Source organism: Providencia sp. PROV116, assembly GCF_028482485.1.
In the GTDB taxonomy this organism is placed as follows: Bacteria; Pseudomonadota; Gammaproteobacteria; order Enterobacterales; family Enterobacteriaceae; genus Providencia; species Providencia rettgeri.
Genome location: NZ_JAMPQO010000018.1, coordinates 1 through 57,671, shown reverse-complemented (window position 1 = coordinate 57,671; position 57,671 = coordinate 1). Strand labels below are relative to the sequence as shown.

Annotated in this window: 52 protein-coding genes (1 of these 52 running past the window's edge); 39 read left to right on the top strand and 13 right to left on the bottom strand. The window is 41.3% G+C overall.

Going from position 1 to position 57,671, the window contains the following annotated elements:
- From PSE72_RS12930 to PSE72_RS12895, 8 genes are all read left to right on the top strand, one after another.
- A protein-coding gene (locus PSE72_RS12930; protein ID WP_109912654.1) for a LysR family transcriptional regulator crosses the window boundary here: on the top strand, positions 1-453 show its final stretch. 453 nt of this gene lie to the left of the window's left edge; the window shows 453 of its 906 coding nt (coding positions 454-906); the start codon falls outside the window, past its left edge; its stop codon occupies positions 451-453.
- Between the two features lie 78 nt (positions 454-531).
- Positions 532-1,530, top strand: a complete 999-nt coding sequence (locus PSE72_RS12925; protein ID WP_198641674.1) for a 3-oxoacyl-[acyl-carrier-protein] synthase III C-terminal domain-containing protein — start codon at positions 532-534, stop codon at positions 1,528-1,530.
- Entirely contained in the window at positions 1,527-2,534 is a 1,008-nt protein-coding gene (locus PSE72_RS12920; RefSeq protein ID WP_115168003.1) for an NAD-dependent epimerase/dehydratase family protein, read from the top strand. Before PSE72_RS12925 ends, PSE72_RS12920 begins: the two co-directional genes overlap by 4 nt.
- The gene (locus PSE72_RS12915) at positions 2,528-3,331 is read left to right on the top strand and encodes an MBL fold metallo-hydrolase (RefSeq protein WP_115168004.1); all 804 of its coding nucleotides are present in this window, start codon (positions 2,528-2,530) and stop codon (positions 3,329-3,331) included. Before PSE72_RS12920 ends, PSE72_RS12915 begins: the two co-directional genes overlap by 7 nt.
- Positions 3,325-4,605, top strand: coding sequence for a F390 synthetase-related protein (locus PSE72_RS12910; protein WP_198641754.1), 1,281 nt, complete (start codon positions 3,325-3,327; stop codon positions 4,603-4,605). The genes PSE72_RS12915 and PSE72_RS12910 overlap by 7 nt, the downstream gene beginning before the upstream one ends.
- Positions 4,602-5,216: a phosphatase PAP2 family protein gene (locus PSE72_RS12905; protein WP_110731645.1), complete on the top strand. Its 615-nt coding sequence runs from the start codon at positions 4,602-4,604 to the stop codon at positions 5,214-5,216. The genes PSE72_RS12910 and PSE72_RS12905 overlap by 4 nt, the downstream gene beginning before the upstream one ends.
- Positions 5,209-6,333 carry a sterol desaturase family protein gene (locus PSE72_RS12900; RefSeq protein ID WP_115168005.1) on the top strand — a complete coding sequence of 375 codons (1,125 nt, stop codon included), beginning with the start codon at positions 5,209-5,211 and terminating at the stop codon, positions 6,331-6,333. The genes PSE72_RS12905 and PSE72_RS12900 overlap by 8 nt, the downstream gene beginning before the upstream one ends.
- The gene (locus PSE72_RS12895; RefSeq protein WP_110731644.1) at positions 6,323-7,426 is read left to right on the top strand and encodes a fatty acid desaturase family protein; all 1,104 of its coding nucleotides are present in this window, start codon (positions 6,323-6,325) and stop codon (positions 7,424-7,426) included. The genes PSE72_RS12900 and PSE72_RS12895 overlap by 11 nt, the downstream gene beginning before the upstream one ends.
- Positions 7,427-7,460: 34 nt before the next feature.
- Here the strand turns inward: PSE72_RS12895 and PSE72_RS12890 are convergent, their stop codons facing one another.
- Positions 7,461-8,780 carry a polysaccharide deacetylase family protein gene (locus tag PSE72_RS12890; protein ID WP_115168006.1) on the bottom strand — a complete coding sequence of 440 codons (1,320 nt, stop codon included), beginning with the start codon at positions 8,778-8,780 and terminating at the stop codon, positions 7,461-7,463.
- Positions 8,781-9,108: 328 nt separating this feature from the next.
- Here PSE72_RS12890 and PSE72_RS12885 point away from each other — a divergent pair, with 328 nt between their 5' ends.
- The 3 genes from PSE72_RS12885 (at position 9,109) to PSE72_RS12875 (ending at position 12,681) form a co-directional block, all read left to right on the top strand.
- Positions 9,109-10,221 (top strand): mandelate racemase/muconate lactonizing enzyme family protein, encoded by a 1,113-nt coding sequence (locus PSE72_RS12885; RefSeq protein WP_004907900.1) that lies wholly within the window; start codon positions 9,109-9,111, stop codon positions 10,219-10,221.
- A 249-nt stretch (positions 10,222-10,470) separates the two neighbouring features.
- On the top strand, positions 10,471-11,781 hold the full coding sequence (locus tag PSE72_RS12880; RefSeq protein ID WP_042851501.1) for an MFS transporter: 1,311 nt from the start codon (positions 10,471-10,473) through the stop codon (positions 11,779-11,781).
- 165 nt (positions 11,782-11,946) lie between these two features.
- Positions 11,947-12,681, top strand: a complete 735-nt coding sequence (locus tag PSE72_RS12875; RefSeq protein WP_227024198.1) for a Crp/Fnr family transcriptional regulator — start codon at positions 11,947-11,949, stop codon at positions 12,679-12,681.
- Here the strand turns inward: PSE72_RS12875 and exuR are convergent, their stop codons facing one another.
- Positions 12,682-13,443: a transcriptional regulator ExuR gene (gene exuR / locus PSE72_RS12870; protein ID WP_115168008.1), complete on the bottom strand. Its 762-nt coding sequence runs from the start codon at positions 13,441-13,443 to the stop codon at positions 12,682-12,684. It lies immediately after the preceding gene.
- A 237-nt stretch (positions 13,444-13,680) separates the two neighbouring features.
- Here exuR and PSE72_RS12865 point away from each other — a divergent pair, with 237 nt between their 5' ends.
- The 7 genes from PSE72_RS12865 (at position 13,681) to PSE72_RS12835 (ending at position 20,074) form a co-directional block, all read left to right on the top strand.
- Positions 13,681-15,174: a UxaA family hydrolase gene (locus PSE72_RS12865; RefSeq protein WP_115168009.1), complete on the top strand. Its 1,494-nt coding sequence runs from the start codon at positions 13,681-13,683 to the stop codon at positions 15,172-15,174.
- A gap of 224 nt (positions 15,175-15,398) precedes the next feature.
- A complete protein-coding gene (locus PSE72_RS12860) occupies positions 15,399-16,250 on the top strand; it encodes a MurR/RpiR family transcriptional regulator (protein WP_109912662.1) in 852 nt (283 codons plus the stop codon).
- 187 nt (positions 16,251-16,437) lie between these two features.
- Positions 16,438-16,869 carry a PTS sugar transporter subunit IIA gene (locus PSE72_RS12855; RefSeq protein WP_109912663.1) on the top strand — a complete coding sequence of 144 codons (432 nt, stop codon included), beginning with the start codon at positions 16,438-16,440 and terminating at the stop codon, positions 16,867-16,869.
- Between the two features lie 9 nt (positions 16,870-16,878).
- Complete coding sequence (locus tag PSE72_RS12850; protein WP_109912664.1) at positions 16,879-17,352, top strand: PTS system mannose/fructose/N-acetylgalactosamine-transporter subunit IIB; 474 nt, start codon at positions 16,879-16,881, stop codon at positions 17,350-17,352.
- A gap of 46 nt (positions 17,353-17,398) precedes the next feature.
- Positions 17,399-18,190, top strand: a complete 792-nt coding sequence (locus PSE72_RS12845; protein WP_004907885.1) for a PTS mannose/fructose/sorbose/N-acetylgalactosamine transporter subunit IIC — start codon at positions 17,399-17,401, stop codon at positions 18,188-18,190.
- On the top strand, positions 18,187-19,017 hold the full coding sequence (locus PSE72_RS12840; RefSeq protein ID WP_115168010.1) for a PTS system mannose/fructose/sorbose family transporter subunit IID: 831 nt from the start codon (positions 18,187-18,189) through the stop codon (positions 19,015-19,017). The genes PSE72_RS12845 and PSE72_RS12840 overlap by 4 nt, the downstream gene beginning before the upstream one ends.
- A gap of 13 nt (positions 19,018-19,030) precedes the next feature.
- Positions 19,031-20,074: a tyrosine-protein phosphatase gene (locus PSE72_RS12835; RefSeq protein ID WP_109912665.1), complete on the top strand. Its 1,044-nt coding sequence runs from the start codon at positions 19,031-19,033 to the stop codon at positions 20,072-20,074.
- A 194-nt stretch (positions 20,075-20,268) separates the two neighbouring features.
- Here the strand turns inward: PSE72_RS12835 and araD are convergent, their stop codons facing one another.
- Positions 20,269-20,967, bottom strand: coding sequence for an L-ribulose-5-phosphate 4-epimerase (gene araD, locus PSE72_RS12830; protein ID WP_115168011.1), 699 nt, complete (start codon positions 20,965-20,967; stop codon positions 20,269-20,271).
- A gap of 455 nt (positions 20,968-21,422) precedes the next feature.
- Here araD and PSE72_RS12825 point away from each other — a divergent pair, with 455 nt between their 5' ends.
- From PSE72_RS12825 to PSE72_RS12795, 7 genes are all read left to right on the top strand, one after another.
- Entirely contained in the window at positions 21,423-22,235 is an 813-nt protein-coding gene (locus tag PSE72_RS12825) for a DeoR/GlpR family DNA-binding transcription regulator (protein ID WP_004907878.1), read from the top strand.
- A 209-nt stretch (positions 22,236-22,444) separates the two neighbouring features.
- Positions 22,445-23,437, top strand: coding sequence for a substrate-binding domain-containing protein (locus PSE72_RS12820; RefSeq protein ID WP_198641755.1), 993 nt, complete (start codon positions 22,445-22,447; stop codon positions 23,435-23,437).
- A 157-nt stretch (positions 23,438-23,594) separates the two neighbouring features.
- On the top strand, positions 23,595-25,112 hold the full coding sequence (locus PSE72_RS12815) for a sugar ABC transporter ATP-binding protein (RefSeq protein WP_004907876.1): 1,518 nt from the start codon (positions 23,595-23,597) through the stop codon (positions 25,110-25,112).
- Positions 25,105-26,094: an ABC transporter permease gene (locus tag PSE72_RS12810; protein WP_004259203.1), complete on the top strand. Its 990-nt coding sequence runs from the start codon at positions 25,105-25,107 to the stop codon at positions 26,092-26,094. The genes PSE72_RS12815 and PSE72_RS12810 overlap by 8 nt, the downstream gene beginning before the upstream one ends.
- A gap of 13 nt (positions 26,095-26,107) precedes the next feature.
- Positions 26,108-27,142, top strand: a complete 1,035-nt coding sequence (locus PSE72_RS12805; RefSeq protein WP_004259206.1) for an ABC transporter permease — start codon at positions 26,108-26,110, stop codon at positions 27,140-27,142.
- 18 nt (positions 27,143-27,160) lie between these two features.
- The gene (locus tag PSE72_RS12800) at positions 27,161-28,024 is read left to right on the top strand and encodes an L-ribulose-5-phosphate 3-epimerase (RefSeq protein WP_115168013.1); all 864 of its coding nucleotides are present in this window, start codon (positions 27,161-27,163) and stop codon (positions 28,022-28,024) included.
- An 11-nt stretch (positions 28,025-28,035) separates the two neighbouring features.
- Positions 28,036-29,508, top strand: a complete 1,473-nt coding sequence (locus tag PSE72_RS12795; RefSeq protein WP_115168014.1) for an FGGY-family carbohydrate kinase — start codon at positions 28,036-28,038, stop codon at positions 29,506-29,508.
- 63 nt (positions 29,509-29,571) lie between these two features.
- Here the strand turns inward: PSE72_RS12795 and PSE72_RS12790 are convergent, their stop codons facing one another.
- The gene (locus PSE72_RS12790) at positions 29,572-30,918 is read right to left on the bottom strand and encodes a phosphoethanolamine transferase (protein ID WP_272690977.1); all 1,347 of its coding nucleotides are present in this window, start codon (positions 30,916-30,918) and stop codon (positions 29,572-29,574) included.
- A gap of 473 nt (positions 30,919-31,391) precedes the next feature.
- Between PSE72_RS12790 and PSE72_RS12785 the strand changes: the two genes are divergently transcribed.
- Genes PSE72_RS12785 through ghrB form a run of 4 tightly spaced genes read left to right on the top strand, consistent with a single transcriptional unit; the run spans position 31,392 to position 35,438 of the window.
- Complete coding sequence (locus PSE72_RS12785) at positions 31,392-32,174, top strand: sugar phosphate isomerase/epimerase family protein (RefSeq protein ID WP_115168016.1); 783 nt, start codon at positions 31,392-31,394, stop codon at positions 32,172-32,174.
- A 4-nt stretch (positions 32,175-32,178) separates the two neighbouring features.
- Complete coding sequence (locus PSE72_RS12780) at positions 32,179-33,159, top strand: sugar kinase (RefSeq protein ID WP_110731640.1); 981 nt, start codon at positions 32,179-32,181, stop codon at positions 33,157-33,159.
- 13 nt (positions 33,160-33,172) lie between these two features.
- A complete protein-coding gene (locus PSE72_RS12775) occupies positions 33,173-34,453 on the top strand; it encodes an MFS transporter (protein ID WP_109912671.1) in 1,281 nt (426 codons plus the stop codon).
- A 10-nt stretch (positions 34,454-34,463) separates the two neighbouring features.
- Positions 34,464-35,438, top strand: coding sequence for a glyoxylate/hydroxypyruvate reductase GhrB (gene ghrB, locus PSE72_RS12770; RefSeq protein ID WP_272690976.1), 975 nt, complete (start codon positions 34,464-34,466; stop codon positions 35,436-35,438).
- A 52-nt stretch (positions 35,439-35,490) separates the two neighbouring features.
- On the opposite strand, the gene PSE72_RS12765 is transcribed toward ghrB, so the two are convergent.
- The 3 genes from PSE72_RS12765 to dsdC form a co-directional block, all read right to left on the bottom strand.
- Positions 35,491-35,958: a hypothetical protein gene (locus PSE72_RS12765; RefSeq protein WP_115168018.1), complete on the bottom strand. Its 468-nt coding sequence runs from the start codon at positions 35,956-35,958 to the stop codon at positions 35,491-35,493.
- A 125-nt stretch (positions 35,959-36,083) separates the two neighbouring features.
- The gene (locus PSE72_RS12760) at positions 36,084-37,124 is read right to left on the bottom strand and encodes a LacI family DNA-binding transcriptional regulator (RefSeq protein WP_109912674.1); all 1,041 of its coding nucleotides are present in this window, start codon (positions 37,122-37,124) and stop codon (positions 36,084-36,086) included.
- A gap of 43 nt (positions 37,125-37,167) precedes the next feature.
- Positions 37,168-38,160: a DNA-binding transcriptional regulator DsdC gene (gene dsdC / locus PSE72_RS12755; protein ID WP_004907862.1), complete on the bottom strand. Its 993-nt coding sequence runs from the start codon at positions 38,158-38,160 to the stop codon at positions 37,168-37,170.
- A gap of 195 nt (positions 38,161-38,355) precedes the next feature.
- On the opposite strand from dsdC, the gene dsdX reads away from it, so the two are divergent.
- Positions 38,356-39,693, top strand: coding sequence for a D-serine transporter DsdX (gene dsdX, locus PSE72_RS12750; protein ID WP_109912675.1), 1,338 nt, complete (start codon positions 38,356-38,358; stop codon positions 39,691-39,693).
- 12 nt (positions 39,694-39,705) lie between these two features.
- Complete coding sequence (locus tag PSE72_RS12745) at positions 39,706-41,040, top strand: D-serine ammonia-lyase (RefSeq protein WP_115168019.1); 1,335 nt, start codon at positions 39,706-39,708, stop codon at positions 41,038-41,040.
- 69 nt (positions 41,041-41,109) lie between these two features.
- Here the strand turns inward: PSE72_RS12745 and PSE72_RS12740 are convergent, their stop codons facing one another.
- From PSE72_RS12740 to PSE72_RS12715, 6 genes are read right to left on the bottom strand one after another with little or no spacing between them, the layout of a single operon-like run.
- Entirely contained in the window at positions 41,110-42,171 is a 1,062-nt protein-coding gene (locus PSE72_RS12740) for an osmoprotectant NAGGN system M42 family peptidase (protein WP_115168020.1), read from the bottom strand.
- Positions 42,172-42,175: 4 nt separating this feature from the next.
- Complete coding sequence (locus PSE72_RS12735) at positions 42,176-42,946, bottom strand: FadR/GntR family transcriptional regulator (RefSeq protein ID WP_115168021.1); 771 nt, start codon at positions 42,944-42,946, stop codon at positions 42,176-42,178.
- 30 nt (positions 42,947-42,976) lie between these two features.
- Positions 42,977-43,780, bottom strand: coding sequence for an ABC transporter ATP-binding protein (locus tag PSE72_RS12730; RefSeq protein WP_109912679.1), 804 nt, complete (start codon positions 43,778-43,780; stop codon positions 42,977-42,979).
- Positions 43,780-45,594, bottom strand: coding sequence for a dipeptide/oligopeptide/nickel ABC transporter permease/ATP-binding protein (locus PSE72_RS12725; protein WP_115168022.1), 1,815 nt, complete (start codon positions 45,592-45,594; stop codon positions 43,780-43,782). Before PSE72_RS12725 ends, PSE72_RS12730 begins: the two co-directional genes overlap by 1 nt.
- A complete protein-coding gene (locus PSE72_RS12720) occupies positions 45,591-46,538 on the bottom strand; it encodes an ABC transporter permease (RefSeq protein ID WP_004907851.1) in 948 nt (315 codons plus the stop codon). Before PSE72_RS12720 ends, PSE72_RS12725 begins: the two co-directional genes overlap by 4 nt.
- 55 nt (positions 46,539-46,593) lie before the next feature.
- Positions 46,594-48,153, bottom strand: coding sequence for an ABC transporter substrate-binding protein (locus PSE72_RS12715; RefSeq protein ID WP_115168023.1), 1,560 nt, complete (start codon positions 48,151-48,153; stop codon positions 46,594-46,596).
- 163 nt (positions 48,154-48,316) lie between these two features.
- Here PSE72_RS12715 and PSE72_RS12710 point away from each other — a divergent pair, with 163 nt between their 5' ends.
- From PSE72_RS12710 to PSE72_RS12675, 8 genes are all read left to right on the top strand, one after another.
- Positions 48,317-48,979 carry a DUF1028 domain-containing protein gene (locus PSE72_RS12710; RefSeq protein ID WP_004907850.1) on the top strand — a complete coding sequence of 221 codons (663 nt, stop codon included), beginning with the start codon at positions 48,317-48,319 and terminating at the stop codon, positions 48,977-48,979.
- 921 nt (positions 48,980-49,900) lie between these two features.
- Positions 49,901-51,319: an NAD(P)/FAD-dependent oxidoreductase gene (locus tag PSE72_RS12705; RefSeq protein WP_004907849.1), complete on the top strand. Its 1,419-nt coding sequence runs from the start codon at positions 49,901-49,903 to the stop codon at positions 51,317-51,319.
- 123 nt (positions 51,320-51,442) lie between these two features.
- Positions 51,443-51,943 (top strand): RidA family protein, encoded by a 501-nt coding sequence (locus tag PSE72_RS12700; RefSeq protein WP_004259262.1) that lies wholly within the window; start codon positions 51,443-51,445, stop codon positions 51,941-51,943.
- A 242-nt stretch (positions 51,944-52,185) separates the two neighbouring features.
- Complete coding sequence (locus tag PSE72_RS12695; protein WP_115168024.1) at positions 52,186-53,157, top strand: LysR family transcriptional regulator; 972 nt, start codon at positions 52,186-52,188, stop codon at positions 53,155-53,157.
- Between the two features lie 164 nt (positions 53,158-53,321).
- Positions 53,322-53,792: a CYTH domain-containing protein gene (locus PSE72_RS12690; RefSeq protein WP_115168025.1), complete on the top strand. Its 471-nt coding sequence runs from the start codon at positions 53,322-53,324 to the stop codon at positions 53,790-53,792.
- A 10-nt stretch (positions 53,793-53,802) separates the two neighbouring features.
- On the top strand, positions 53,803-54,435 hold the full coding sequence (locus PSE72_RS12685; protein WP_115168026.1) for a hypothetical protein: 633 nt from the start codon (positions 53,803-53,805) through the stop codon (positions 54,433-54,435).
- Positions 54,436-54,525: 90 nt separating this feature from the next.
- Positions 54,526-56,094: an SLC13 family permease gene (locus tag PSE72_RS12680; protein ID WP_115168027.1), complete on the top strand. Its 1,569-nt coding sequence runs from the start codon at positions 54,526-54,528 to the stop codon at positions 56,092-56,094.
- 39 nt (positions 56,095-56,133) lie between these two features.
- Positions 56,134-57,597, top strand: a complete 1,464-nt coding sequence (locus PSE72_RS12675) for a hypothetical protein (RefSeq protein WP_198641688.1) — start codon at positions 56,134-56,136, stop codon at positions 57,595-57,597.
- Positions 57,598-57,671: the final 74 nt, after the last annotated feature.

Sequence of the window (57,671 nt, the reverse complement as noted above, 5' to 3'; positions counted from 1 at the left end):
AACACAGATAGCTTAGTGAGCAAAGCATTAAAATTTGAAGTACTTGCTTTAGCCGTCGCACAAAAATCGGCGTCTCGATTATCAGTTAAGGAATATCTAACTCATTTTCCTTTATTATTGTTACGCGCAGAACGTGGCTCAAAGCTTCATCAACAAATTCAGCGCTACCTAAAATATGAAAGCTTATTAATTACGCCTTCTCAGGAAGCAAATGATATTCAAACATTAATTGCACTCGTCGCCGCTGAGGTTGGTGTGAGCCTCTTACCCTATAGTGCAAAAAATATCAGCTCAAAAGACATACGTTTTATTCCGATTCAACATTGTGAACATGCCCAATGGCGGATTGATGTGGTATGGCAGGCTTCATTACCTAAATTATGGCAAAACACCATCCATGAATTAATTGATGAAGTTTATGGAGCATTCTCAAGAGAGAGTGAATCAGAATAACTCCGTAATTCCTATATATTAAACATTTGAACTCTGATATTTATTATCATTATCATCGTAAGATAGGCACATATTGATATGTCTGGTAACCAGTCAATAACTCCCCTTAAAATTATCGCTTCTGGTGTGGCACTTCCTGAGCATAAAATTCTCTCGTCCATGCTGGATGAAAAGTTAAATAAACCAAAAGGGTTTGTCGAAAAGCATTCAGGCATCGAATATCGCTTCCATGCAAGTCATACTGATTCACAAGCCCTTTTAGCCGCCCAGGCGATTCAAAATGCATTGCAGGCGAACCATATCCCACCAAACAGTATTGATATGTTGATTAATGCCTCTGCTATCCCAGTGCAAGCGCTACCGTGTTCAGCAGCGCATATCCTTGAGCAATCGAATTTAAACCAAGGAATTGCCTGCTTTGATATCAATTCAAGTTGTATCAGCTTTATCACTGCGTTACAGATTGCAGCGGGGCTATTAGCCACCAGCGCTTATCAACGCATTGTGATTGTTTCTGCGGATATCGCCTCGCGCGGTATTGACTGGCGGGATAAAGAGTCATCACTGATTTTTGGGGACGGTGCTGCTTGTGTTGTCGTGGAAAAAGGAGATGGAAATAGCGGAATTATTTCTTATACCCACACCACACATACTGCAGGCATTGATTTTTGTGAAATTCGCGCAGGTGGTACAAGATGCAATCCGCGCTCGGGTATGACCGATGATGACTTTCTGTTCCACATGCAAGGGAAAAAATTGTTTCGCCTCGCGTCTTCTTTGATTGAAGGTTTTATGCAACAGGTTTTCAATGAATCGGGTTTACAGCTCAAGCAAATTGGTACCGTGATCCCACACCAAGCGAGTCACCTTTCTTTAGAGCATATGCGCCAACGTGTCGGGGTAACAACGGAACAATTAGTCGATATCTATAAACATCGAGGGAATCAGGTTGCGGCCTCCATCCCTTCTGCATTACATGAAGCCATTATTACAGAACGTTTCTATGAAAAACCCAGTGCCATGTTAATCGGTACTGCTGCTGGGTTAGCGCTGTGCGCCATGGTATTAGTGCCATGAAAATATTGGTAACAGGCGCAACAAGTGGCCTGGGACGCAATGCTAGTGAGTACTTACTTGAAAGAGGCATTGATGTGGTCGCTTGTGGGCGAAACCAACAAGCAGGAGAACAACTAAGTCAATTAGGTGCAACATTTATTGCTGTTGAATTAGCTGAACTCACCGTTGAAGAAGCGAAAATGCTCATGGCGGGTTGTGATGCTATTTGGCATTGCGCCGCCCTTTCTTCGCCTTGGGGAAAACGCCAAGATTTTGAAAAAACAAATGTTCACGCCACTCAAATATTGGCTATCGCAGCAGGGGAAGCAAAAATCTCACGCTTTATCCATATTTCCACCCCTGCCATTTATTTTAATTTCACCCACCAGCAAAATATTCACGAGTCCACGGTTAATAAACATTTCGCTAACCAATATGCCAGAACAAAGTATTTAGCCGAAACCATGATCGAGCAATGCGTTAGTCAATTTCCGGCAACTCGTTATACTATTTTGCGCCCTCGTGGCTTATTTGGTCCTCATGATCGTGTTTTGCTACCGCGTTTGCTCACCCAAATAAAATCACGCAAGGGAAAACTGGTGTTACCTAATGGGGGAAATAACCATTTTGACCTCACCTATGTGGGAAATGTGGTTCACAGCATGCAGCTGGCGACGTTCAAAGAAACACTCCCTAACGGAGCCATTTACAATATTACCAACCAACAGCCACAAGCACTAAAAAAGACATTAAATCAATTGTTTAATGAACTTAATTTAGAGTGCGAAATTCGTTCAGCCCCTTACCCTTTGCTGTATGCTATTGCCAGTCTATTAGAAGTCATTGGCCGTTTAACGGGAAAAGAGCCATTACTCACACGCTATAGCCTCGGTGCAGCCTATTTCACCATGACATTAGATAACCAAAAGGCACAGCAAGAGCTGGGCTACTATCCTTTATATAGTATGCAACAAGGTGTTCATTTGACCGCAAAATGGCTGAAAAAACAGGAGAACCCATGCTAACTATTCATCAATATGAAGTGGGTTATTGCACACATCCGGGCTGTGTCGCGTTAAAAGGCGCCAGTTTTAAATCTTGTAAATTTCCAGCAAGGGCATGGCTGATAGAGGATGAACACCAATGTTGGTTGTTTGATACCGGGTATGCCACTCATTTTTATGATCATACGCGCCATGGCATTATGCGGCTATATCGAGCAGTCACTCCAGTGTATTTCGAAAGCAAAGATGCCCTTGTCAATCAATTGGCTAATGATGGCCTAAAACCTAATGATATCAATGGTGTGATTTTATCTCATTTCCATGGTGACCATATCGCTGGGCTACGTGACTTCCCTAGCATCCCCATTATTTGTTCGGGGGATGGCTGGGCTAAAACACGCCCTTTGACTGGGTTTGCTGCATTGAAAAATGCCTTTGTCAGTGGACTATTACCAGATGACTTCGAACAACGCACTGTATTTTATGAAGGTTTCCCCAAGGTGGCGCTACCAAATGAATTGCAAATTTTAGGCGAAGGCTATGCAGTTAATCAGCAGAAAACCTTACTCATTGTCCCGCTCCCTGGGCATGCCGCTGGGCATATTGGTTTGTGTGTACTAACTAACTCAGGCTGGATATTGCTCGCAGGTGACGCAGCATGGTCTCCCACAAATTACCGAGAATTGCGTGGCCCTATGGCAATTGCCAATATCATTATGGATGATAAGCAGGCTTATTATGAAACACTAAATAAATTACATGAAATTGATAAGCGCAATGTGGTTATCCAACTGTGCCACGAAGGGGATTTATTGTGATCCTTTCGATGCTTTGGCATTACTGGCGAGCTCGTCATTTAACGTTTCGTAACCGTGGCGAACTGGAAGCTTATCAACAAAAACGTTTAGCGCATTTTAAACGCAAAGTATTAGCGAAAAGCCCCTATTTTCAGCGGTATATCAATCAGACATTATCTAATTTCCCCATAATGAATAAACAAATCATGATGGATAATTTTGATGAGATGAATACCGCCGGGCTGTTAAGCCAAACACTTCTAGAATGTGCGCAAAAAAGTGAGCAATCTCGGGATTTTGCCCCTAAAGTGGGGCGCTACAGTGTCGGGTTATCCTCTGGAACTTCGGGCCGTCGAGGCCTTTTCGTTGTCAGCCCAGAAGAACAAAATGTCTGGTCTGGCAGTATGTTAGCTAAAATGTTACCCCAAGGCCTGTTTAATGGTGAGCGTGTTGCTCTGTTTTTACGCGCCAATAATAACCTGTATGAAAGTGTCAATAACCGTTGGATTTCACTGCGGTTTTATGACCTTTTCTCGGATTTTGACCTGCAACTCAGCGCTCTTGAACAATATCAGCCTTCGATTATCGTTGCGCCAGCCCAAGTGTTATGTACGATTGCTGACGCCATCAGCCAGCAGAAAATTCAATTAAATGTACAAAAAGTGATTTCCGTCGCTGAAGTACTAGAACCTCATGACAAACAAAAATTACAGCGTTGCTTTCCCCATGTAGGGGAAGTTTATCAAGCAACAGAAGGGTTTTTAGGCTGTAGTTGTTCTCATGGTACTATGCATTTAAATGAAGCTTTTGTGCATATTGAACCTAATTGGCTTGATAATGACCGCTTTTCACCCATTATCACGGACTTTACGCGCAAAACACAGCCTATCGTACGTTATCAACTCGATGATGTTTTAGTGGTGAAAAATACACCTTGCCCTTGTGGCTCTCCTGAAATGGCGATTGAACGTATTGAGGGTCGCTGTGATGATTTGCTTCAACTTCCGGGCTATAACGGCAAAATGGTGACTATTTTTGCAGATCCCTGCGCGCGGGTGATTGTGAATCACTTGCCTGTTACTGCTGACTTTCGCTTAACCCAGCAAGGCAACGCATTATATTTACAGGCTGAATGTTCTCCTACAGAGCTATCTCTCTGCCAGCAACAGCTAACACGCTATTTTACAAACCAACATGTTGATATTTCTCAATTAGATTGGCAATTATCCACTGCCACTATTACACAAACACTCTCCGTTAAAAAGCGACGTATAACCCGTAAGGAAGCGAAATGAATAGCAGAGAATTATTCACTCGCTTTATCTATTGCCTACTCGGTTGGGGAACCGTTGGCATTGTTTATCAATATACCGGGCAAGTGACTGGGCAAGCTCATGTTTTATCACCCAGTGAGCTGGATAATGCCGTCCCATTTTCACCCGATGCCATCTGGCTTTATCTCTCCTTTTTTCTGTTTATCCCACTTGGGTATTTTCTCAGCCCTCTAAAAAAAGCTTACTCACTCATGTATGCCATGCAGCTCTGTGCGCTGGTTTCTGGGGCAGTCTATTTGTGGTACCCCACGACTATGCTGTACCACGACTACGATTTATTGGCCTTATCTGGGCAGGCTTTGTCTGCTTTGATTAATATTGATAGCCCACAAAATTTATTACCTTCTCTACATGTCTCATTGACTCTCATCGTGCTCAATGCATTATGGTCAACACAACAAAAATTTCGCACGGTTTTAGCCGTTATTTGGGCGATTGCTATTTGTACCTCGGTATTGGTGCTAAAGCGCCATTTAGTTATTGATGTGGTTACTGGTGCACTCACCGCTTGTGGTGCATTACTGATTGTTCACACAGCGAAATTTGTCTTAAAGAGAAACACTGATGAATGAATTAACCTTTCCGATTGTTTTCATGTTAGCGGTCGTGGTCGCAGAAGGTTTAGTGATCGCCAAAACGCAAAAAGGAACCGTTAGCTGGCAAGAATTGGTGTTCAACCTGAACTCTGGCCATATTATGTTGTGGTTATTTAGAGGGTTAGAAATTTTTTGTTACGGCTTTGTCGTGACCCACTACTCATTCAACCTCGTTGAAAACTGGCCAACCGCACTGGTGTGGGTGTTTGCGATTTTTGCTTGGGACTTTGGTTTTTACTGGCTACACCGCTTGCACCATACCTACCGTGTTCTATGGGCCGTTCATGTGGTTCATCACCAAGGGGAGCACTATAACCTATCATTAGGAGTGCGTAATTCGTGGTATTCATCACTGACATCAATCCCATTCTTTATGCTACTGGCACTAATGGGGATTCCCTTAGAGGTGTTTATCACCGTTTCAATATTGCACTATACTATTCAATTCTTTAACCACAGTGCGCTGATCCCGCGTTTGGGTTGGTTGGAGAAATTTATGCTAACGCCACAGCACCATAGAGTTCACCATGTGAAAGAAGGGCATTATTCCAATCGCAATTTCGGGGGCAGTTTTATTTTTTGGGACAAACTGTTTGGCACATTTTCCAAGTTACCTGAAACTGAACACCATTTTGGTATCAAAGGCGCTCCCGCTTCTGAAAACCCGTTTATTGACAGCAACTTACCTTTTTGGCGTATCATTAAACGCCGTAGCCAACCCAAAGCAAAACCCGCACCATTATTTCGCGTAAACCAAATCGCATTAGTAATGGGAACACTTCTCCTATTTAGCTTGGTTATTGGTTACGTCTATATTTATGGTTATGGTTATCAAGGTACAACCCAACAGCAAGTGGTTTTATTTATCTTATTAGCCTTAGGTACCGTAGCTCTATCGGGTATTTCAGATGGACGTAAAATTGGCCTGATGAGCTGGTTTTTCATCGCTTGCTTGCTACTAATTTGTATTTTATTTATTTGGCAATGGACAACCCCGTTTTGGGTTATTTTTACCAGTGCACTATGGCTGCATAGTTTGTTAATGTTACTTGGTATAGGCCGAAAACCCATACAGGTGCGAGATGTTCCCTGAGCCGCTAAGGCCACTAGGCTACCAACACCGCCATGATCAAGCGTTCCAAAAAGCATTGAACATGGCCGCTAAACACTATTTACAACAGCGTGCTGATCATCGGTTCGCTGACTTACGTTTTTATTTAAAAAGTCTAGTTTTAATTTTGTGCTGCCTAGGCAGTTACGGCATAGCATTATGCGCTAACACGTCTTGGGCATTTTTTATTTTTTACCCTCTGTTTATCTGTTTCGCATTATTATTAGCCATTAATCTCGTTCACGATGCTTCCCATAATGCAATTTTCAAGCAGGCCAAAGCCAACTATTGGCTCAATTTTTGGGTCACTATTCCGTTGGGCTTAGATCCTGAATGCTGGCGCGTCAGGCATATTATTTTTCACCACGCTCACACCAATATTCGCCATTATGATTTAGATATCGAAGAAAATTTTGTCTTACGGCAAACGCCTTATCAGCGCTGGTACCCGTTTATGCGGGCTCAGCATCTGTATTGGCCATTAATTGCCGCAATGACTTTCCCTGCACTCATTTGGTTCTTTGATTGGATGGATAGATTTCATTTGACGCGCGTCGCCCCTCATATGCGCCATCAAGGCCGTCGTGGTATTGGAGCATTTTTATTGGCTAAGTTACTGCATTTGATTGTGGCGATAGTCATACCCGCTTTTGTTATCACTGATATCAGTTTAGCGATCTTGCTACTCACTTACTTATTTAGCCAAATGTTAGCCTCTCTTATATTTGTTGTATTGATACTTGGCACCCATTGGGCGAAAGCGACTTTTTATACGCCCCCCAAAGAAGGCAATATGCCGCATGGTTTTTATACTCACACTTTTTCAACCACTTATGATTGGCAAACTACACCTCGTTGGTTAACTTATTGGTTAGGTGGATTAAACTTACATCTTACACACCATTTATTTCCCAATTGGAACCACCGCCATTACCCTGCCCTTGCTAAAATCATTGAGCAAACTGCCAAGCAGTTTTCGATGGATTATCATTGTATTAGCGCGAAAGAATTGTTTATTTACCAACAGAAGTTTTTAAAAGAAATGGGAAAGGGTAAGCAAGCGGATGAACACTGAGCCAAACACCCCAGTGCTTACTTCGCTATATTGATTATCTATCGATAATAATATTTTGATTTATTACGCTTTTTTCACTATTTCCAACCATCTGAGCAAATTTCTCTAATGGGTCAGTCCGAAAAGCATACAAACGTTTGAGGGCAAATGGGTTATCCCCTAATTTGACTTTTCCTTGAATGGTTGTCAGTGCTAAATGTAAGCCAGCTTTTCCCCCCGCGTCCATCGCTGCGGAGTTATATCCACCAAAAGGATAGGCTAAATAGCGTTGTTCCGGTTCGAAGCGACTCAAAATTTTCATCGACCGTTTAAAGTCCAACATAATGGTATGTTCTTTCCGGCTAAATAAAATTGGTGAATTATGGTTATCTAAACGATGCAAAAAGTGAGTATGAGATTGGATGTTAAAAACGTCTCGGCTATCTTTAATTTCTTGCTTACTCATAAATTGTAAGCCATCCGCTGACCATTTTTGTGGCTGCGTTTTAATCCGGGAAGAAATAATAAACAGCGTTGCTTGCTGGCGGTTATGCCTTAAAATCGGTAATGCATAGCGATAAACTGACTTTAAACCATCGTCAAATGTCAACACAACAGCCTTACCCGGTAGATTTGCAGATTTATTTAAATAATCTTCCACATCAGCAAGCGAAAGGGTTTGATAGCCCGCTTGTTTTAAATAATTCATTTGTTCGCGAAATGCTTCCACCGATGTCGTGGTGGATGTTTCACGAAAATGCTTATTTTCATTGTCTTTGAGAATATGGTGATAAGTTAAAATCGGAATGCCTTTATCCAACGAAACATCATCTAAACGCACATAGCCTAGCCTATCCCCAATACGAATGGTTAACCATGCCGTTTTTTCACCTGTTTTATCCGTTTTAATCATTCGCGCTAACACAGGATAACGCAGGTTTTCCCATAAAGAGGCTATTTGCTTACGATTACTTTGAGTTGAGTTGTATACCGCTGCTTTTTGGTGTGTGACTAAATAATCATAAATGGGATTTTGTAAGTCATTTAGCCTATCTACTTCAGGTACATAGCGCGGCTTTTTGTTAGAAAATGATATCGTTTTCACAAATGCGTAGTCATTGCCAAACTGCATCGCACAATAATCCCCTGAGGGAGAATAAGCGTAAAACCCGTGTTCTGCGTTCAGTTCTGCGACAGCGCGCATTTCTCCAGCAATCATCGCAAAAATAATTTCAGGCTGTTTTGTTTGAATTAGCTTGGGAGGGATGTCTGCCAACTGCCAATCATCTGTATTATTGACGATTTCAGAAGCCATAGATTGAGGGAGATAGCTCGTAAATAAAATACACAGTAATAAAAGTAATCGTTTAGACATTTTTCATCCGCTATAACGCTGGGTTTCCGCAATTATTCTAAACCTACTCTAGATTGAACCCCATACCCCAATAAAAATTTTTATTGTCCCACTCTCATTATTATCACGAAAAATAATACTTAAAATGTATGGTTGTTATCTTAACCCCTTAAGTTGTTATACCAATTTAGATATTCCATCGTGATCTATCATACAAAATAAAGAGATCTAGCTCATATTTATCAGTAAAAGGCGCCATCAAGGCACAATCTGTAAATCATTTGACAGTTTAATCCATTTCCCACTGCTAGATTGGCATTCAACCACCTTACAACACCTGGGAACAACAATGAAAATAAAAGAAATTAGTACTTTTATCATGCACGTACCTGTCACTAATGACCTAATTGGTGACTCAACTCACAGTATTACCCATTGGGGAATGCCGGGTGTCATGATCAAAACAGAATGTGGGTTAGTCGGCTATGGCCACACCGGAACACACGCCGATATCACTACCGACCGGTTAATCACCACCATTATTGAAGATGTTTTCGGTCCAATGTTACTCGGTGAAGACCCAACAGAAGTACGTTATTTGCATCGAAAACTCACTCGCAGCTCAACCAATATTTGGGTTGGTCGCGGTGGTTTAATGCAAATGGCAATTTCTGCCATCGACATCGCCCTTTGGGATCTCAAAGCTAAAGCCGCAGATCAGCCGTTATGGCAACTGTTTGGCGGTTCAAAACACAATAAAGTTAACGCCTATAACACCGACTGCGGTTGGTTAGTGCGTAGCCAAGAAGACTTAGTCGATGATTGTAAAAAAATGATCTTCGAAGAAGGCTTCAAAGCAATAAAAATGAAGATTGGCAAACCAGACCCACGCGAAGATCTACAACGTATTGAAGCGGTTCGCCACGCAATTGGCGATGATATCGACTTAATGGTAGATGCGAATGGTAAGTGGGATATCAGTATAGCCAAGCAATATGGCCACCGTTTAAATGATTTTAATATTAAGTGGTTTGAAGAGCCGTTGTGGCATGATGATGTCGCCAGCCATAAACAACTTGCCGCTTATATGGACACACCTATCGCATTAGGTGAATTACTTTATCACAATGATTCGTTTAAGGAATTTGTCTTGGCAGGTGCCGTTGATTACTTACAACCTGACGCCACACGCTGTGGTGGTTTAACAGCAGTATGGGAAATTGCTGATTTAGGTATGGCCTTTAATTTACCGGTGACACCACACCATGGCGATATGATGCAGGCACAATTGCATCTGGTCATGGCGCATCCAGCCTGCTCTTTACTAGAATTCATTCCTTGGACACTGGACTGCTTTGTTGACCCGGTCGAAGTTATTGATGGTGTTTATACCACACCAACCGCGCCTGGGGCAGGTACAACGTTAAAACCTGAAGCATTAGCTAAATTTAACGTGAAATAATGATCATTCCCTTTTTCAATATTTCATTTCTAACAACATGAAAAAGGGAAATTAATAACAAGAATTATTCATTTTAAATTACTTATTTACACTCTAAATAATTCATGATGCAGCCAACAACACTGCAACTTGAAGTATGGCGAGTATTTTAGCTCTATACTCTACTCTGCTGGTTATTCAGCGGCGGGCTAAACACATAATAAAAATGAATAGATAACATTACTATCTTACAAAAAACTGGGGTGAACCATGTCCACCAATACGGATCATTTATCATCGGCTACCAGCAAAGCAATACGAAAAATAATACCAATGGTGGTATTAATGTTCATATTAGCTTATTTAGACCGTTCTAATATTGGTTTCGCAAAACAAGAGTTTCAGTTAACGACTGGGTTAAGTGACGCTGCATACGCATTTGGCGCAGGGATCTTTTTTATCGGCTACGCATTGTTTGAGGTACCAAGTAATATTCTACTGTACCGCATTGGTGCCCGAGTATGGCTATCGCGCATTATGGTCACATGGGGGCTAGTCTCTGCCGCCATGATGTTTGCCCATGATGAAACCACCTTTATTGTGCTGCGCTTCTTGCTTGGTGTCAGTGAAGCTGGCTTCTTTCCGGGGGTTATTTTGTATTTAACCTTCTGGTTCCCACAAAATATCCGTGCACGGGTGACAGGCTACTTCTTATTTGGTGCACCACTGGCATTTATCATTGGGGGCCCATTATCAGGCTCACTCCTGTCGCTAGAAGGAACTTCATTTGCCTTCGGTTTATACGGCTGGCAGTTAATGTTTGTCGTAGAAGGCTTATTGGCATCTATTGTCGGGATTTGGGTATTCTTTTACCTTGATGACCGCCCAGAAAAAGCCAAATGGCTGACAGCTGAGGAAAAAAATGCACTTTCCGCTAAATTAGCCTTGGAAGAAGATGCCAAAGCAGGTCATAGTCCAAAAGGCGCCCTGAGAGCATTATTAGATATGCGTGTTCTCTACCTGTGTCTGATTTGGTTTACCGTTCAAGTCTGTGGTTATGGTATTTATTTCTTCTTACCAACCCAAATTGGTACGTTATTAGGCAGTAAAGTCGGCATACTTGTAGGCTTTGTCACCGCCATACCACCACTGTGTGCAGCCATTGCAGTTTACTACGTTCCTCGTATTTCAGAACGTCTAAAAGAACGCCGTAAAGTTGCTGCCATTACCTTTATGTTAGGGGCTGCAGGGATCGCTGTTTCTGGTTTATTCGATAGCATTCCAGTTATTGCCATTATTGCGTTATGTGTCGCAGCAGCAGGCCACTTAGCTATGCAACCTCTGTATTGGAGCTTCCCATCTGCATACTTAGGCGGTACCGCTGCAGCATCAGGGATCGCCCTGATTAACTCTGTGGGTAACTTAGGTGGCTTTGTGGCACCAAACTTAAGAGTGTGGGCTGAAACCACCTTTGAGTCTGCCCGTGCAGGGCTCTATTTTATCGCTTTAGTCGCCTTTATCGGTGGTCTGTTGATTCTGACATTAAGAAGATTAGGTATTGAAAAACGATTTGAAGATTAATTAATGATCTTTTGAATCCCTCCCGAGCCGCAATAAATGGCTCGGGTTTTCTATTACTCTATTTCTTATTTGTGAGGTTTACTCGAATATTACGGCGGTTCATGATTGAACATAACCCTACCAAATGTCATGATAAAGTTAGCTAATCATGCAGGGAGCATTCAGATGAACATTGCGGTACAAAACAGTCAATTAGTTCTAACGCATGAAAATATTCTTGAAATATTAAAAACAAATAGTTGGTTTAGTAACTTACCCGATTATTTAATTTCCATCTTAATGACATGCGCCACATTACGCTTCTATCCTGATGGTGAAATGGTCCACTATCAAGGTGACCCTGCACGTGGTCTATATGCGGTGATTCAAGGCTCAGTAAAAGTGAGTTCGATATCCTCAGATGGTCGTGAATGTGTATTTCGCTATCTTTCACCTGGCAATTGGTTTGGCGAAATTGCCATGCTAGATAAGTCAGCGCGCACCCATGATGCTAAAGCAATCAGCCCAACCATTTTACTGACGATATCACCGAAAGATTTAGCCATGATCTTGGAAAAGCACCCCGTTTTTTACCAATTTCTGAATATTTTGCTCTGCAAAGTGATTCGTAACGCCTTTACCATTATCAATGACAGCGCCTTATTGTCTGTTTCCGCCCGGCTGGCCAAGCGCTTATTGAGCTTAGCGGAAGGTTATGGTGAACCTCATGAAAAGGGGATTCAATTGAGCCTATACCTGACACAAGATGACTTGGCGACCATCATTAATACCACACGGCAAACCATCAATAAGCGTTTAGTTGCATGGGAAAAACTCGGTTGGATTGATGCAAAATACGGGAAAATTATTTTAGTTAATCTCCCCGCGCTGAAGCAGATCTCTGAGGATGATGAAGAATAACTAGCTGTTATCATCCATCGTTGGGCTATCTGCGAAGAAGTAGCGATCCATAGTGAATTCAAAGTCATCACTGGTCGCATTGAACAACATTTTTTTGGTATTTTCCAAATGTTGCCACATGGCTTGCCGCGCCCCTTTCGGGTCTCGACGCGCTAACGCCTGTAAAATTTGGTCGTGCTCATCACACCAGCTCTCAATCGAACGGTTATCAATGTGCTCATGAAGCTTGAGCCAGTAAGGATTACGTAAGCGTTGGCTCCACATTTGCTCAACAATCACCACCATCGCACTGTTATGGGTCGACGCGGCAATTTGCATGTGAAAAGCGAGATCCCATGTTGAGTCGCGAAAACGATCCTCTTTACGAGCATGCTTTTGAATATCAACCAATTTTAAAATATCTTCTTTCGTGGCTTGGCTCGCGGCAAATTCGGCGATGTGGCTTTCAATCAGTTGCCTTGCTTGTAATAGCTCAAATGGCCCACAACGACTAAATTCTAATCCGGTTTCTGTATTGACTGAGTTATTAGACCGATTACTGATGACGTGTATGCCAGATCCTTTACGTACATCCACATATCCTTCCACTTCTAACATAATGATAGCTTCACGGATCACCGTACGGCTCACCTTCATTTCATCAGCAAGTAACCGTTCTGCAGGCAATTTAGTGCCAACTGGGTATTCATCATTTTCGATGCGTTCTTTGACCAGAGCCGCAACTTGTTGGTATAGGCGCGGTTCACTCTCTTGTGAGCTCATTATTTTCTCCTTTCATATAACAACCCGACTCATTGGCCACTAATGCCTCACAGTATAACGAAATTTTATGGTGATGGGTTAAATAGAAGTTCACGGATAAATAAATTCCAATAAATTGGTATAACATCTTTAAAAGTTATAAACCAGATCGTATAATGTTTGAAATTTAGACAACCCAAAAATCGACACTAAGCAGCCGATCGCACTGAATCCGATTTTCAACCCAGAGAATGCAATATGATAAAAGATATAATAAAAATACATCCGAATGACAATGTCGCCATTACCTTAATCGATAGACTCTCGGGTGATACTGTCAGCGTTGATGGCCAATCCGTGGCATTAAAGCAGGACATCGGTCGCGGCCATAAAATTGCTCTAGATACGATTGAAGCGGGTGAAAATATCATGAAGTATGGCGCGCCTATCGGCCACGCAACAACGAAAATAACCGTTGGCGAGCATATTCATACACACAATATCACCACCAATTTAAGTGCCTTAAATGACTATGAATACCACCCTGAACACAACATAATTACCGCTACACGGCCGGATCCAGATGTGCAAATCTATCGTCGAGCAAACGGTGATGTCGCGATCCGCAATGAAATTTGGGTGATCCCAACCGTTGGCTGCGTGAATGCACTCGCTAGAAAAATGATCGAGCGCTTTAATAAACAACATCATGGTGCTTCTGATATTGATGGCGTTTATCTGTATAACCATACTTTAGGATGTTCCCAGCTCGGTGATGACCATTTAACAACGCGTACTATTTTACAAGATATGGTTAAGCACCCTAACGCAGGTGGTGTTCTAGTCATTGGTTTAGGCTGTGAAAACAATCAAGTAGCCGCCTTTAAAGAAACATTAGGTGACTATGATGATGAACGCGTGAAATTCATGGTATGCCAACAATTAGATGATGAAATTGAAGCCGGTGTCGAGCACCTTAATACGCTTTATCAATTCGTACAGCAGGACAAACGTGAAGCAGGCAAACTGAGTGAAGTGAAATTTGGCCTTGAATGTGGTGGATCTGATGGGCTTTCAGGCATCACCGCTAACCCACTGTTGGGCTGTTTTTCTGATTTTTTAGTCAGCCATAACGGAACCACGGTGTTAACGGAAGTCCCTGAAATGTTTGGCGCGGAACAAATTCTAATGAACCACTGCCATGATGAACCGACGTTTGAGAAAACGGTCAATATGATCAATGACTTCAAACAATATTTTATTGCCCATGACCAGCCAATTTATGAAAACCCATCTCCAGGGAATAAAGCCGGTGGTATTTCGACACTCGAAGAAAAATCCCTCGGCTGCACACAAAAAGCAGGCACTAGCCAAGTAATGGATGTTTTAAAATACGGAGAGCGCCTGACAACCCCAGGGTTCAACTTGTTAAGTGCACCGGGTAATGATGCCATTGCGACCAGTGCCTTAGGTGCAGCAGGCTGTCATATGGTGTTATTTACAACCGGTCGCGGCACACCATACGGTGGCTTTGTTCCCACCATGAAAATTGCGACTAATAATGAGTTAGCCGCCAAAAAACCCCATTGGATTGACTTCAATGCGGGTGCCCTATTAACAGGAAAATCCATGGATCAGTTATTAGATGACTTCATTCAGCTTGTTGTGAAAACCGTTAATGGTGAGCACACCAAAAATGAAATCAATGACTTTCGTGAATTAGCAATTTTCAAAATGGGCGTCACACTTTAAAAACAAACTATTCCCTATTGCTTAGGCCATCGTTAGGCAATAGGGATATCACTAACTATTTATATTTATTAATTTTCCCCTACCAACCTGACTTTCTAGCCTGAGCCATAAACCCATTTATCGTGACATGAACCCAATAAAGAAAAGTCACCATTTCCCTATTTTTAGGATATGGTAGGATCCGTTTCGTGATGGCAAATTTTAATTTATTAGCAGGGTAAATAATGATAGACCTAAAACTTAGAGAGGCCAGAGACAGCCTTTCCACCAAAGAAAAACAAGTCGCTGAGTACATTATTGCTAATAAGAAAAACATGCAAAGTATTAGCATTCAATCCCTTGCCCAAGAAAATAAGGTCAGTACCACAACTATTTTGCGCCTATGTCATAAGTTAGGCTACCAAGGTTTTAGTGACCTAAAAATTGATTTAATTTCATCGATTAATCACAAATCTTACGGCACCCTACTGCAAGAAGATATTGATATTAATGACTCGATGGAAACCGTTAATCACAAAGTAGGACTGATTGAAAAATCATCCATAGAAGAAACATGTGCTTTGGTTAATTTAAATGCCTTTAAGCAAGCAAATGAGTTAATTAGCAAGAGTAAAAAAATTGTAATTTATGGTGCTGGTAGTAGTGGATTAGTTGCAAAAGAATTTGAATATCAACTAATTAAAATAAAGAAAGATGTTAATTGTCACCTTGATTACAGCATTCAATTTAGTATCGTGAATACGTTAGATCAGAACGATCTTGTCATTGTCATATCTCATTCCGGTGAAAACCATGAATGTATCAAGCTACTCACCCTAGCCAGAGAATTGAAAGTTCCGACCATTGCTATCACAAAAATGGGACAAAGTTCAGTATCAACCTTAGCTGAGACTATCTTGCATACAATATCGACTGAAAATATTTCAAGGATCATCCCCATTCGCTCAAAAATATCCCAACTCACTGTAATTAATATGTTGATTACTAACTTATTTATCAAACAGTATGATGAAAGAATTCAAAAACAAATTAACACTCGTGCGGAACGCTTTACTCGTCTAAATAGCAATAACTGATCGGCTTTCTCCTTCTTAATATCGCCTATGTGGCTCTGAGTAGCCACTTCGATCTTGCTCACAAAAATGACCCATTGTAGAAAGCTCCCTCTTTTCATTCCTATTTTTTGTGATATTGTTACTTTAAAATAAATATATAAAAGTAATTTTATTACTAAAATAAAAAAGATAAATACAAGGGGAAAAAATGAGCTCTCAAATACCTATCATACTGGCTAGCCATGGGCCTTTTGCACAAGGATTATTGGAATGTGCTGAAATGCTGATCGGCTCGCAAGAAGATATCAGCGTGATTTCGATTCAAAGAGAAAGCAATATTAATGAGGTAAAAAAACATTTATTTGAAACATATCAGCATGTTAATAAAGGCAATGGCGTTTTAATTTTGGTCGATTTATTAGGCGGTTCTCCTTGCAATTTAGCCAGTGAGCTCGTTATTACTCAAAATGATGTCGTGCTGTACTGCGGAATCAACGTTCCGACTTTTCTCGAAATACTCAGCAACCGAGACCTTCCTTTACATGAACTTCATCAAGTCATTAATGATGTATTCCCTGATAGTTGCATTAATGTCGGTGAACAACTTAAACCATTAGCACAAAACGATAGCGAACTTTAGGAGAATCCCATGCCAATTAATGTTGCCCGAATTGATGACAGACTTATCCACGGCCAAGTTATTACTACTTGGGTTAAAAATTTTGATATTGAGCAGGTGATTATCGTCAACGACAAAGTTGCCAATGACACCGTTCAACAATCCGTTCTTACTATGGCGGCGCCACCAGATCTAAAAGTCGTCGTTTTTGGTGTCGATAAATTCATTGAAGTCTTAAAAAAAGCAGAAATTAAACGCCGCACTATGTTGCTGTTTACTAACAGTATTGATGTGAATAGGCTCGTCGAAAGTGGCTTAAAATTGGAAAAACTGAATGTCGGCGGAATGCGCATGCAAGAGGGCCGTCGTAATTTATCTCGTGCGGTTGCTGTGACACCAGATGAAGAACAAGCCTTTAGGTCGCTCATCAACAATAACGTTACTGTTGAAATTCAAATGGTTCCTAAAGATCCCATTGTTGAATTAAAAACATTACTCAATTAATTCATCTAATCATACTTATTTTCACTCAATAAGTGAGGAGCCTATTATGTTGGTAGAGGCCATTTTAATTGCGATTTGGGCAGGTATTTGCTCATTGGATGATGTCGGTCCGCAAATGCTAAGACGCCCATTACTCACCGGTACTGTGGCCGGTATTATCATGGGCGATATGGTTCAAGGGTTAGCCATTAGCGCCACATTAGAATTAATGTGGATGGGAATTGGTAATGTTGGTGCTTATTCTGCACCCGATATTATCGCCGGTTCAATTATTGGAGTTGCGCTCGGTATTGCTTCCAATGGCGGAATTGCAGCGGGTATCGCTCTTGCCGTACCTGTCTCTATTCTATGTCAGCAATTACTGATTATCTGGCGTTCTTTTGCTAGTTTTTTAAATGTCTGGGCCAGTAAATCCATTCTTGATGGCAACTACAGCGGCCTAACAAAAGTGCATTATTTCTCGACGCCACTGTGGTTTTTTATTCGTGCCATTCCCTGCTTTATTGCGGTTTATTTTGGTAGTGACTTAGTCAATAGCATATTAAATGCCGTACCTGAAAGTATTCTTACCGGTATGGGTGTCGCATCTAAACTGATCCCTGCTGTCGGTATCTGTATTCTGTTACTCATGTTGCTTAAAGGCAGAATGTGGTTTTTCTTTCTGCTCGGTTTTATGCTCACAACCTATTTAAAACTACCAATTATCCCAATTACTTTTATCGCTCTGGCATTTGCTGTGCTTTATGACATGGCATTTGCCAACAGCTTGCGCCAAACACCAGAAGAAAAAACAGCACCAACTTCCCATAAAAATGAAGAAGAGGAGTATGACCTATGAGTGAAATAACCACCTCTGAAAATAAAAAACTCACGAAAAAAGAGCTTAATGGTATGTTTTGGCGAATTCAAACCATGTCATTCTCATACAACTACGAAAAACTGCAAACAATTGGTTTTGCTCATTGTATGGTACCCGTTCTCGATAAACTTTATGAAAAAGCAGATCAAGAAACACGTATTAAAGCCATGCAACGCCACTTCGAGTTTTTTAATACACAAATTAACGCAGGTGCATTAATTCTCGGTGTCACCGCAGCATTAGAAGAAAAAACAACAGAAGAAGAAAAAGAGGCGGTCGTTTCTGTAAAAGCTGGTTTGATGGGGCCATTTGCAGGTCTTGGTGATAGCTTATTAAAATTTACATGGCTGCCCATTTGCGGCAGCATCGGAGCCGCATTTGCGCTGCAAGGTAATATTATCGGCCCTATATTAATGTTTATTCTGTTTAATATCGTCAATATCGGTACCAAATATTTCTTTATTCATTATGGCTATAACAAAGGCGTTGATTTAATCGAGCAATCGAAAAAATCAAATATTATTCAGCGAATTACTAATATAGCGAACGTTGTCGGGGTCATGGTCCTAGGTTCCTTGATAGCAACGACCGTTAAGCTTTCCACTCCGCTAACCATCGCCGTCGGTGAACAATCTATCAAAGTACAAGAGATGTTTGACAAGGTAATACCTAACTTACTCACCCTTCTCTTTGCACTCGGTATTTTCTTCCTTGTTCGTAAATTTCAAGGAAAACATACCGTTGCACTCATTGTTGCCATTATGGTTTTAGGTGTTGTTTGTTCCGTGTTCGGAATTTTAGGATGATAAAGGGAAATATATGGAAATCGAAGTCAACAGAGTGAATGAATCAACACTCGAAATAAAGTTTAGTGAAATTCCATCCTCTCCTCTGGCATTATATTGGACGGATAAACCTGATACTCAGGTTTATCCTGAGAATTTCATTACAGATAAATTAGAGAATACCATTACAGTTCAAGACCCATTAAATGCTAAACAACGCATCTATTTTATTTTACAAAATGCCAATGGACGTAAATTATTCGCTGAAAGAACATTACCTATTGAGGGATTAAATAACTTCCGTGATTTTGGGGGTTATACCACAACAGACGGAAAACAGGTGAAATGGGGAATGTTATACCGTTCCAACCATCTATTTAATTTGAATGAACAAGCGGTAAATTATATTTCCCATCTAGGGATTAACAGCATTATCGATTATCGTACTCAAAATGAAATTAATAAATCGCCCAATTGCCATGTTGGTGAAAAGAAAACCTACCATCTTGATGCAACGGCTCAAACTGCTGAATTAGCAGCACAATTTGCCGCATCACCAGATAATGAAGATAAAGCGTTAATCGAAAGTGTTATCCAGCATATTCCGAAAGAGATGATTAACGGCGATGGGTTACAAATATTAGAACAATATCGCCAATTTGTAGTGAGTGATAAGTCAAAATCCGCCTTTAAGCAAATGATAGAAGTCTTATTAGATAGTCATAATGCCCCAAATATTCAGCATTGCCGCGGCGGAAAAGATCGAACCGGTTATGGCGCATTACTGGTACTTTCCATGTTAGGTGTTCCGAAAGAAACCATTGTGCAGGACTATATGCTCACCCATTTTAACCGGCTTGAACGTAACGAAATTAAAATGGCAGGATATCGGAAAATAACTCAAGACAAAAATGTACTGGATTATTTACTTTCACTGATTGATACTCAAGAATCATTTATTATAGAGGTATTTAATACGATGGAAGAAATATCCGGCTCTGTAGAAAACTATATTAAAAATGAACTTAAATTCACAAATAATGATATTAAGCAACTTAGAGAAATATACTTAGTTTAAATAAATTCACTTGTTATATAAACAACCACAGGCTTAATAAAATAAACCTGAGTGATGGCTGTATTTAATAAATAGTAAAATAGCCACATAGCCTATTTATTGTGGCTATTTTATTGACGAAAAAATCCGTTATTGGTTATAAAATCAATAATTACTTTTGTTCGCCAGTTTTATTCAATGAATTTTTAACTGCTTTATTTTTGTCCGTAATACGCATTTTTACCGTGTTTACGTAAATAGTGTTTATCTAATAATACTTGTTGCATTGAACCTATTTGTGAACTTAATTGACGGGTAAATAAATTCATATAGGCAATTTCTTCTAATACCACGGCATTATGCACTGCATTATCGGGGCTTGTTCCCCAAGCAAATGGGCCATGGCTATTCACTAATACCGCTGGAATATCTTTTGCTGACAGCCCTTTTTCCTTAAAGGTTTCGATGATCACATGGCCTGTTTCTCTTTCATAATCCCCTTCAATTTCACTTTCTGTCATTTTACGGGTACAAGGGATTTCACCATAGAAATAATCAGCGTGGGTTGTCCCTAATGCACTCAATGGCTGCCCTGCTTGAGCCCAAATAGTGGCATGACGGGAGTGAGTATGAACAATACCGCCAATTTCAGGGAATGCTTGGTACAGCGCCAAATGCGTGTCAGTATCTGAAGAAGGTCGATATTTCCCTTCTACCACTTCTCCACTTTCCAACGAGACCACCACCATGTCCTCTGCTTTCATGGTTTCATAGTCAACGCCAGAAGGTTTTATCACCATTAACCCAGCTTCACGGTCAATACCACTCACATTACCCCAAGTAAAAGTTACTAGGTTATGTTTGGGTAAGGCGAGATTCGCTTCAAAAACCTGTTGTTTCAATTGTTCTAACATAACAACTCCCTAGCTTGCTAAAATATGCTTTAATATCAACAACAAAAATTTATTATGGTGATGTTTTTTGTGTGTTGATAACCTATATCTACCTATTAAGGTAAACAGATTTAGGCCATTTAAAAAGCACCTCACTTTACAAACTCGCAACAAAACAGCCTAACTCAGGCATAATCGGTCATACTCAGTCAAATAAAGTCACCACCAAGATGTGGTTAATTGACCGAGTTAGCCCAATATTTTTTGTTTATTGTGAGAAAAACAAAAAGACACCGCCAATATAGTGATATGAGTCTAATTATTATGTAATAAAATTATATTAAATTCATAAAATGAAGATCAAAGTCACTTTAATCGGCTTTGTTTTTTTCAAAAAGAGATTACTTGAATCCAATCACGACAAAAAAAAAGCAACACGGGCAGAATAAATATCGTGGAAATAATAGGAGCTAAATATGTTACAAGCCGAACGCCATAAATTAATATGTTCTCATGTTTCGCAGAATGGTTCGGCATTGGTACGTGATTTAGCTCAATTATGTCTCGTGTCTCAAGAAACTATTCGTCGTGATTTGACGACTCTTGAGCGAGAAAACAGGATCATCCGTAGCTTTGGAGGCGCGGTGGCCATCGACCAAGAAGAAATGCCGATGGTGAATGTTATGCCATCTTCGGTCAAACTCAGTCAAATGGTTGATGGCGCAGAGTCTTTTCGTAAAAGAACTGAAGAACATCCTGATGCCAAAATGAAAATTTCGAAGGCTGCACTAAAATTAATTCAGCCTGGTGACTGTATTATGCTAGATAACAGCAGTACTTGCTGGTTTCTAGCACGGCAAATACCCGATATCGACATCACTGTGGTGACAAACTCGGTCAAAATTATCCAAGCGTTGGCCTGCCGTGACCGAGTTCGTGTTATTGGTATTGGTGGGGAATATTCAGAACGTCATGATGATTTTCATGGCCCAATTGCAGAAAGTATTATTCGTAGCTTTCAGATAAAAACCTTATTTCTTTCATGCCAAGGATTCAATATCGAAAATGGTATTCGCGATGGCAGTGAAATAAACTCAAAATTAAAAAATATTATGTTACAGGTTTCTGAAAATAAAGTTTTGCTCGCGGATAATAGTAAATTAGGAAAGTATGCATTTAGTCAGGTTTGTACATTTGATGATATTGACGTATTAATTACAAACAAACTAAATGATAATAATTTTCAAAAACAATTCTCTAATCTTAAAATTATCGAGTGTGACAAATAATTTATAAAAATAAAAATTATATAGCTGTAATGTAAGTAAAAATAATAAGTTCCATTTTATTTTCTGTATTAAATAAGTGCAGGGATATTATTTACTCATAATTCCTAGCACTTAATTATAGGCATATCTAAATATGAGAAATTCATTATTTCTAAAAATAAAAATTCTTGATTTAGTATCCATCTACACTAAGGAATACAACTATGAACATGAAGAAGCTAGTTTTACCTTGTTTAATGAGCGTTGCACTATTTTCAAATGTCGCGATGGCTGAATCACAAAAAGCACAAAAGCCCTTTACCATGGGTGTCGTCGTGAAAGTCGGTGGTATTCCTTGGTTTAATGTTATGGAACAAGGTATTACTGAAGAAGGCAAAAAACTGGGAGTAAACGCCTTCCAAGTTGGCCCAACAACCGCTGACCCTGCGGAACAAGTTCGTGCTATCGAAGATTTAATCGCCAAAAAAGTAGATGTCATTGGCGTTGTCCCTAACGACGCTAAAGTTCTTGAACCTGTATTAAAGCGAGCTCAAGACGCTGGAATTAAAGTCATTACCCACGAATCACCAGACCAAAAAAATGCAGATTGGGACTTTGAATTACTTGATACCCAAAGTATGGGGGCTAACCATATGAGAGATATGGCGGCATGCATGGGCGAAGAAGGCAAATATGCCATGTTTGTAGGAAGCCTGACAGTACCATTAGTGAACGAATGGGCAGACGCGGCAATTGCTTACCAAAAAGCAAACTACCCGAAAATGCAAATGGTCGATGACCGCTTTGGTGTTGCCGAATCCGTTGACGACTCAATGCGTACAGCCAATGATTTATTATCTAAACACAAAGACTTAAAAGGTATCATGTCATTTGGTTCACAAGGCCCTATCGGTGCAGGCCGTGCCATTGATAAACGCCGCAAAAATGATGAAACCTGTGTATTCGGGACATTTACGCCAGGCCAAGGCATCAAATTACTGGAAAAAGGTGCAATTGATGGCGGCTATATTTCCAATCCAAAAGTCGCAGGACAAGTATTTGTACAGGTTGCAACTGCCATGATGAATGGTGAAGAAATTAAAGATGGCGTGTCTATTGGTGATATGGGTGAAATCAAAGTCAGTGGTAACACCATTTTGAGTGATAACCCCGTTAATTTGAATATTGAAAATACTAAAAAATTAGTCGAAGTCGGTCTGTAATTTCACCCTGTTAAAATAACATTCACAACAAAAATACAATATTTATCAATATATTAAATTTTATGTTCTTTGAGTTCGAGTTGCCTGTACTAACACAGCAGCTCGAACTCATCACGAACAAGCCAACACCAATTTATTTGCAGTAGGAATTGTACTTATGACAAGCACCTCAAAAGCTGACAAATCCGATCCACTCATTACCTTGCGAGACCTTTCCAAAAGCTTCGGTGGTCACCGTGCATTACGCAATATCGATTTGACGCTCAACAAAGGTGAAGTGCACTGTTTAGCAGGCACCAATGGGTGTGGGAAAAGCACATTAATTAAAACCATCAGTGGTGTCTATGCCCCTGATGACGGTAGCAAAATTGAAATTGATGGAAAAAGCTATCATCGGCTGACGCCAGATAAAGCCCGTGAATTAGGTGTACAAGTTATCTACCAAGATTTGTCGTTATTTCCTAATTTAACCGTTGCCGAAAATATCGCTTTTGAGCTGAATCTCAAAGGCTATTTTGGCTGGTTTCGCAAAAAACAACTGCGCGAAAAAGCGTTAGAAATCCTCAATGAGTTGGCTTTCACCATTGACCCTGACACACCGGTACAATTCTTACCCATTGCTCAACGCCAACAAGTTGCTATCTGCCGAGCCTTAGTCGCTGATGCACGTCTGGTGATTATGGATGAACCAACGGCTTCATTGACCCGTACAGAAGTCAACCAACTACTCTCAACAGTTAATTACCTAAAAGATAAGGGAATTACCGTTGTTTTTGTGAGTCATCGACTAGAAGAAGTCAAAGAGATCTCTGACCGCATCACCGTGATCCGTGATGGTCAAAAAATTGGGACATGGCCTGCTGAAGGCTTAACTACACGCAAAATTACTGAATTAATGACTGGCTTAGACATTGTCCATGAACGTAAGCCACCAAATAACGCGGAAGACCGACGCACGGTACTCGAGATAAAAAACCTCAGTCGAGCTGGCCAATATCGTGATATCAACTTAAATTTAAAACGCGGCGAAGTATTAGGTTTATGTGGTTTGCTTGGTTCAGGCCGCACCGAATTAGCGCTATCGTTGTTTGGCATTACCCATCCAGACAGCGGCGAATTATTCATCGAAGGCAAGCCTGTTAAGTTAAAAAATAACACCGACGCTATTAAGCGTGGTATTGGTTATGTATCTGAAGACCGCCTGACTTTAGGCGCTATCTTACAGCAATCCATCGCAGACAATATGGTGATTTCGATTCTTGATCGACTCAAAACACCATGGCATTTAATCGATGAAAAACAGTGCCAAGACATCGTACAAGAGTGGATAGCCGACTTAGATATTAAAGTCACCGACCCAAATAACGCCCTTTCAACACTTTCAGGCGGTAACCAGCAAAAAGTGGTACTTGCCAAATGGATTTTAACACGCCCTAAAGTACTGATTTTAGATTCGCCAACCGTTGGCGTCGATATCGGTGCAAAAGACAGTATTTACAAACTCATTCACCGTTTGTCAGGTGTCGGTATCTCTATTTTATTAATTACCGATGAAGCCTCCGAAGCTTATTACAATTGCGACAGAATTTTACATATGAAACAAGGCTCTATCGTCAAAGAAATTGTGACAGATTCCATCAATGAGCAACAATTGGAGGAAATCATCAATGGCTAATTGGCAAAAATTACGACCACAATCTGTCGAAGGCTGGCTGACTTGGGTCATTCTTATCATGGTGGTGTTCTTCACATTGATGAGCCCGCAATTTCTGACTATTCAAAATTTACTCGACCTCAGTGAAAGCTATGCGGTGACGGGTATTTTCGCCTTGGGCTTATTTGTGGTTCTTGTCACTGGGGGCATTGATATTTCGTTTGCTGCTGTGGCTTCCGTAGTGCAATACGTGATTGCGACTTGGTTATTACAAGGTTTTATTGCAAGCCCTGCGGTCAGTATCACATTAGCGATTATCATCGGTATCGCCTTTGGATTAATCAATGCCATTTTGATTTATTCGCTGAATGTTGTGTCGATCATTATCACCATTAGTATGCAATCACTGCTGTTTGGGATGCTGATGTGGTTAACCAATGGGCACAGTATTTATGACTTGCCTGATTGGTGGGTTGACCCTGTGACTATCTTGCCTTTTGAAGTGGATGGCGAATATTACCAAGTTGGCTTGCCGTTAATTGTGATGCTTGGCATTGCCTTCTTAACGTGGATTTTGATGAATAAAACCCACATCGGCCGTCAGTTATACGCTGTAGGCGGAAGTCAAGAATCTGCATCTCGTATTGGTATCCGTGTTTCAGTGATTTACTTGTTTGCCTATGGCTACCTTGGTGCAATGGCGGCGATTGGCGGCATGTTGCAAACCTACCGAATGAGCGAAGTGGTACCGAGTGCCCTTGTGGGCGGAGAGCTGGATGTGCTTGCTGCAGCTGTATTAGGTGGCGCCAGTTTATCCGGTGGACGAGGCTCTGTGATAGGTACACTAATGGGCGTTTTCCTGATTGGTATCTTGAAAAACGGCCTAAACCTGATTGGTGTTTCAAACTACTTCGTCAATATCGTCATTGGGCTGGTTATTCTCATTGCGATTTGTATTACTCACTACAAAAAACGTAAAGAGACGGACGTAGGTTTTGTTTAACAGGAATATCACCATGAAAAAAAATGCTTTTTTTAAAATTGATGGCTCTGTTATCGGACTGCTTTCAATCTTTGTTCTGGCTATCGCCGCATTTAGTATTGCCATGCCAGGTCACTTTTTTACCCAAAACACGTTTTTAAGTATCACTTTTCAGTTACCTGAATTGGGCTTACTTACCTTTGCCATGTTTGTACCTATGTTAAGTGGCGGCTTAAACCTTGCAATTATTAGTACCGCTAACTTAACCGGCCTGTTTATGGCTTGGGTGTTTATCAATTACCTTCCGGTGGATGCAGGAACGGGTACACAGCTGATGTGGTTAGTCTTCGCATTAATTGGCGCAACCGTAATTGCGGTCATTATTGGTAGCTTAACGGGACTGATGATCTCCCACATCGGGGCGCACCCTATTCTAGTCACTCTCGGCACCATGACGATTATCAGCGGTATTGGCGTTTACCTCACCAAAGGAGCGGCACTCAGTGGCATGCCGCCCATTGTTCGTGCCATTGGCTCCGATACCGTGCTTGGGGTGCCAATCGCGATGATTATTTTCATCGTTACCGCAATTCTGTTAGCGCTTTTTCTAGGCTGTACGCGGCTAGGTAAAAATATTTATATGAGTGGCAGTAATATCAATGCAACGTGGTTCAGCGGTATTCGTACCGACCGTGTGATGATTGCGATATACACCATTTCTAGTCTGTTATGTGTGTTAGCTGGGCTAATCATGATGGCTCGCTTTAACTCTGCACGTATGGGCTACGGAGATTCCTATTTACTGCTCACCATTCTTGCCATCGTATTAGGTGGAACTAACCCATTTGGGGGAGTTGGTAAGGTTAGCCGAGTGTTCTGTGCCTTATTAGTTTTACAGGTCATTGCGACAGGTTTAAGCCTGCTAGGCGTGAGCCTGCACTTTAACCTCGCTGTTTGGGGGATCACGCTCATCTTGGCATTAGCATTCAAGTTCTTCAAAGAAAAATGGAGTGCTAAACGTGCGATGAACCGCAACCAACGCCTTAATAAAGCATCGACACAAAGTTAATTTTTCAAGGGGAAAACCATGCGCAAGCATCCAATTGGTATTTATGAAAAAGCATTACCGAAAAACAGCAGTTGGTTAGAAAAATTAGTTATCGCAAAATCTGCGGGTTACGATTTTGTGGAAATGTCAGTAGATGAAACTGACGAACGTCTAGCTCGGTTAGACTGGAGCATCGCAGAACGCCTGGAAGTTGTTAGAGCCATTCAAGAAACAGGCATTCGCATTCCAAGTATGTGTTTATCTGGCCATCGCCGCTTTCCTTTCGGTAGCCATGATGAAGCCACCCGTATGATGGCCTATACCTTAATGGAAAAAGCCATTAAGCTCGCTCAAGACTTAGGCATTCGTACTATCCAGCTCGCGGGTTATGACGTTTACTATGAAGAACAAGATGCCGAAACGATTGCCAATTTCGAAAAAGGCATGCAATGGGTCAGTGAAATTGCGGCCGCCTCTCAAGTGATGTGTGCAGTGGAAATCATGGATACGCCTTTTATGAATTCCATTAGCAAATGGCAAACGCTTTCCGATAAGATTCGCTCACCTTGGTTCAGTGTGTATCCTGATGTCGGTAACTTAACCGCGTGGGGTAATGATGTCGAAAAAGAATTCACCCAAGGAATTGAACACGTCGCAGCGATTCACTTAAAAGATACGTATGCAGTGACCGAAACCTGCAAAGGCCAATTTCGTGATGTGCCTTTCGGCGAAGGCTGCGTAGATTTTGTTAATTTATTCAAATTATTAAAACGTTTAAATTACCGCGGTTCCTTCCTGATTGAAATGTGGACAGAAAAAGCCGATGAGCCGCTGATTGAAATTATCAAAGCCCGTCATTGGATGGAAGACAAAATGCAACAAGCAGGCTGGTACAACGCCTAAAGGAGCCGATAATGAATGCATTTTTTATGGGTGTTGACCTTGGTGGTACCGTCATTAAAGCGGGTATCTACACCGCAGAAGGCCAAGAAATTACCGTTGCTGAACATTCTTTTCCCACTGAGAGTCCACAAGCAGGTTTTAGTGAACGCAATATGGAGATGCTGTGGGAAGCGGCTTGCAGTGTGATTCGCCAAGCGATTCAAAATAGCCAACTCAGTCCCGCCCAAATTTCTGGTGTCAGCTTTTCTTCTCACGGCAAAGGGCTGTATTTACTCAATAGCCAAGGAAAACCGGTTAGAAATGGGATTGTGTCATCTGATTCACGCGCTCAATCTATTGTTGATGAATGGCACCAAGACGGCACTGCGGATAAAGCTTATCCATTGAGTTTGCAGCAATTATGGGCTTCTCATCCTGTGGCCCTACTACGCTGGTTAAAACAATACGAGCCTGATAATTATCGTGATACTCAGCATGTTTTGATGGTCCACGATTACATCCGCTACCGTCTAACCGACCAAATTGCCTGCGAAGAAACCAATATTTCTGGTAGCCAATTATTTAACCAAACCCTGTCGAGCTATGATCCTAAATTATGCCAATTATTTGGTATTGATGAGGTAAATGACAAACTCGCACCAGTAATTAACTCAGCGCAATTAGCAGGAACGGTAACCCACAAAGCTGCTGTAGAATCTGGGCTTGTGGAAGGAACCCCTGTATTTGGTGGCTTCTTTGATGTCGTGGGTGCAGCGTTGGCGTCAGGGGTAAGTCAAAAAGATAAACTCAGCGCCGTAGCCGGAACTTGGACCATTTCAACACGTGTCTTCGATGAAATTGTGCCTTCAGATTACCCATACGTATGGAGTAAATACTGTATTCCAGGTACCTATTTTGTCCACGAAGGCAGCCCGACTTCCGCCAGTAACCTCGCGTGGTTCACTCGTCACTTCTTCAATCAACGTTTGCAAGATTATGATGTACTGAATCACTGTGTGGCTGAAGGGGCAACGCGGCCAAACGATATTCTATTTTTCCCTTGGCTGTACGGTTCTAACTACCACAGTAATTTGCACGGTGGTCTACTCGGATTAAGTTCACACCATACGGATGCCGATATTGTTTATGCTATCTATCAAGGGATTGTATTTTCACATTTATTGCACCAAGACCGTATCGTTGGCCTTGATAATACAACTGAATCTATTCGCTTCACAGGTGGCCCAACACAGTCACCATTGTGGATGCAAATGTTCTGTGATGCCAGTAACTTGCCGTTAGATGTCGTCAACGTACAGCAATCAGGTTGCCAAGCCGCAGCACTTTGTGCCGCTGTCGGAACAGGTTACTACTCAGGTTTTGATGTCGCCATTGCAGCAAGTACCCCTAAAATCACCACTTACCAACCAAACTCCGTTGGGTATCAACAGTTACGTGATAAATTTGCCCGCTTTAAAGCAGTTGCCGATGCATTGAGTCAATAACCTATTGAATAAAGATAATAAAGGCAGAACAGATAATTCGGTTCTGCCTTATTTTTTGACAAATTAATTGTCAGCGACGACTTGGGTATTAACTGTGGCTGGTGATAATACGGTATCCTGCGGCAAGCTATCGTACTTCACAAACTCATCCCGTGGGAAAACAAAGACATCAATATCTTTTTCAGGTGTGATAGTCTCCGCTACGATACTTTTCGCTGGGGATGTTAGGTTAGTTTCTACGCCTAACCACGACGCGAAATAATCAAATAAATTCCACTCACTTAACGTTTCATCGCGAAATTCACGTTTAGTATCATCCGAATTGATGACCACTAATGGAACTTGATATGCCCCTTTCACGAGTTGACCATGACGTAAGTATAGATTTCCTTCTTTGATATACCCTTTATACTCTGCTTCCAGTGCTTTTACGTGCTGTTTATTAGCTTTGACTAGCCCTTGCCCATGGTCAGAAAAATATAAAATGGAGAATGGGTTATCCCCATTTTTATTATTTTCTTGCAAGATACTATAAATATCACCAATAAAATCATCACTCAGTTTAATCGCTGAAACATAACAGTTCGCTATACTTCCCCAGCCCGTATCAAATTGCTCAGGGTTAATGTTGTAATTATTTTTAACGAGTTCACAAGCTCCTTTCGGCCAACCATCATGGTGAGGCCCCCACATATGAACAAAAATGACTTTTTCTTTCTCTGACGGGTTATTTAACGCGGCTTTAAAGGCAGGTAACATTTTAAAATCATTGGTGAGTTTATTCACACTGTCATCAACGACAACCTTTTCTTGCACGAAAAGGTTGTCAAAACCAGGCTTGCTGTCTCTAACCGGTAAAAAATAATTCGCCTTTAGAAAATAATTTGTAAAGCCAATTTCATCATCACCAAAGCTGCCATTATTACCGATGTAATAGGTTTCATAACCCGCTTTGTTGGCTAAATCAACAACCGAATTATTATTGTAATACGGCTTTTCATGGTGCTGTGTGATCGTATTTAAATCATTTTTCGCTAATGCACGCGTTAAAGTCGGTACCGTATTGGATGCTGCACTAATAAAATTATTGAAAAAACGTCCATTTACCGATGAAAGAAATGGTGTATTTTCTAATGGATAACCATAAGTATTCATATAATTTTTATTGGTACTTTCACCAATAATGACGACTTTTATCTTATATTTATCATCATTTTTTTTAGTAATTTGAATATCACTAGCCGTATTCACCCCATAGCAAAGATCTGCATTGCTTTTTGCTGCTTGGATTAACTCTGGTGTACAGGCTTTTTTATAGACTCCCGCACTTTCATTAGTATTTGCTTGAGCCCATGTAACGCTAGCTAACAGAAGCGCACTACAAAGTGCGGTTAATTTCATTACTTTCATATTCAGAACCTCATCTTCGTAACTTATTATTTTTTATGAGTTGCTGTGGTGTAGTCAGGGTAGAGTTTGTGAAATTAATGCAGCTATTGCACTAAAATTTCACACCTTAATTAATATATTGAAATATTATTTCATTAAAAGGCGAAGAAGACGAAATTGAGATACCGATAACAATAATTAATTATGAAGAATCACGCATTTATTAGGTACATTTTCATATTGCCTGTATATAAAAAAATAATAATCAATTAGTTATGGAATATAAATGTATTGATCAGAAAGAATAATAGGCGTTACACCCATTACATCTAGAGTTGTGATAAAGATCGGCAATTAAACATTTGTCGCTATTGGGTTAGTGATATAGCTCTGATTTTGCTCTTTTGTCACTAGAAAGCACAATGGAACCGGTTCCATAATGAGTTATTCGCAATGACAAATAGGCTAATGCCCTATTCAGAGAGAGGAAAGTCATGAGCAAACACATTATTGTTGTCACCGCCGCCTATGGGGCACAAACCGTAAAACAATTAGGTGGCCAACAGGCTTTATTCGATATTATTCAAAACAGCCATGCGGATGGCGCAGAGATCCGCCAAGAACTCTTACTACCAAGCGATAATTTTTCGGATATTGCCAAAGGGTTACAATCAAGGCAGCTCACCGCCGTTTATTCCGTGCCTGACACGCTATTTCAGCAACGTAGCCCTATCGCTATCACTAAACTACAAGGCTATTTTGAAGATGCCAAACAACTTAATGCTCGCTTTTTAAAACTATCACTCGGTGAATTACCAGAAAATTATGATTTATCGGAAGTCATTAATCTTCTCAATCAATACAACACGCAGTTAGTGATCGAGAATGACCAAACCGAAGTCGGTGGCCATATTACGCCTCTTGAACGTTTTTTTGCTGATGTAAAACACCAAAATATGCCTATAAAAATGGCGTTTGATATGGCGAACTGGTACTGGCATCGGGAAGATCCGTTAAAAGCTGCACATATTTTTGCTTCCCAAGTCGCTTACATTCACGTTAAAGCCTGCCAATTGCGTGGCAATAAACGCGTTGCTGTAGCACTTGATGACAGCGACGGCACATGGAAAGAAGTACTCAACCTTCTACCAGATGACGCTCCTTGTGGTATCGAGTTTCCGCTCGAAGGGCATGATTTACGCGCAGTCACTGAATACTATGTTTCTCTATTAAAGAACTTCTCTGTTAAAAGCTCTCTCAGTGAAAGGGGAAATTAATTTAATGAAAAATCAATTAGATGTAGTTACTCTTGGCGAAGCCATGATGATGTTCGTCGCCACGCAAACAGGGAAATTGCATGAGGTCGAAAACTTTGTTCGTCGTGCTGCAGGAGCAGAGCTCAACGTTGCTGTTGGCCTTTCACGCCTTGGGTTAAGAACAGGATGGATAAGCCGCTTAGGTAATGACTCTTTCGGGCGTTTTATTCAAGCCACATTGGATAATGAACATGTGGATACTCAATGTGTTACGGTAGACTCTCATTACCCAACAGGCTTTCAACTTAAATCTAAAGCTGAAAATGGAACCGATCCCATTGTGGAGTATTTCCGCCAAGGCTCTGCGGCCAGCCATTTAGATTTAACCGATTTTAATGAAAATTATTTCTTATCCGCACGCCATTTGCATTTAAGTGGTGTGGCAGCCGCGCTTTCACCCACCAGCTACCAACTGTCACTGTATGCCGCGAAATGGATGCGAAATGCAGGTAAAACACTATCATTTGACCCCAACTTGCGCCCTTCTCTATGGAAGAGTGAAACAGAAATGGTGAAACAGCTCAACCAACTCGCGTTTCAAGCTAATTGGGTTTTACCTGGCTTAAAAGAAGGCAAAATTCTGACAGGCTTCGACCAACCCGAGTCTATTGCTGATTTTTATCTCGCTCACGGTGTTGAAGCCGTTGTGATTAAAACCGGAGAACACGGCGCATATTATAAAACAGCGGATAACCAGCAGGGCATATCTCCTGCCGTTCATGTTAAACACGTCATTGATACCGTTGGAGCTGGCGATGGCTTTGCCGTTGGCGTCATTAGCGCCTTACTTGAAGGCTTAACATTACCGCAAGCTGTTGCAAGAGGTAATTTTGTTGGAGCAAGAGCCATTCAAGTTATAGGTGATAGTGAAGGTTTACCAACCCAAGCGCAACTGCAGCATGAAATGGCATTACTCTACGTAGCCACCACTAAAGCGGTATGTTAAAAGGAAATCGATTATGACAATGAATACTCCAGCAATGTCACGTTGGTGGCGCATCATGCCAATCGTGTTTATCACCTATAGCCTTGCCTATTTGGATAGAGCAAACTACAGCTTTGCCGCCGCCGCAGGTATCAATGCCGACTTAGGTATTACCAAAGGGATGTCGTCGCTACTCGGCTCATTATTTTTCCTTGGCTATTTCTTTTTCCAAATACCTGGCGCTATTTACGCGGAAAAGCGCAGTGTCCGCAAACTGATTTTTGCCTGTATTTTTCTCTGGGGAATTTTTGCTAGCCTAACAGGGATGGTCAGCAATATTCCGATGTTGGTAATTATTCGCTTTAGCCTTGGAGTCGTCGAGGCCGCAGTCATGCCTGCGATGCTTATCTATATCAGTAACTGGTTTACTCAGTCAGAACGGTCACGCGCCAACACCTTTTTAATTTTAGGCAACCCAGTTACGGTGCTGTGGATGTCTGTGCTATCCGGTTACCTCATTCAGGCATTCGGTTGGCGGGAAATGTTTATCATTGAAGGGGTTCCTGCGATTTTGTGGGCTTTTTTCTGGTGGAGAACTGCACGTGATAAACCCAGCCAAGTGAGCTGGCTCAGCCAGACTGAAAAAGAGACATTAGATAAAATTCTTAGTGACGAACAAAAAAATATCAAGCCTGTTCGCAATTACCGCGAAGCCTTTAAGTCTCGTAATGTGATTTTACTATGCGCTCAATATTTTTGTTGGAGCATTGGGGTGTATGGTTTTGTACTGTGGTTGCCATCTATTATTCGTGGGGCATCCAACCTTGGAATGGTAGAAACAGGCTGGCTTTCTGCCGTGCCTTACCTTGCTGCAACCTTAGCCATGATCCTCGTGTCATGGGCATCTGACCGTATGCATAACCGTAAACTATTCGTTTGGCCAATGCTTTTGCTTGGGGCGGTTTGTTTCCTCGGCTCATACCTGCTCGGTAGCACGAATTTCTGGTTCTCTTATACCTTATTGGTGATTGCAGGCGCTGCAATGTACGCTCCGTACGGGCCCTTCTTCGCTATCATTCCTGAAATGTTGCCAAAGAACGTTGCAGGTGGTGCAATGGCATTAATCAATAGTATGGGCGCATTAGGTTCATTCTTTGGTTCATGGTTTGTTGGCTATTTAAATGGGGCGACCGGTAGCCCAAGTGCTTCGTATATGTTTATGGGGCTCGCACTATTAGCCTCAGTCTTCTTTACCTTAATTGTCAAACCAAGCCAAGAACAAAATAGTGATGCGGTCATCACGAAACATGCTTAAAAGGGATACTATGAAACAGAACATTATTTTATATAAATCCATTCCCGCGGATCAACTTGAGCGGCTACAACAGCACTTTAATGTCACTGCATTTGACAGCATTACACCTGAGAATCTCGCTAACTTTAAACAAGCGTTATCCAGCGCTGACGGCATTATCGGGGCCAGTTATCCTATTACCGCGGGTGACATTGCCAATGCCCCAAATTTGAAAGCGGCATCGACCATTTCCGTTGGTATCGACCAATTTGATATTGATGCAATGAATACCAGAAAGATCGCCTTGATGCATACGCCTAATGTATTAACCGAAACAACTGCGGATACCATTTTTACGTTAGTGCTTTGCAGTGCACGCCGCATTATCGAAATGGCTGAAATGGTAAAAAATGGCCAATGGACAAAAAGCATTGGTGAAGATGCATACGGCAGTAATGTGAATGGTAAAACTATCGGCATTTTAGGTATGGGACGCATTGGCTATGCCGTTGCCAAACGCGCTCATTTAGGCTTCGGAATGCCGGTTCTCTATTACAATAACCATACCCATCCTGATGCAGAAAACCAACTTAACGCACGCCGTTGTGACCTCGATACGTTGCTGGCAGAATCTGATTTTGTCTGTGTCGTGCTGCCATTATCAGCATTAACCGAAAAGTTGATCGGTAAAAATGAGTTGGCAAAAATGAAACCCAGTGCATTTTTGATCAACGGTTCAAGAGGCCGGATCGTTGATGAAGCCGCGCTGATCGACGCATTAGAAAGAGGCACAATTCAAGGAGCAGGTTTAGATGTGTTTGAAGTTGAACCCCTTCCCTGCAACTCTAAACTACTCACGCTACCTAATGTCGTCGCACTGCCGCATATCGGTTCTGCGACCCATGAGACCCGCTATGCGATGGTAGAATGTGCCGTCGATAACTTGATTGCAGCCTTAAATGGCGATCTGAGCAAGAACTGTGTAAATCCTGAAATTAGGAAATAGCAGAAATACTATCGAGCCCTAATCATATAAATTAGGGCTTTTAAATAAAGAGTTAGTGGCTATGAACACTGCCCTGACGAGCAAAATTTGTTCGCTCGCACTCCGTCAGAAACTGGATAGAATTAAGTTTACTGGTTGACGGCGCTAAATAATATAATCCGATGGTTTTTTGGCTGGGTGAGTAAATCTCCAACATGCCATTGACATCAGAATAAAAATCACCTTTGTTGATCACAACATTAAAATCTTTTATTTTCTCAACACGTTGCTGCTCTGTGCTTTTCACTAGCGGATAACTCATATACTCATAGCCAACAAAATCAACAACATTAATTTGATTATTATTGAAAAAGATTTGAACTTTACTGGCACCGGTGGGAAAGAAAAACTTACCATTACGCTCTATCGTGATGTGATTATAGCTTTGGTCAACTTGGCAGGTATATTCTTTAACCTGACTTCTGGTGCTACACCCCGCTAAAACAAGGCTAGCTAGCAATAATATCCCTATCTTTTTCATATGTTCCCTACACTCTCAAAATGGTTATAACGTAATCTACATGCCAATATACCTGCAATACACCTTAAGCTAAATTGAAAAATGGTAACCAAATCTTAAGAGCCGAACAATTTAGCGTTCAAAAGCTACAATGTCGTCGATTTACGGATCAGCAATTCCCCATTAAATAAGTATTGCATTGGAGGTTTATCCGGGTTTTCCAGTTTTTCTAATAAGCACTCCACCGCCTTGTGCCCCATTTCCGCTGTCGGTTGAGACACCGAGGTCACCCCTTGCCCAGCTAATGCAGCCCATTCGAGGTTATCGAAACTTAAAAAGCCAATATCTGTCCCCCAGCGTAACCCTTGTTTATTCATGACATACGCCAGCTGCAAGGTCAGTACGCCATTGGCGGCGACAATCACTTTACGCATACCACGATGTGCAGTACAAAAATCAGCAACGATGGCTTCTAATTTTGCCGGATCAGGCAAGGTGACTTCATGAAATTCGCTTTGAATATGTTGATGATTCTGCGATAACGCTTGGAATGTCTGTAAGCGCTCTTGGCGTGCACTGTTATACACAATAGGCTCAGTAACGAAGCAAATCGCTTCGAACCCTTGTTCAACCAGATGATTAAAGGCCATTTGTGCGGATGCGGGGTTATCTAATCCAACCATATCGCTGGGAAAATTGTCGATTTTTCTATCTAATAAGACAAAAGGCAGGGTGGTTTCTTTCAGTACGTCAATAAATTGTTCGTTAACACCCGCTGAATTTATGATAAGCCCATCCACGCGGTAACCTTTTAACAGTTGAATAAATTGGCATTCACGTTCAATGCTGTTATCCGCATTGCAAACGACGGTCATAAAACCTTGTTTGATTGACTCGGCTTCCACCCCTTTTAGCACTTCAACAGAGAATGGATTACCGATATCGGCAATAATCAAGCCGATCAAGCCTGTCCGCCCATGTTTCAAGCTACGCGCCATTTGGTTTGGCCGATAATTTAATTCACGAATAGCGCTTTCAATACGTTGACGCAAATTATCTGAAAGCAAATGAAATTCACCATTCAAATAACGTGAGATACTGGTTTTCCCTGCCTGAGCTTTGGCAGCGACATCTTTGATCGTGGCAACTTTTTGCGTTTTCGGGGCCATAGCTTTCGGTTTTTCCATTCTCTAAAAACATCACCAAGTGGTTATCTTACTCGAATAAGTGTCATTTTACTTGCGGTATTGCGTTAACTTGCTGTTTTAGCCATTGAATAAATATATCTGCCTTTGGGTTTCGTTTTTCATTCAACATGGCAAAATAATAGCGTTGTTGGCACTTCAGCGAAATATCGCCAAATGGCATCACCAGTTCTTGTCGCTTCAGCCGTTTTTCAACCAATTGTTTACGCCCCATTGCCACACCGGCATGGTTCATTGCGGCAACAATCGCTAAATCGGAACGATCAAAACACAGGTTGCGACGATGTGGAAACAGTGCCAACTGGTAATGCTCACTCCACGCTTTCCATTCATCATAATCGGAGTTGCTACTCCATGCCTGACGGTCATGCAATAAAGTGCAATTTTTTAGTTGATGAATATTATTAAGTAAATCATATTGCTGCGCGTATTGCGGGCTACAAACAGGCACAATAGATTCAGTCATCAAATCCTCACAATACAGATTAGATCTTGTCATATCATCATAATAAATAGCAATATCAATACCATACCCACGAAAATTAACATCATCGTTTCCCGTTAAGAGATTCAACTGAATTGAGGGGTATTGATTAGCAAAATCTGCAATTTTGGGGATTAACCAGCACTGAGCGATAGATGGCCGTGAATACACCGTCAGTTCACCCGAGATTTCTTGGTTTTTGATATCAATGATTTCTTGGTTAATATCATCCAAATTTTTACGTAGAGCCCAGTAAATTCGTTCCCCGTCAGAGGTTAGTTCAATACGCCGATGAAAACGCTCAAATAATTTAAACCCCAATTCCCCTTCTAACATGTTAATTCGGTGACTAACTGCACTGGGGGTTAACGAAAGTTCCTGCGCCGCTAAGGCAAAAGAAAGATGCCGTGCTGCTGCTTCAAAGGTATGCAAGCGCGATAGTTGATAACTTGATAGCCGTTTATTCCATTGAATAAATCCAGATTGCTCAAATTGATTGAAATTTGCCGACACAATGCCCCCAATAAAAACCATGATGCCTAATAATCCCTACAATACCCATTTTAAGATGAATTTAGGTGACCCAAAGACACTAATCTCCAATTTATATGACTAATATCACAGCCTTGAGTTAATTTAGTTCATCTAAACTGCATGTTTCATCGTTTGTCACCTCTGAATATTTATTATCCAATAGAAGAACAACAACAAGATGATCAGAGGTAGGATATGGACTCTACAATGTGGATGATTGGTACTTTAGTTATCAGTATTTTACTAATCATCGTTTCAATTATTAAATTTAAGTTTCACCCTTTTTTAGCACTTTTACTCGCCAGCTTCTTTGTCGGTATCTCCATGCAAATGAACCCATTAGAGATGGTCAGCGCCATCGAAAATGGCATTGGGGGTACACTTGGGTTTTTAGCCGCTATTATCGGCTTGGGTACCATACTCGGTAAAATGATGGAAATCTCCGGTGCAGCAGAGCGCATTGGGGTGACATTACAAAAGAGCCGTTGGTTAACGCCTGACGTTACCATGGTGCTGATTGGCTTAATCTGCGGTATTACGCTGTTTGTTGAGGTGGGCGTTGTCCTGCTAATCCCATTAGCTTTTTCTATTGCGAAAAAAACCAATACCTCGTTATTAAAACTGGCTATCCCATTATGTACCGCACTGATGGCGGTACACTGTATTGTACCACCACACCCTGCGGCTCTCTTTGTCACAAATGAATTAGGTGCTGACATTGGTACAGTGATTGTGGCAGGGCTCGCAGTAGGCTTAGTCGCGTCATTAGTGGGTGGGCCGCTGTTCCTTAAGTTCTTAGGTGACCGCTTACCGTTTAAAACGGTGCCAGAAGCCTTCTCTGACCTCGAAGTACGAGAAGAGAAAGATTTACCGTCTCTCGGTGCCACACTGTTTACCGTTTTACTGCCAATTATCCTCATGTTGATCAAAACAGCCGCTGATTTAAACATGAGCAAAGATAACCAGTTATTTACCTTTTTACAGTTTATTGGTAACCCAATAACCGCTATGTTTATTGCCGCTTTTGTCGCTTATTACATGTTAGGGATCCGACGTAATATGGGAATGAGCGTATTACTCAGCAAAACCGAAGAGAGTTTTAGCTCAATCGCTAATATTTTATTGATTATCGGTGCGGGAGGGGCATTTAACGGTATCTTAAAAGGCAGTGGGCTGAGTGACTCCTTAGCGATGGTGCTATCGGGTATTGATATGCACCCAATCTTACTGGCCTGGCTAGTGGCAATCATCCTGCATGCCGCAGTTGGTTCTGCCACTGTTGCGATGATGGGCGCAACTGCGATTGTGGCTCCGCTAATGCCGATGTACCCGCACATTAGCCCAGAAATCATGACATTAGCCATTGGTTCAGGCGCAATTGGTTGCACTATCGTCACTGACTCGCTGTTCTGGTTAGTCAAACAGTACTGTAATGCCACTTTAGCCGAAACATTCCGTTTTTACAGTGTCGCCACGTTGATTGCGTCTTTCGTCGCGCTGGCAGGGACTTTTGCACTTTCATTTGTGATTTAAAAGAGAGTAATTATGACTCAGATAAATGTTGATAAGTTAATTGCTGACTACCCTTTAGTTCAGGACTTAATCGATTTAAAGCAAATTGCGTGGTTCAACCCAAATGTCACGACGACACAAGCGGGTTTGCCTTATGTCGGGCTAACCATTGAAGATGTGCAAGATGCAGAAGCGCGCTTAAATCGCTTTGCGCCTTATTTGATGAAAGCGTTTCCAGAAACTCAAGCAACACAAGGAATTATCGAATCTGAAGTTATCGATATTCCAAACATGCAAGCCGCACTGGAAAAACGTTATCAAACGCCAATCGCGGGAAAAATGTTACTGAAAAAAGATAGTCACCTGCCAATTTCGGGGTCAATTAAAGCCCGAGGAGGGATCTATGAAGTACTCACTCATGCGGAAAAACTCGCCTTAGCCGCCGGTATTTTATCGACAGATGATAATTACGAAATTTTATTCTCTGAACAATTTCGCAAATTCTTTAGCCAGTACCGTATTGCTGTTGGTTCAACCGGTAACCTTGGTATGTCCATCGGCATTATGAGCGCTAAACTCGGCTTTAGCGTCAGCGTGCATATGTCCGCTGATGCCAGACAGTGGAAAAAAGACAAATTGCGTTCACATGGTGTGAATGTGGTGGAATATGAGCAAGATTACAGCATCGCCGTTGAGCAAGGCCGTAAAGAAGCCGAAAAAGATCCCAACTGCTTTTTTATTGATGATGAAAACTCAACCACCCTGTTTCTCGGCTATGCTGTCGCAGGCCTTCGTCTAAAAAAACAATTTTTAGAGCAAGGGATTACTGTGGATAACGACCACCCGCTATTTGTCTATTTACCTTGTGGTGTCGGCGGTGGCCCCGGTGGTGTCGCTTTCGGGTTAAAACTGGCCTTTGGTGATGCCGTCCATTGCTTATTTGCCGAACCAACGCACTCACCTTGTATGCTGCTAGGAGTGCATACTGGCCTACATGATGGTGTCTCAGTCCAAGAAATTGGTATTGATAATATCACCGCCGCAGACGGGCTGGCAGTTGGCCGTGCATCCGGTTTTGTGGGGCGTACAATGGAGCGGCTTATTGATGGTTATTACACCATTGACGATAGCGAAATGTATAACCTGTTAGGTTTACTCAACCAGACTGAGTCGATTAAATTAGAACCGTCAGCCTTGGCAGGTATGACTGGCTGCGTACATGTCACGCAAAACAAGGGTTATTTGCAATCTAAATCCCTCACACCGACGAAACTGGCCAACGCAACACATCTTGTATGGGCGACGGGTGGCGGTATGGTGCCTGTGGATGAGATGCAAAAATATTTATCACAAGCCAACCTAAGTTAACAATTAATGTATTCAACGCCCTCTTCGCGTTCAATGAGGAGAGGGCTTTTTAGCATCAACCACACCTTATTAGCTTTGTAATGATTGCCCCGGTAATGGCACTAAATCACTTTCAATATAACGTCTCACTAAGGTCGCGAGCGCCACTAACGAGTCCAAATGAGTCCTTTCCCAGCCGTGGGAGCTGTCTAGTGCGAAACACGCTAAAGCCGCACGAATATCCCATCCGGCATCAATGGCCGCAGCACTATCCGAACGATAATGTTTAAACGTATCGCGGACGTGAGGAATATCATACCGCTGGCATAATTGCAGCAAATGTCGTGTAATTGCCAAATCAAATGGCCCGGTTCTGTCACGAAAGGCTAAAGTCAATGCGTCATCTCGTGTGGTTTGGTCTGGGGCAGAAACTGAGTTATCAATCGCTAACAATTCTTGAACTTGCGAACCAAAACCGTGTGTACCGCCAATTCCGACCTCTTCTGAAATTGTGAACATCATTTGGCAAGGCACCTCAGGCACAACGCCATCATCCACCAGTGATTTTAATGCGGCTAACATCACCGCACATCCAGCCTTATCATCCAAATGACGCGATACAATAAAGCCGTTATCAATGAATTCGGGTTGTGCATCAACCGCAACAATATCACCGACATTTAAGCCATGGGATTGTAAATCAGCGAAATTATAACAAGGGGCATCAAGGCGAATTTCTAAATTATCCCAATCCGCAATTTGAGTATCAACTTCAGTATTAAAGCGATGCCCAGACGCTTTTAATGGCAAAATAGTGCCGCGATATTGGTGATTGTCACTAAATACCGTCACCCTTGCACCTTCCGCAAAGCGTGCTGCCCATGTGCCTGTATTACGCAGTGCCAAGCGCCCATTCGGTTTGAGTTGTGTCACCATCGCCCCAAGCGTATCAAGGTGTGCGGCTAATGCACGTTTAGGTTCTTCAGAGCCAAGCGTAATATATAGCACTCCACGGCGTGTATATTTCGGCGTGAACCCCAACTCAGCCAACCATTGATGTGTCCGCGCAACGGCTTGTTCAGTCATCCCAACCGGGCTAGGCGTACATAACAATGTTTTTAATACAGAGGTCAGATATGCTTTATCTATCATTACGTTACCTATCTTCACTTAAAAAACGTTCTTGCAATGTGGCTTGTAGCGCTAACATAGCTTGTTCCGCGTAGGCCATGTGTGCTTCCATCACCGATTGAACCTTCTCGGCGTCTTTACGGCGTAAAGCCTCGATTAATTGATATTGGTATTCAATACCTTGGCGCCTGTCGACGGGCTCAGGTTTTAAATAAATGTCCTTACAAACCGCTAAATCTTTGAGTAAACGCTGTAAAAAGTGGCAAATAAACACTAATAAAACGTTATCGGAATAGCTGGCAACCACCGCATGAAAATCCAGTTCTGCCATCCGTTGCTGCCAGCGTTCGTTTTCATCTGCGGGTTCATGGTCATAAATGGCGATGGTATCGTATAGCTTCTGGATACCGTCATTATCGATGTTGTCAATCGCACTAACCGCAACCACCGGTTCTAGTAATTTACGTAACGTATAAATATCTTTGATTGATATATCCCGCGTAAACAAATAGTTCGATAACAAACTCATTGCTCGCGATTCAGTCATGGAATCAATAAACGCACCACCACCCGGCCCGGTTTTCGTTTTAATTAACCCTTGAACTTCCAGTGATTTCAGTGCTTCTCGCACAGTACTTTTGCTGGCGTTGTAATGTTCAATAAGTTCTTTTTCTTGTGGCAAACGGTCACCGGGTATGAGGTTATCGGCCATGATAGTTTCTTTTATTGCATTGACGATTTCATCAGTCCGCTTAATACGTACTGGTTCTATCGTTGTCGGCTTATTGGTGCTCATATTAGGTTCTCAACTGGTTTAAATAAGTTTCTAAGCGACTGAATCAACACGAATACGAGGGGCACTAGCCAATAAATTTCGCGTATATTCATGCTCCGGTGCGGCAAATAAGCTGCGGGTATCTCGACATTCTAGCAAATCCCCTAAATAGAGTACGGCGACTCGATCTGCTATTGATTCCACTACCGCTAAATCGTGACTAATAAATAAATAGGATAACGAAAACTGTTGTTTAAGTTGTTCTAGTAACAACAAAACTTGCGCTTGTACCGAAACATCCAACGCACTAACAGGCTCATCCAGTACTAATATCCGTGCATCTGCGGCTAAGGCTCTCGCAATGGCTAACCGCTGTGCTTGCCCTCCCGAAAATTCATGAGGATAACAAGCTAAAGCATCGATTGGCATATTGACGGCCTCAAGTAATTCCGCCAGCCGAGCCGCTCTTTGTGATGAGTTCATGTGTTTTAAATATTTCAACGGAACAGACAAAGTTTCTCCAATGGTTTTTCGCGGGTTCAAAGATGCGACAGGGTCTTGAAAAACATACTGAATGGCTTGCCCAAAAGCTCGTGAACCTTGCTGCTGCCACTCTGCACGAGTTTGTCCTAAGACAGTAATATCTCCTGAGGTCTCGCGGTCCAAGCCAACTAAAATACGCGCTAAAGTGCTTTTCCCTGAGCCACTCTCCCCAACCACCGACAGAGTTTCACCTTCATAAAGTGATAAAGAAATATTTTTTAATGCATGAACTTGGCGCCCTCGAGGGTGAAATAGGCTTCTTGGCTGCCCGAAGGTTTTCACTAACTGATTAACCTCAATCACTTTTTTCATTAAACCTCCTGTGCCGATGTCAAATCATTACTATCGGGCTGATGACCATAGAGTTGTTGGACTTGTTTTAAAAACCCACGTCCTTCCCCTAACTTAGGTACACTGGCGATCAGACGTTGTGTATAAGGATGCTGAGGCTGCCGTAATACCGTTTGCGTATCACCGGTTTCGACTATCTCACCTTGCTGCATCACCGCAACACGGTCGCAAATTTGGTTAATGACCGCAAAATCATGGGTAATAAATAAGAGCGCAACACCGCGATCACGGCGTAGCTGGTCAAGTAATTCTAGAATTCGCGCTTGTACTGTGACATCTAATGCGGTGGTCGGCTCATCAGCAATAATCAACACGGGGTCATTAGCCAGAGCCATTGCGATCCCTACCCGCTGGCGCTGTCCTCCCGAAAGCTCATGGGGATAGGCATCAAAACGTTCTTGCGCATCTGGGATCCCGACGCTATCCAACAATTCAATGGCTTTATTTTTCGCCTCATAGAGTGACAAAGATTGGTGAGCGGTGATGGCCTCACGCAATTGCACACCAATGGTAAACTGGGGATGGAGTGTCGTCAGTGGGTCTTGGAAAATATATGACACCTTTGCACCGCGACGGCGCTGCATAACAGATAGCGGCAACGACAGCATTTCTTCGTGTTCCACATAAATCCCCCCCGCCGTAATCAATGCAGGAGGCGATGCGAGCAGCCCCATCACAGATAAAGCGGTGACACTCTTACCCGAGCCGCTCTCCCCAATTAACCCTAGACACTCCCCCGCCCCAACGGTAAAACTGATCCCTTTTACAGTCGGACGTAATTGATTTCCTTGGCGAAAAGCAACCGATAAATCTTTGACTTCTAATACCGCTTGTTCACCTCCCGTTTTCGCAGGAATATTAACTCTGTCGGTTTGTGTCATTGGTTGTGATCGCTGTAAGGCTCCCGATTTTAACCGGGGATCAAGAATGTCACGCACGCCATCCCCTAGCAGGTTAAAACTAATCACAATAAGAAAGATCATAATACCGGGTACCAATGCCACATGAGGAGCGACAAACATCTGTGCGCGCCCTTGCCCTAGCATTGAACCTAAGTCTGCATTAGGTGGCTGAGTACCTAACCCTAAAAATGACAAACCTGCCGTCTCTAAAATCATCCAACCGATGGTCGTTGACATAGTAACCACAATGATTGGCAAGACATTCGGTAACACTTCCGTTAATAGGACTTGTAAATGGTTTTTACCTGACAACCTAGCTGCTTGAATAAAATCCCTATCGCGTAAACCCACTGTTAATCCACGAATATTCCTAGCAAAAAAGGGAATATTCACTAATGCGATCGCATATAACGCATTGAGTAACCCTGGCCCAAGTACCGCGACAATGGCTAATGCCAATAGAATGTATGGAAATGCCATTAGCATATCAATACAACGCATCAATAATGTATCGGTGCGATGGCCGACATACCCAGCCACTAAACCAATCAGGGTGCCGAATATTGCAGCGATTAGTGTTGCTGAAATACCGACCAATAGAGACACTCGCGTTCCCCACAGTAATCGAGATAAAATATCTCGCCCTAAATGGTCAGTACCTAATAAATGACCAGACGAAAAAGCGGGAAGTAGCCGATTAACTAAATCAGTTTCATCAGGATTAGCAAGGGGGAGCCAAGGCGCTAAGAATGCCAAGAGCATAATGATAGATAAAGTAAATAGCCCCAAAGTTGCTAGGCGGTTCGCTAGCAGTAACGAGCCGACCGATTGTCGATGACGATGCTGAATAACAGGGGTCACAGATTGGCTCATGATTTCAACCTCGGGTCTAATATGGCTTGCGCAACATCCGCAAGTAAATTGATAAAGACATAGGACGCGGCTGCAATCAATACGCCCCCTTGGACTAAAAATAAGTCACGGGTTGCCACTGCCTTCACTAGCATGGCGCCGAGTCCCGGCCACTGAAAAACGGTTTCAATATATACCGCCCCACCAAAAACAAAGCCTGCTTGGATACCAATGACGGGAATGACGGAAACCAATGCCATACGAAATGCATGGCGGAAAATCACTTTGCGCTCACTTAAGCCTTTTGCCCTTGCGGTGCGAATAAAATCAAGTCGCAGTACTTCTAACATTGCTGTACGCGTCAAACGCGCTATCACCCCTGTCGCAACCAATGAAAGCGTCACAGCAGGTAAAACAAGGTGATGCAATAAATCGCTCAGGCCACCGCCTTGCCAAATATCGTACATTCCAGATGCCGGAAACCATTGTAATTGAACAGAAAAAAGCATAATCATCAATAAACCAATCCAAAAAGATGGCATTGAGATACCCAATAAAACGGCGAGTGTAATAAATCGGTCACTCCAACTAAATTGACGAATGGCAGAAAGAACCCCGGCCAATAGCCCTAAAATTGAGCTGAGTAACAGCGCACTTCCGCCCAAAATTAATGTGGCAGAAAATCGCTCTAAAACCTCATCAACAACAGGTCGGTTAAGGACAAATGAGCGGCCAAAATCTCCCGAAATCAAATTATTCATCCAAATAAAATATTGCTGATATAACGGCTTATCCAACCCAAGCTCTGTTTTTACTCTAGCCACATTTTCAGGAGTCGCCCAAGGGCCAAGCAGTGCTTGAGCTGGTTCTCCAGGGATCATTGCCATGATAAAAAAGACAATTAACGTCAAACCAATCAGTATGGGTATGGTCGCTAAAATGCGTTTCAAACAGTATAACCACATAGTTTTTCCCCATAAAATCAAATAATTAATTGAATAGCTAACTCACATTAATTAATCAATCTTTACGTACGTCTTTAAGTAATAAGTTAAAATTAGGCTGCAATTTGAAATGATTAACATGCTCATTAGCGACCGCATTTTGCTTCCAGTTCGCCACAAACAACCAAGGTGCATCTTGATGAACAATTTTTTGAACTTGTCGATATAACTGAGCGCGCTCCTCAAGGTTATTTGTGACCCGCGCTTTATCTAACAATTCATCCAGTTGCTTGTTACTGTAATAACCGGAGTTAAATCCGCCTTTATCCGGCCAAGAAGCGCTATGCAAGGTTAAAAAAGGTAAGGTATCTGGGTCATTCGTCATCCACGCCATTTCGGCCATATGCGCTTGTTTGAGGCCTGCATTGACCTTGGATAAGTAGGTATTCCACTCAAAGGTTTGAATTTCGACAGCTAAACCAACCGCTTTTAGGTCAGCTTGAATAGCAGTAGCCATAGGAATCGGGTCTAACATTCCTGAGCCCCCTTCGGTGACATAAAAAATAATTTTTTGCCCTTGTGCCCCCGCTTCTGCTATCAATTGGCGAGCTTTTTCAGGGTCATAAGGGTAAGCGTTGGTTTCTTCATCAAATGCCCAATCGAAAGCTGATGGAATTGGTCCTTGTGCAACGCCTGCGGAGTCCTGAAGAATATATTTCACAATATTTTCTTTATTTACCGCGTAGTTAACTGCTTGCCTTACACGCACATCATCAAACGGTGGCTGAGACGCATTAAGCATGGCATACCAAACATGAGGTCCTACAGCTTCATAAACATGGAAGCGGTTGTCATTAACAAATAACGGGACATTATCAGCAGGGACTTCAACCATGGCATCAATCCCCCCTGATAACATTTCGGCTACCCGGGTATTGGCGTCAGTAATAGGCCGAAAAACAACATGTTGTAAGCTGGGTTTACCATCCCAATAGTCTTCATTAGCGGATACGACAACCCTTTGGTTTGCCGTCCATTCATCAAATTTAAAGGGGCCTGTTCCGCTGGGATGGCGACTAAAGTCTTTGTCATATTGCTTTACTGCTGCGGGTGAAACAATCAGCCCTGCGGGTGTGGCTAAGTTTGATAAAAACGGGGCAAACGGTTCTTTTAAGATAAAAACCACAGTCTTGTCATTCGGGGTTGTAATCTTGTCTATCGCAGAGAAAAAAAACGATAATGGGAATGGCCCAGTATGGTAATACGGGTGCTGGTTATCCAACATTCGTTCAAACGTGAATTTGACTGCATCCGCGTTGAAGGGGCTGCCATCATGGAACTTTATATTCTCACGCAAGTGGAAAGTGTATGTGAGGCCATCATCACTAATAGACCATGATTGGGCTAAAGCAGGTTCAAGCGTTAATGTGCCATCAGCATTACGAACTAACCCTTCGTACAAGTTAACCAAAATTCGGGAATCATTCGCAGCGGTTGCAACTTGCGGGTCTAATGACTGCGGCTCTGCAACTTGCCCTAATAACAAAACATTCGGGTGGTTCACCGCCAATGTCGGTAGCGAAATAAAGCATAAAAGCCAAAAACTGGCTATCCACCTACATAAACGCATATTCATTCGCTCCTCCCCGAGTACTGACATTGCCATATGATTGTGAAGTGTGATTTGTGTCAATTTTGTTAATAATTTTATCTTTTTCTTTATTTATGATGATAAATTATATTTCAAGCAAGAATTTATAATGATAAATTTGATCAAGGTCTAATTTATGAGGTGCAAAATGACATTTTCAATTGTGGCGCGCTGCCCATTGACAGGAAAAATAGGTGCAGCGACGGCAACAGGTGGTCCTGCGGTTGGAGCATTAGTCTTACACGGTAAAAGCCAAACGGGAGCCATCGCCACTCAAGCAATGACAAACCCAATTGCAGGCTTAACCGGTATTGAATATTTGCAGCAAGGCCATAATGCAAATAACAGCTTAGACTACCTTGTAACGCAAGATATTGAGCGGAAGCAACGACAGCTGATTATTCTTGATAATCATGGAGGTACAGCTGATTGGACCGGCCAAAATTGTTTACCTTGGTGTGGAAGTTTATCGGAGCCTAACTTAGCCATTGCTGGAAATATGTTAGTTGGAGAGCAAGTCCTGAATGCCATTTATCAGAGCTACCATAACAACTCACATCAAGCTCTGGCTGATCGATTACTCATCGCCATGCAAGCAGGTGCAGATAAAGGTGGTGATTACAGAGGGATCCGTTCCGCTGCATTAAAAGTATGGAATAACCGACAATATCCAGATATTGATATTCGCAGTGACTGGTCAGAAGCACCGCTATCAGCGCTTTCCATCATTCTTCAACAGGTTCGTTCCGAAGATTATGCTGATTTTTTTGCACAAATTCCTACAGGAAATGAATATATCACTCGTAATTGATACTATTTAGGTGTGTATCGACTAATAATGTAAAATAACTTAATGATATACACCCTGAAACAAAATGGTTAATAAATCATTTTATTATTAACTCAATGAATAATTATGTATTTTTTTATTATTCTTAATTCTTTCATTCATCCAAAAAAACTATTTTATAATATATTCTTAATAATTTATTTCTATCTTGCAGCATCTTAATCATTTGCTGCACAGTAGTGGAAACCAAAGTCTCTAATTATTTAGCTATAATACTCAAAGTAATCACAGCGACTGGTTTTTCGTAATATACAAATGCACTTTGTTAATTTATCAAGATTATTAACCTTAATAACAATTAGGTTATTACCCTCACTCAATTACTACGCTAAAAAATAGATGAAAAAAAAATAATCATAATTATCAATAAATTAAAAAGCACCACCTAGATGTATAAAATACATACAAATAAGTGAGTATTTTTAAATCAATATGAATTATATTGCTCTGACTCTACGTATAATTAATAATCAAACGAACAAAAAATAACTCATTTATTTCATTTAAAACATATTTTTTATATTCACTCCCCACTTTAGCATTTAAGGGATATTCAGCACTTTCTTCTGTGATGAAATATTCATCCCTTATTTTGGTTTCACTCTTAATAACACTATTTAAGCGAAATATTTATATTTACACCTGTACACTTTTAATGACATTAACATTTAAAAAATATTAATTCTTACATCTCTAAAATAGAGTAATCATCGACAAAGCCTTTACAGCACTGAGCACATCAATTTACGTCACATTTCATTTCAATGACTTTTATTAACAAATGCTACCGGCACTTAACAATTACAAAATATATGATAAGATCATTATCTCAATTTGAAATTATTTACTATATAAAAAACAAGATTGTTATTGAGGTTATAGATGAAAATCTCGAGAAGAAAGCTATTATTAGGGGTTGGTGCTGCTGGTGTTTTAGCAGGGGGTGCTGCGGTTGTTCCTATGATCAATCGTGAAGGTCGTTTTGAATCGACTAAATCACGTGTACCAGCTGTTGCTGGCACAGAAGGCAAATTACCAGAGTCTGCAGATGCAGTCATCATCGGTGCCGGCCTTCAAGGGATCATGACTGCAATTAACCTTGCTGAAAAAGGTCTTAATGTTGTTATCTGTGAAAAAGGTGTTGTCGGTGGTGAGCAATCAGGCCGTGCATATAGCCAAATTATCAGTTATAAGACTTCCCCAGCTATTTTCCCTTTACACCATTACGGAAAAATTCAATGGCTTGGCATGAACGAAAAAATCGGTGCTGATACCAGCTACCGTGTTCAAGGCCGTGTTGAAGTACCTTCTAGCGAAGAAGATTTAGAAATTTCAAGAGCGTGGATTAAATCTGCATCTGAAAATCCAGGTTTCGATACACCTTTACGTACCCGTATGATTGAAGGAACTGAACTGGCGAATCGTCTGGTTGATGCACAAACTCCATGGAAAATCGGTGGATTTGAAGAAGACTCAGGTAGCCTTGATCCTGAAGTTGTCACACCAACCATGGCAAACTACGCAAAATCAATCGGTATTCGCATCTACACCAATTGCGCAGTACGTGGTATTGAAACGGCGGGCGGCAAAATTTCTGATGTTGTCACAGAAAAAGGTGCAATCAAAACTTCTCGTGTTGTTCTGACGGGCGGTATTTGGTCGCGTCTGTTCATGGGTAACTTAGGCATTGATGTTCCAACACTGAACGTTTACCTATCACAACAGCGTATTACTGGCGTACCAGGCGCACCAAAAGGTAACGTCCACTTACCTAACGGTATTCACTTCCGTGAACAAGCTGATGGTACCTACGCCGTTGCGCCACGTATCTTTACTAGCTCTATCGTAAAAGACAGCTTCCTGTTAGGACCAAGATTCCTACACGTATTAGGCGGCGGGGAATTACCATTAGAGTTCTCTCTTGGTAAAGATTTATTCAACTCCTTCATGATGGCAACGTCTTGGAACTTAGACGAGAAAACACCTTTTGAAGAGTTCCGTACCGCAACTAATACACCAAACAACGAACACTTAGATGGCGTTCTGGAAAGACTGAGAAAAGAATTCCCAGTATTTAAAGAGTCTAAAGTGGTTGAACGTTGGGGTGGTACCGTTGCACCAACGGATGATGAAATTCCAATTATTTCAACAATCGAGCAGTATCCAGGACTAGTCATCAACACCGCCACAGGCTGGGGTATGACGGAAAGCCCTGCATCTGGTCGATTAACGGCAGAATTGTTAATGGGCGAAACACCATTTATCGATCCTACGCCGTATAAACTTTCCCGTTTTAGCTAAAAAACAGGAAAAAAAGCGATTTTTACTGTGGATCTATTAGCGAATAGTTTAAAGTTACATGAAAGTTTAATTTTTGATAAAACTAATAGATCCTATTTACTTTGATAATGTTAAGGAGTTTACATGCGCTATAAAACTTTATTGCTTTCTCTGCCTTTGATTTTAGGTGTAGCAAGTGCGAATGCAGCCGATGATGTTAAACGCGTTCCAGTGAAAGGATTCCCTATCTCTGAATCAGTAGAAATCAACGCGGGCAACCTCATTTTCCTAAGCGGAAAAGTTCCTTCTAAAATCTCTGCTGACGCAAAAGAAGGCGTTTTAGAGTCTTATGGTAATACCGAAGCACAAACAATCAACGTATTAAAACAAATCCAAGCTAACCTCGAAGGTATGGGCTTGACGATGAATGACGTTGTTAAAATGCAAGTATTCTTAGTTGGTGGTGAAGAAACTCAAGGTACTATGGACTTCGCTGGCTTTATGGCTGGTTACAACAAGTTCTATGAGTCTGAGAAAATTACTAATCTGCCAGCTCGTTCTACCTTCCAAGTCGCTAAACTGGCTAACCCAGCTTGGAGAGTAGAAATCGAAGTGACAGCGGTACGCCCTGCTGCAAAAAAATAAGTTCTTCTAACGAAGAATAATCAATAATGGGGCATAATCATTATGCCTCGTTATATTTCCCCCTAATAACCCTATTCCATTCTTTTTTCGATACATTACTTCACGCTACCGCTATTATTTATCCCCCTATCCTCTGTGCGGTCACAAATTATCACTCCTTTTCTGTGCAACCGTTTCACACCTACTTATAATTTCAAAGAACGGATCAGGGCTGAAAAATATGACATCGCGGGTAAACAAAAATGACTCACAATACTGTCAGTCGAATGAATTTAGACCATCTTAAAACTTTTCATTACGTGGCTAAAAGTGGCAGCTTTACTCAAGCAGCACATATCTTATTTTTGAGCCAACCGGCTGTTAGCCAACAAATCCAAGGTTTAGAAAATTCTCTACGGGTTGCTTTATTTGACCGTTCCCGAAAAAAAATCACCTTAACCAGTGAAGGAAAAGTACTCTATAACTATACTAAAAGGTTATTTTCATTATTTGATGAGATAGAGCATGTCTTTCAAGATTTAAATTTATTACAAACTGGTACGCTAACAATTGCAGCAACTGCTGTTATGGGCAGTTATTATTTGCCAGATATCCTAAAACAATTTAATACTCGCTATCCGCTGGTTCATATAAAAATAAAAATCGGCAATTCCCAGCAAGTGATGAATTGGGTAGCAGAACAAGAGGCCGAAATTGGTTTAGCAGGCCGAGTCCCTATTGTGCCGAATGTAAACCAAGTATTCTTACACCGGGAGCCCTATATCGCCGTTGTCGGTCCCAATTCTCCACTTCTACAACTTCAGCGTCCATTAACAATAGAAGAGTTCACAAACGCTTCTCTCGTTATGAGGGAAAAGGGAACACGCACTCGTGCTAAAATTGAAGATTGGCTAAAAGCACATATTGCACTCCATGATTCCCCTCCCCCTATTATTACTGTCACTAACTTAGAGGCGACAAAAAGATTAGTCGCAAGTGGTTTTGGGATTACCGCGTTGCCTTATTTAAGTGTTATCGATGATATTAGTGTTGGAAAATTAATCCAGCTACAAATTAATGCCTTTGATGTTGATGCAGATTATTATTTAACTTATCAAACTAATCGTTCACTTTCCGCAGCTGCTTTTCAATTTATTATGCTATTACGCGAAATATCTGACGAAATATCATTAAATAGTGATATAGCGCAACTTATTCATACCGAAAATATCTAAATCGCATCAATTATACAACAGATAAGCAACTATAATATTTACTTATATTACGCATACAACTTGCTGATTTTTGGTTCCTCTATGAATGTGCAAAGATGGTTTTAAATAAAACTCATGGTTAATAATAAAAATTAACCACTTTGTTCTTCTCAGGAGTAATCATAATGGCTAAAGAAATTGAACGTAAATTTTTAGTATCGGGTGATTCATGGAGAGAATTAGCCAATGGTGTTCGTTACACCCAAGGTTATTTAAATAGCCAGAAAGAACGTACCGTTAGAATAAGAACTATCGATGATAAAGCCTTCTTAACAATTAAAGGAATTACCGTCGGTATTACTCGAACTGAATATGAATATGAAATTCCCCATGCTGATTGTGTTGCTATGCTGATGCAATTAGCAGAACAACCCATTATCGACAAGAAACGTTATAAAATCCCCTTCGATGGCTTAATTTGGGAGGTAGATGAATTTTTTGGTGTTAACGAAGGGTTAATTGTTGCTGAGGTCGAACTTAGCGATGAAAACCAATCCTTTAAAAAACCCGAATGGGTAGGCGACGAAATATCTTCAGACCCCAAATATTTTAATTCTAATCTTGTTGCTAATCCTTATACCACATGGAAAAAATAAGGGAAATTTCATGAATACATTAACTAAAAATTTTGCGATATCAGAAGAAGATGCAAGTAAAATAGTGCCTCGGGCAGAATTCAGAATATTTGGACATGACCTTATTAACGAAATAGAAGCCAAAATTTGGGATGTCAAAGCAACCTTATACGCTGCGCGAAAAATGCCAATAGAAACTTATTTTTTATCTGAAAAAACGAATGATGCCAATGTAAAAGTACGTGATGGGTTATTAGATATTAAAGTTAAAGTTGGTGAAACAAAAGAGGGCTATGAAATATTCCAACCGAAAGGCAAATTCCAATTTCCAGTAAAAAAAGAAGAATTAAATATTATTTTATCTCACCTTAAAGTTGATATTCCTCTCGATAAAGACAGCTATGAAATCGAGGAATTCAAAGCTATTGTACGCCAACACCCTTGTCTCAATGCAGTCACCGTTGAAAAAATGCGCTATGGCTTTATGGTCGATGGCATTATTTGTGAGTTTGCACGCGTTTGGTTCAATGGGGCACTAATGGAAACCGCTTGTTGTGAAAGTGAAGATTACGAAAAAATGCAAGCTGTCATTAATGCCTTAGGTATCAACAAATTACCTAATAAAAATTATTTGAAAGCCGCCAAGCGTGTTGTTGGCATGTAACTCTTTTATGTAATGCATATCGTTGTTCATCTATATGGGTCGAGTCAAATAACACCGACCCTTGAATGATAATAATAAAAGGAGATATGTATGTCAGCAAATAGTAAGCCAAGCTTTGACCCACTTGATATGCGTAATTATTCATTAGAAAAATTCCGTGATATCAAAGCTGGCGCACTAATGCAAAATCTCAAACTCATTGGTGTACCTTTAGCTATTCTCTCATTTCTATTTTTCGAATTACAATGGTGTGGGACAATCGATGTATTTGAAGCACAAACAAAAGTTCCGGCAGCTCATTGCTATAGTGCAATGGGGATTTTTGTTGCTTCACTGATTTTATGGCTCACTGAAGCTATTCCAAATTATCTCACGTCATTAATTGTCGTTGTTGTCGTTATCATTACTGGTGTGATGAAAATGCGCCCTGCCTTCGCGATGCTGGGTGAACCCGTCATGATTCTAAATATTGCCAGCTTTATCCTAGCGAGCGCATTAGTTACGACAGGTTTGGCAAAACGTATTTCACTCATGCTAGTACTCAAAACTAAAAATCATTTAACCATGTTATTCCTATGCTTTGTGGCATTAAACTTGATTTTTGGTGCATTTATTAGTGCAACCTCGGCAAAAACGGCACTACTGCTGCCATTATTTATGGTGATTTCGGCTATCTACGGTGCCACTGGTGGTGCTCAGCGTAACAATGTTGGCCGTAATATGGTGCTCCTTAACTTACTGGCGAATAATGTCTCCGCTAGCGCATTCTTAACAGGTTCTGCGGCCAATTTATTAGCGGCAGCAATGCTAGAAAAAGCAGGTGCATTAGTCACTTATCAAGATTGGTTTATTGCACTATTCCCATTGGCTGTCATTCAATGTTTAGTCGCATGGTGGACTGGGACTCGGTTTATTTTTAGGATTACAGATGAAGAAAAAACACCGAAACTCGAAGGTGGCATGGACCGCTTACGCTCGGAATATAATGCATTAGGTAAAGTCAAAATCAGTGAAATTAAAGCAGGGGTCGTATTTATTCTTGTTTTACTATTATGGTCCACGGGTAAATGGACAGGCTTACGAGCTGAAGTTGTCGCATTAGCAGGTGCTTGTATTGTCCTGATGCCCTCTTTTTCACGACTGCCAGCAATGGGTGTCATGAAATGGAATGATGCTGATATTCCATGGCACATGTTAATGTTTAGTTTTGGTGCTTACGTATTAGGTGGTATGATGGACCAGACGGATATTGTCGGCCTTTATGTCCACAAAGCCTTTGACCATTGGAACATAGACCCTCAAGGTACTGGAAAACTGCTTGTTTTCGCTGTATTAAGCGCAGTATTTGCACTCACCACATTGATTAGTGAAAGTAAAACAGCACGTACAATTATTTTATTCCCTATTATTATTGCCATTGCTCAACGATATAACTGGGATTTAGTTGGCTTCTGTTTACCAATGGCGTTTATGATTAATCAGGTTTATGTTCTCTATTTTAACTCTAAGCCTGCTAATATCAGTTATTTGACTGACCAATATTCAACCGGTGACTCATTTAAATATGGTATGATTCAACTCATTCTTATCTGGATACTACTAATACTATGGACACATTACATTATGCCACTCATGGGATTTAATAGTTATCTTTGGTAAAGATAGAATATTGGCCAAAAGAACAGTGTGAAGGAAAATATGATTAAAGAATCTCTCAAGATCCATGGAAAAAAACAGTTTGAAATCAAACAAAAAGTGTTGTTTCCACGTAAGTCTAAAGAGATCCGTTACCAAGTAGAGACCTTTTTCTTTTTGCCTTCATCATTACAGATTAACCCAGACCTCTACACAGCATCAAACCTCCAGCGCAGCCTCAAAAACTATATTCGGCTGCGCCCACCGACCGTAAAATTATCATCACTGACTGATGAAAACGGGGCATTAGATGAACTAAAACAGTGGTTACAACAATGTACGCCACAAAACTTACCTTCATTAGACGAGTATGAAAATAGGCTAAAGCGCTATGCTTTAACCTTCAAAAGAACTGTTCGTTTGAATGTTAAAATGGTAAGCCAAAATCCCCAACGGCAAACGCCTGAATACTTAGCTGAGTTCATGGCAAACATCGCAAAATGTCTCTGTACTTATCGGGAATTAGCAACACAGTCAACCAAAATTGAAGAAGCAATCCATTCCAATGCATTTTCTTATTGTGACGAATTCATGACGTATTACACCATGAATTATTTACGTGATTTATTAGCCGATAAGCAAATGCCATTGCGCGAAGAAATACGTCATTTCTGGTATCAAGAAATGCGTTACCTAAAGAAACAATACCCTGATTGTTTTCCTAGTGATGAGACGGATGCTGAATTAGTCACATATCGCCGTAATTTATTGAAAAAATATATCAATCGCTATCTCTATTTAGAAATTCGCCACAAGCGGGGACTTCCCCTGTTATTACACTCTATTTATGGTATTGCTGCTGCAATTTCAATGCTTTTCGCAACTGTTATCGCCTTTTTCTGGCAAGGAAAATATGGGGCTTTAAGTGCCAACTTATTTTTGGCTATGGTCATCGGCTATATCTTCAAAGATAGGCTGAAAGAAGTAGGTCGAGAGCAGCTGTATCGCTTATTTCAAAAATGGATCCCTGACCGGCAATTACGTATTTACCGCGAAGGAGTGAAAGCACCAGTCGGTATTTGTAAAGAGTCTTTTCGTTTTATTAATGAAAATATGCTTTCCCCAGATATCCGTGAAATGCGGCAAAAATCGCATTGGGTCAATTTAGTTAACGTCCAGCGAATGGAAGATATCCTGTATTACCGCAAAGATGTATTGCTACATAACCGTCAATCCGTGTTTGAAAAAAACCAATCATCAATCGCAGATATTACGCGTTTTAATATTTCGGATTTCCTAAAATATATTGATATTAGCTATGAAGAACTCACTGTGAATGATGATGAGCCTGCGATTATTGGTGAAAAGGTGTATCACATTTACCTTTGCCGCCGCGTCACAATTAACAAAAAAACCTATAATGAGCTGGCTCGTTTAGTGGTGAATGCCGATGGAATTAAACGCTTAGAAGTGTTGCAGTCACTAGATTTACTGACAACTGATGAAGGTATTGAAATTTCACCGTAAATATTTTGTTTTTTTATTTTCTTCTCAAGAAAAATATTCTAATTCACGATAATTTTCTAAATCATTCGAACTGT

What these genes read in the sequence shown, in the direction of transcription:
- PSE72_RS12925 (WP_198641674.1), top strand. Translation starts at nt 532, where the DNA reads ATGTCTGGTAACCAGTCAATAACTCCCCTTAAAATTATCGCTTCTGGT.
- PSE72_RS12920 (WP_115168003.1), top strand. Translation starts at nt 1,527, where the DNA reads ATGAAAATATTGGTAACAGGCGCAACAAGTGGCCTGGGACGCAATGCT.
- PSE72_RS12915 (WP_115168004.1), top strand. Translation starts at nt 2,528, where the DNA reads ATGCTAACTATTCATCAATATGAAGTGGGTTATTGCACACATCCGGGC.
- PSE72_RS12905 (WP_110731645.1), top strand. Translation starts at nt 4,602, where the DNA reads ATGAATAGCAGAGAATTATTCACTCGCTTTATCTATTGCCTACTCGGT.
- PSE72_RS12900 (WP_115168005.1), top strand. Translation starts at nt 5,209, where the DNA reads ATGAATGAATTAACCTTTCCGATTGTTTTCATGTTAGCGGTCGTGGTC.
- PSE72_RS12895 (WP_110731644.1), top strand. Translation starts at nt 6,323, where the DNA reads ATGTTCCCTGAGCCGCTAAGGCCACTAGGCTACCAACACCGCCATGAT.
- PSE72_RS12890 (WP_115168006.1), bottom strand. Translation starts at nt 8,780, where the DNA reads ATGTCTAAACGATTACTTTTATTACTGTGTATTTTATTTACGAGCTAT.
- PSE72_RS12885 (WP_004907900.1), top strand. Translation starts at nt 9,109, where the DNA reads ATGAAAATAAAAGAAATTAGTACTTTTATCATGCACGTACCTGTCACT.
- PSE72_RS12880 (WP_042851501.1), top strand. Translation starts at nt 10,471, where the DNA reads ATGTCCACCAATACGGATCATTTATCATCGGCTACCAGCAAAGCAATA.
- PSE72_RS12875 (WP_227024198.1), top strand. Translation starts at nt 11,947, where the DNA reads ATGAACATTGCGGTACAAAACAGTCAATTAGTTCTAACGCATGAAAAT.
- exuR (WP_115168008.1), bottom strand. Translation starts at nt 13,443, where the DNA reads ATGAGCTCACAAGAGAGTGAACCGCGCCTATACCAACAAGTTGCGGCT.
- PSE72_RS12865 (WP_115168009.1), top strand. Translation starts at nt 13,681, where the DNA reads ATGATAAAAGATATAATAAAAATACATCCGAATGACAATGTCGCCATT.
- PSE72_RS12860 (WP_109912662.1), top strand. Translation starts at nt 15,399, where the DNA reads ATGATAGACCTAAAACTTAGAGAGGCCAGAGACAGCCTTTCCACCAAA.
- PSE72_RS12855 (WP_109912663.1), top strand. Translation starts at nt 16,438, where the DNA reads ATGAGCTCTCAAATACCTATCATACTGGCTAGCCATGGGCCTTTTGCA.
- PSE72_RS12850 (WP_109912664.1), top strand. Translation starts at nt 16,879, where the DNA reads ATGCCAATTAATGTTGCCCGAATTGATGACAGACTTATCCACGGCCAA.
- PSE72_RS12845 (WP_004907885.1), top strand. Translation starts at nt 17,399, where the DNA reads ATGTTGGTAGAGGCCATTTTAATTGCGATTTGGGCAGGTATTTGCTCA.
- PSE72_RS12840 (WP_115168010.1), top strand. Translation starts at nt 18,187, where the DNA reads ATGAGTGAAATAACCACCTCTGAAAATAAAAAACTCACGAAAAAAGAG.
- PSE72_RS12835 (WP_109912665.1), top strand. Translation starts at nt 19,031, where the DNA reads ATGGAAATCGAAGTCAACAGAGTGAATGAATCAACACTCGAAATAAAG.
- araD (WP_115168011.1), bottom strand. Translation starts at nt 20,967, where the DNA reads ATGTTAGAACAATTGAAACAACAGGTTTTTGAAGCGAATCTCGCCTTA.
- PSE72_RS12825 (WP_004907878.1), top strand. Translation starts at nt 21,423, where the DNA reads ATGTTACAAGCCGAACGCCATAAATTAATATGTTCTCATGTTTCGCAG.
- PSE72_RS12820 (WP_198641755.1), top strand. Translation starts at nt 22,445, where the DNA reads ATGAAGAAGCTAGTTTTACCTTGTTTAATGAGCGTTGCACTATTTTCA.
- PSE72_RS12815 (WP_004907876.1), top strand. Translation starts at nt 23,595, where the DNA reads ATGACAAGCACCTCAAAAGCTGACAAATCCGATCCACTCATTACCTTG.
- PSE72_RS12810 (WP_004259203.1), top strand. Translation starts at nt 25,105, where the DNA reads ATGGCTAATTGGCAAAAATTACGACCACAATCTGTCGAAGGCTGGCTG.
- PSE72_RS12805 (WP_004259206.1), top strand. Translation starts at nt 26,108, where the DNA reads ATGAAAAAAAATGCTTTTTTTAAAATTGATGGCTCTGTTATCGGACTG.
- PSE72_RS12800 (WP_115168013.1), top strand. Translation starts at nt 27,161, where the DNA reads ATGCGCAAGCATCCAATTGGTATTTATGAAAAAGCATTACCGAAAAAC.
- PSE72_RS12795 (WP_115168014.1), top strand. Translation starts at nt 28,036, where the DNA reads ATGAATGCATTTTTTATGGGTGTTGACCTTGGTGGTACCGTCATTAAA.
- PSE72_RS12790 (WP_272690977.1), bottom strand. Translation starts at nt 30,918, where the DNA reads ATGAAAGTAATGAAATTAACCGCACTTTGTAGTGCGCTTCTGTTAGCT.
- PSE72_RS12785 (WP_115168016.1), top strand. Translation starts at nt 31,392, where the DNA reads ATGAGCAAACACATTATTGTTGTCACCGCCGCCTATGGGGCACAAACC.
- PSE72_RS12780 (WP_110731640.1), top strand. Translation starts at nt 32,179, where the DNA reads ATGAAAAATCAATTAGATGTAGTTACTCTTGGCGAAGCCATGATGATG.
- PSE72_RS12775 (WP_109912671.1), top strand. Translation starts at nt 33,173, where the DNA reads ATGACAATGAATACTCCAGCAATGTCACGTTGGTGGCGCATCATGCCA.
- ghrB (WP_272690976.1), top strand. Translation starts at nt 34,464, where the DNA reads ATGAAACAGAACATTATTTTATATAAATCCATTCCCGCGGATCAACTT.
- PSE72_RS12765 (WP_115168018.1), bottom strand. Translation starts at nt 35,958, where the DNA reads ATGAAAAAGATAGGGATATTATTGCTAGCTAGCCTTGTTTTAGCGGGG.
- PSE72_RS12760 (WP_109912674.1), bottom strand. Translation starts at nt 37,124, where the DNA reads ATGGAAAAACCGAAAGCTATGGCCCCGAAAACGCAAAAAGTTGCCACG.
- dsdC (WP_004907862.1), bottom strand. Translation starts at nt 38,160, where the DNA reads ATGGTTTTTATTGGGGGCATTGTGTCGGCAAATTTCAATCAATTTGAG.
- dsdX (WP_109912675.1), top strand. Translation starts at nt 38,356, where the DNA reads ATGGACTCTACAATGTGGATGATTGGTACTTTAGTTATCAGTATTTTA.
- PSE72_RS12745 (WP_115168019.1), top strand. Translation starts at nt 39,706, where the DNA reads ATGACTCAGATAAATGTTGATAAGTTAATTGCTGACTACCCTTTAGTT.
- PSE72_RS12740 (WP_115168020.1), bottom strand. Translation starts at nt 42,171, where the DNA reads ATGATAGATAAAGCATATCTGACCTCTGTATTAAAAACATTGTTATGT.
- PSE72_RS12735 (WP_115168021.1), bottom strand. Translation starts at nt 42,946, where the DNA reads ATGAGCACCAATAAGCCGACAACGATAGAACCAGTACGTATTAAGCGG.
- PSE72_RS12730 (WP_109912679.1), bottom strand. Translation starts at nt 43,780, where the DNA reads ATGAAAAAAGTGATTGAGGTTAATCAGTTAGTGAAAACCTTCGGGCAG.
- PSE72_RS12725 (WP_115168022.1), bottom strand. Translation starts at nt 45,594, where the DNA reads ATGAGCCAATCTGTGACCCCTGTTATTCAGCATCGTCATCGACAATCG.
- PSE72_RS12720 (WP_004907851.1), bottom strand. Translation starts at nt 46,538, where the DNA reads ATGTGGTTATACTGTTTGAAACGCATTTTAGCGACCATACCCATACTG.
- PSE72_RS12715 (WP_115168023.1), bottom strand. Translation starts at nt 48,153, where the DNA reads ATGAATATGCGTTTATGTAGGTGGATAGCCAGTTTTTGGCTTTTATGC.
- PSE72_RS12710 (WP_004907850.1), top strand. Translation starts at nt 48,317, where the DNA reads ATGACATTTTCAATTGTGGCGCGCTGCCCATTGACAGGAAAAATAGGT.
- PSE72_RS12705 (WP_004907849.1), top strand. Translation starts at nt 49,901, where the DNA reads ATGAAAATCTCGAGAAGAAAGCTATTATTAGGGGTTGGTGCTGCTGGT.
- PSE72_RS12700 (WP_004259262.1), top strand. Translation starts at nt 51,443, where the DNA reads ATGCGCTATAAAACTTTATTGCTTTCTCTGCCTTTGATTTTAGGTGTA.
- PSE72_RS12695 (WP_115168024.1), top strand. Translation starts at nt 52,186, where the DNA reads ATGACTCACAATACTGTCAGTCGAATGAATTTAGACCATCTTAAAACT.
- PSE72_RS12690 (WP_115168025.1), top strand. Translation starts at nt 53,322, where the DNA reads ATGGCTAAAGAAATTGAACGTAAATTTTTAGTATCGGGTGATTCATGG.
- PSE72_RS12685 (WP_115168026.1), top strand. Translation starts at nt 53,803, where the DNA reads ATGAATACATTAACTAAAAATTTTGCGATATCAGAAGAAGATGCAAGT.
- PSE72_RS12680 (WP_115168027.1), top strand. Translation starts at nt 54,526, where the DNA reads ATGTCAGCAAATAGTAAGCCAAGCTTTGACCCACTTGATATGCGTAAT.
- PSE72_RS12675 (WP_198641688.1), top strand. Translation starts at nt 56,134, where the DNA reads ATGATTAAAGAATCTCTCAAGATCCATGGAAAAAAACAGTTTGAAATC.